Source organism: Photobacterium phosphoreum (genome assembly GCF_002954725.1).
GTDB classification, from domain to species: domain Bacteria; phylum Pseudomonadota; class Gammaproteobacteria; order Enterobacterales; family Vibrionaceae; genus Photobacterium; species Photobacterium phosphoreum.
Genome location: NZ_MSCQ01000001.1, coordinates 820,213 through 871,899 on the forward strand (window position 1 = coordinate 820,213; position 51,687 = coordinate 871,899).

Annotated in this window: 45 protein-coding genes, 2 tRNA genes and 2 pseudogenes; 27 read left to right on the top strand and 22 right to left on the bottom strand. The window is 37.7% G+C overall.

Annotated features, from left to right (window positions below):
- Window positions 1-142: 142 nt before the first annotated feature.
- The 3 genes from BTO21_RS03595 to queE form a co-directional block, all read right to left on the bottom strand.
- Window positions 143-1,444, bottom strand: a complete 1,302-nt coding sequence (locus tag BTO21_RS03595) for a GGDEF domain-containing protein (protein WP_105026687.1) — start codon at window positions 1,442-1,444, stop codon at window positions 143-145.
- Window positions 1,445-1,637: 193 nt separating this feature from the next.
- On the bottom strand, window positions 1,638-3,038 hold the full coding sequence (asnS, locus tag BTO21_RS03600; protein ID WP_045026477.1) for an asparagine--tRNA ligase: 1,401 nt from the start codon (window positions 3,036-3,038) through the stop codon (window positions 1,638-1,640).
- Between the two features lie 264 nt (window positions 3,039-3,302).
- A complete protein-coding gene (queE, locus tag BTO21_RS03605) occupies window positions 3,303-3,971 on the bottom strand; it encodes a 7-carboxy-7-deazaguanine synthase QueE (protein WP_045026476.1) in 669 nt (222 codons plus the stop codon).
- A 280-nt stretch (window positions 3,972-4,251) separates the two neighbouring features.
- Between queE and mlc the strand changes: the two genes are divergently transcribed.
- On the top strand, window positions 4,252-5,466 hold the full coding sequence (mlc, locus tag BTO21_RS03610) for a sugar metabolism global transcriptional regulator Mlc (RefSeq protein ID WP_045026475.1): 1,215 nt from the start codon (window positions 4,252-4,254) through the stop codon (window positions 5,464-5,466).
- Here the strand turns inward: mlc and BTO21_RS03615 are convergent.
- From BTO21_RS03615 to bioA, 7 genes are all read right to left on the bottom strand, one after another.
- Window positions 5,463-6,365 carry a LysR family transcriptional regulator gene (locus tag BTO21_RS03615; RefSeq protein ID WP_045026474.1) on the bottom strand — a complete coding sequence of 301 codons (903 nt, stop codon included), beginning with the start codon at window positions 6,363-6,365 and terminating at the stop codon, window positions 5,463-5,465. The two genes, mlc and BTO21_RS03615, sit on opposite strands and share 4 nt — an antisense overlap.
- Before the next feature lie 145 nt (window positions 6,366-6,510).
- Window positions 6,511-7,254, bottom strand: coding sequence for a LutC/YkgG family protein (locus BTO21_RS03620; RefSeq protein ID WP_045026473.1), 744 nt, complete (start codon window positions 7,252-7,254; stop codon window positions 6,511-6,513).
- Between the two features lie 11 nt (window positions 7,255-7,265).
- Entirely contained in the window at window positions 7,266-8,681 is a 1,416-nt protein-coding gene (locus tag BTO21_RS03625) for a LutB/LldF family L-lactate oxidation iron-sulfur protein (RefSeq protein ID WP_045026472.1), read from the bottom strand.
- A gap of 12 nt (window positions 8,682-8,693) precedes the next feature.
- The gene (locus BTO21_RS03630) at window positions 8,694-9,413 is read right to left on the bottom strand and encodes a (Fe-S)-binding protein (protein WP_065192797.1); all 720 of its coding nucleotides are present in this window, start codon (window positions 9,411-9,413) and stop codon (window positions 8,694-8,696) included.
- A gap of 98 nt (window positions 9,414-9,511) precedes the next feature.
- Window positions 9,512-11,095 carry an L-lactate permease gene (locus BTO21_RS03635; protein WP_045026469.1) on the bottom strand — a complete coding sequence of 528 codons (1,584 nt, stop codon included), beginning with the start codon at window positions 11,093-11,095 and terminating at the stop codon, window positions 9,512-9,514.
- Between the two features lie 625 nt (window positions 11,096-11,720).
- Window positions 11,721-12,284 (bottom strand): LON peptidase substrate-binding domain-containing protein, encoded by a 564-nt coding sequence (locus tag BTO21_RS03640; RefSeq protein WP_045026468.1) that lies wholly within the window; start codon window positions 12,282-12,284, stop codon window positions 11,721-11,723.
- A gap of 164 nt (window positions 12,285-12,448) precedes the next feature.
- Window positions 12,449-13,729 (bottom strand): adenosylmethionine--8-amino-7-oxononanoate transaminase, encoded by a 1,281-nt coding sequence (gene bioA, locus BTO21_RS03645; protein WP_045026467.1) that lies wholly within the window; start codon window positions 13,727-13,729, stop codon window positions 12,449-12,451.
- Between the two features lie 202 nt (window positions 13,730-13,931).
- Here bioA and bioB point away from each other — a divergent pair, with 202 nt between their 5' ends.
- From bioB to bioD, 4 genes are read left to right on the top strand one after another with little or no spacing between them, the layout of a single operon-like run.
- Window positions 13,932-14,984, top strand: a complete 1,053-nt coding sequence (bioB, locus tag BTO21_RS03650; protein WP_045026466.1) for a biotin synthase BioB — start codon at window positions 13,932-13,934, stop codon at window positions 14,982-14,984.
- Complete coding sequence (gene bioF, locus BTO21_RS03655; protein ID WP_045026848.1) at window positions 14,971-16,122, top strand: 8-amino-7-oxononanoate synthase; 1,152 nt, start codon at window positions 14,971-14,973, stop codon at window positions 16,120-16,122. Before bioB ends, bioF begins: the two co-directional genes overlap by 14 nt.
- Window positions 16,112-16,933 (top strand): malonyl-ACP O-methyltransferase BioC, encoded by an 822-nt coding sequence (gene bioC, locus BTO21_RS03660; protein WP_045026465.1) that lies wholly within the window; start codon window positions 16,112-16,114, stop codon window positions 16,931-16,933. The genes bioF and bioC overlap by 11 nt, the downstream gene beginning before the upstream one ends.
- A complete protein-coding gene (gene bioD / locus BTO21_RS03665) occupies window positions 16,926-17,603 on the top strand; it encodes a dethiobiotin synthase (protein WP_045026464.1) in 678 nt (225 codons plus the stop codon). The genes bioC and bioD overlap by 8 nt, the downstream gene beginning before the upstream one ends.
- 65 nt (window positions 17,604-17,668) lie before the next feature.
- Here the strand turns inward: bioD and BTO21_RS20030 are convergent, their stop codons facing one another.
- A complete protein-coding gene (locus BTO21_RS20030) occupies window positions 17,669-17,833 on the bottom strand; it encodes a hypothetical protein (RefSeq protein WP_045026463.1) in 165 nt (54 codons plus the stop codon).
- 385 nt (window positions 17,834-18,218) lie between these two features.
- Between BTO21_RS20030 and htpX the strand changes: the two genes are divergently transcribed.
- Window positions 18,219-19,103, top strand: a complete 885-nt coding sequence (gene htpX / locus BTO21_RS03670; protein ID WP_045026462.1) for a protease HtpX — start codon at window positions 18,219-18,221, stop codon at window positions 19,101-19,103.
- Between the two features lie 89 nt (window positions 19,104-19,192).
- On the opposite strand, the gene BTO21_RS03675 is transcribed toward htpX, so the two are convergent.
- The gene (locus BTO21_RS03675; RefSeq protein ID WP_105026688.1) at window positions 19,193-19,672 is read right to left on the bottom strand and encodes a hypothetical protein; all 480 of its coding nucleotides are present in this window, start codon (window positions 19,670-19,672) and stop codon (window positions 19,193-19,195) included.
- Window positions 19,673-20,842: 1,170 nt separating this feature from the next.
- Here BTO21_RS03675 and BTO21_RS03680 point away from each other — a divergent pair.
- The 5 genes from BTO21_RS03680 to BTO21_RS03700 all read left to right on the top strand — a co-directional run bounded on the left by BTO21_RS03680 (window position 20,843) and on the right by BTO21_RS03700 (window position 24,820).
- Window positions 20,843-21,991: a polysaccharide export protein gene (locus BTO21_RS03680; protein WP_045026459.1), complete on the top strand. Its 1,149-nt coding sequence runs from the start codon at window positions 20,843-20,845 to the stop codon at window positions 21,989-21,991.
- A 505-nt stretch (window positions 21,992-22,496) separates the two neighbouring features.
- Window positions 22,497-23,336: a TPR end-of-group domain-containing protein gene (locus BTO21_RS03685; protein ID WP_412760184.1), complete on the top strand. Its 840-nt coding sequence runs from the start codon at window positions 22,497-22,499 to the stop codon at window positions 23,334-23,336.
- A 109-nt stretch (window positions 23,337-23,445) separates the two neighbouring features.
- A complete protein-coding gene (locus tag BTO21_RS03690) occupies window positions 23,446-23,835 on the top strand; it encodes a hypothetical protein (RefSeq protein WP_045026456.1) in 390 nt (129 codons plus the stop codon).
- Between the two features lie 16 nt (window positions 23,836-23,851).
- Window positions 23,852-24,649 carry an ATP adenylyltransferase family protein gene (locus BTO21_RS03695; RefSeq protein WP_232573538.1) on the top strand — a complete coding sequence of 266 codons (798 nt, stop codon included), beginning with the start codon at window positions 23,852-23,854 and terminating at the stop codon, window positions 24,647-24,649.
- Window positions 24,650-24,729: 80 nt separating this feature from the next.
- Window positions 24,730-24,820, top strand: a tRNA-Ser gene (locus BTO21_RS03700).
- A gap of 483 nt (window positions 24,821-25,303) precedes the next feature.
- On the opposite strand, the gene BTO21_RS03705 is transcribed toward BTO21_RS03700, so the two are convergent.
- Complete coding sequence (locus BTO21_RS03705) at window positions 25,304-25,675, bottom strand: hypothetical protein (protein WP_045026455.1); 372 nt, start codon at window positions 25,673-25,675, stop codon at window positions 25,304-25,306.
- 348 nt (window positions 25,676-26,023) lie between these two features.
- On the opposite strand from BTO21_RS03705, the gene BTO21_RS03710 reads away from it, so the two are divergent.
- Both BTO21_RS03710 and BTO21_RS03715 read left to right on the top strand, forming a co-directional pair.
- Window positions 26,024-26,305, top strand: coding sequence for a lipoprotein (locus BTO21_RS03710; protein ID WP_045026453.1), 282 nt, complete (start codon window positions 26,024-26,026; stop codon window positions 26,303-26,305).
- Between the two features lie 128 nt (window positions 26,306-26,433).
- A complete protein-coding gene (locus BTO21_RS03715) occupies window positions 26,434-26,934 on the top strand; it encodes a carbohydrate-binding protein (RefSeq protein WP_045026452.1) in 501 nt (166 codons plus the stop codon).
- Window positions 26,935-26,986: 52 nt separating this feature from the next.
- On the opposite strand, the gene BTO21_RS03720 is transcribed toward BTO21_RS03715, so the two are convergent.
- On the bottom strand, window positions 26,987-28,291 hold the full coding sequence (locus BTO21_RS03720) for a hemolysin family protein (protein ID WP_045026450.1): 1,305 nt from the start codon (window positions 28,289-28,291) through the stop codon (window positions 26,987-26,989).
- Between the two features lie 274 nt (window positions 28,292-28,565).
- Between BTO21_RS03720 and BTO21_RS03725 the strand changes: the two genes are divergently transcribed.
- On the top strand, window positions 28,566-28,994 hold the full coding sequence (locus BTO21_RS03725) for a lysozyme inhibitor LprI family protein (protein WP_045026448.1): 429 nt from the start codon (window positions 28,566-28,568) through the stop codon (window positions 28,992-28,994).
- A gap of 116 nt (window positions 28,995-29,110) precedes the next feature.
- On the opposite strand, the gene BTO21_RS03730 is transcribed toward BTO21_RS03725, so the two are convergent.
- Window positions 29,111-29,887, bottom strand: a complete 777-nt coding sequence (locus BTO21_RS03730) for a dimethyl sulfoxide reductase anchor subunit family protein (RefSeq protein ID WP_052672576.1) — start codon at window positions 29,885-29,887, stop codon at window positions 29,111-29,113.
- A pseudogene (locus BTO21_RS20215) lies at window positions 29,875-29,970 on the bottom strand (4Fe-4S dicluster domain-containing protein); the annotation flags it as partial. The pseudogene BTO21_RS20215 and the gene BTO21_RS03730, both read right to left, overlap by 13 nt.
- Before the next feature lie 28 nt (window positions 29,971-29,998).
- Between BTO21_RS20215 and BTO21_RS03740 the strand changes: the two are divergent.
- The 3 genes from BTO21_RS03740 to BTO21_RS03750 all read left to right on the top strand — a co-directional run bounded on the left by BTO21_RS03740 (window position 29,999) and on the right by BTO21_RS03750 (window position 31,497).
- On the top strand, window positions 29,999-30,223 hold the full coding sequence (locus BTO21_RS03740; protein ID WP_338091006.1) for a 4Fe-4S dicluster domain-containing protein: 225 nt from the start codon (window positions 29,999-30,001) through the stop codon (window positions 30,221-30,223).
- A 156-nt stretch (window positions 30,224-30,379) separates the two neighbouring features.
- Window positions 30,380-31,015: an AcfA family outer membrane beta-barrel protein gene (locus BTO21_RS03745; protein ID WP_045026445.1), complete on the top strand. Its 636-nt coding sequence runs from the start codon at window positions 30,380-30,382 to the stop codon at window positions 31,013-31,015.
- Between the two features lie 89 nt (window positions 31,016-31,104).
- The gene (locus BTO21_RS03750; RefSeq protein ID WP_045026444.1) at window positions 31,105-31,497 is read left to right on the top strand and encodes a YgiW/YdeI family stress tolerance OB fold protein; all 393 of its coding nucleotides are present in this window, start codon (window positions 31,105-31,107) and stop codon (window positions 31,495-31,497) included.
- Window positions 31,498-31,555: 58 nt separating this feature from the next.
- Here the strand turns inward: BTO21_RS03750 and BTO21_RS03755 are convergent, their stop codons facing one another.
- On the bottom strand, window positions 31,556-31,936 hold the full coding sequence (locus BTO21_RS03755; RefSeq protein WP_045026442.1) for an AzlD domain-containing protein: 381 nt from the start codon (window positions 31,934-31,936) through the stop codon (window positions 31,556-31,558).
- A gap of 14 nt (window positions 31,937-31,950) precedes the next feature.
- Window positions 31,951-32,739, bottom strand: a complete 789-nt coding sequence (locus tag BTO21_RS03760) for an AzlC family ABC transporter permease (protein ID WP_045026440.1) — start codon at window positions 32,737-32,739, stop codon at window positions 31,951-31,953.
- A gap of 326 nt (window positions 32,740-33,065) precedes the next feature.
- On the opposite strand from BTO21_RS03760, the gene BTO21_RS03765 reads away from it, so the two are divergent.
- From BTO21_RS03765 to BTO21_RS20440, 3 genes and pseudogenes are all read left to right on the top strand, one after another.
- Entirely contained in the window at window positions 33,066-33,446 is a 381-nt protein-coding gene (locus tag BTO21_RS03765; protein WP_045026439.1) for a RidA family protein, read from the top strand.
- Window positions 33,447-33,497: 51 nt separating this feature from the next.
- Window positions 33,498-34,787 carry an L-cysteine desulfidase family protein gene (locus tag BTO21_RS03770; protein ID WP_045026437.1) on the top strand — a complete coding sequence of 430 codons (1,290 nt, stop codon included), beginning with the start codon at window positions 33,498-33,500 and terminating at the stop codon, window positions 34,785-34,787.
- 160 nt (window positions 34,788-34,947) lie between these two features.
- Window positions 34,948-35,049: pseudogene (locus BTO21_RS20440) on the top strand (hypothetical protein); the annotation flags it as partial.
- 78 nt (window positions 35,050-35,127) lie between these two features.
- Here BTO21_RS20440 and BTO21_RS03775 read toward each other — a convergent pair.
- Window positions 35,128-36,528, bottom strand: coding sequence for an APC family permease (locus BTO21_RS03775; protein ID WP_045026435.1), 1,401 nt, complete (start codon window positions 36,526-36,528; stop codon window positions 35,128-35,130).
- Between the two features lie 602 nt (window positions 36,529-37,130).
- Between BTO21_RS03775 and BTO21_RS03780 the strand changes: the two genes are divergently transcribed.
- Genes BTO21_RS03780 through BTO21_RS03790 form a run of 3 tightly spaced genes read left to right on the top strand, consistent with a single transcriptional unit; the run spans window position 37,131 to window position 40,118 of the window.
- The gene (locus tag BTO21_RS03780; RefSeq protein WP_052672574.1) at window positions 37,131-38,096 is read left to right on the top strand and encodes an HlyD family secretion protein; all 966 of its coding nucleotides are present in this window, start codon (window positions 37,131-37,133) and stop codon (window positions 38,094-38,096) included.
- Window positions 38,086-39,012 (top strand): ABC transporter ATP-binding protein, encoded by a 927-nt coding sequence (locus tag BTO21_RS03785; RefSeq protein WP_045026431.1) that lies wholly within the window; start codon window positions 38,086-38,088, stop codon window positions 39,010-39,012. The genes BTO21_RS03780 and BTO21_RS03785 overlap by 11 nt, the downstream gene beginning before the upstream one ends.
- The gene (locus BTO21_RS03790; RefSeq protein WP_045026430.1) at window positions 39,009-40,118 is read left to right on the top strand and encodes an ABC transporter permease; all 1,110 of its coding nucleotides are present in this window, start codon (window positions 39,009-39,011) and stop codon (window positions 40,116-40,118) included. Before BTO21_RS03785 ends, BTO21_RS03790 begins: the two co-directional genes overlap by 4 nt.
- Before the next feature lie 90 nt (window positions 40,119-40,208).
- On the opposite strand, the gene BTO21_RS03795 is transcribed toward BTO21_RS03790, so the two are convergent.
- Entirely contained in the window at window positions 40,209-41,786 is a 1,578-nt protein-coding gene (locus tag BTO21_RS03795; protein ID WP_105026689.1) for an alkaline phosphatase, read from the bottom strand.
- A gap of 244 nt (window positions 41,787-42,030) precedes the next feature.
- On the opposite strand from BTO21_RS03795, the gene BTO21_RS03800 reads away from it, so the two are divergent.
- From BTO21_RS03800 to BTO21_RS03815, 4 genes are all read left to right on the top strand, one after another.
- Complete coding sequence (locus BTO21_RS03800; protein WP_045026426.1) at window positions 42,031-43,092, top strand: FAD:protein FMN transferase; 1,062 nt, start codon at window positions 42,031-42,033, stop codon at window positions 43,090-43,092.
- 166 nt (window positions 43,093-43,258) lie between these two features.
- Window positions 43,259-46,516, top strand: a complete 3,258-nt coding sequence (locus BTO21_RS03805) for a M66 family metalloprotease (RefSeq protein WP_045026425.1) — start codon at window positions 43,259-43,261, stop codon at window positions 46,514-46,516.
- Window positions 46,517-46,723: 207 nt separating this feature from the next.
- Window positions 46,724-47,890, top strand: a complete 1,167-nt coding sequence (locus BTO21_RS03810) for an efflux RND transporter periplasmic adaptor subunit (RefSeq protein ID WP_045026423.1) — start codon at window positions 46,724-46,726, stop codon at window positions 47,888-47,890.
- On the top strand, window positions 47,877-50,966 hold the full coding sequence (locus tag BTO21_RS03815) for an efflux RND transporter permease subunit (RefSeq protein ID WP_045026422.1): 3,090 nt from the start codon (window positions 47,877-47,879) through the stop codon (window positions 50,964-50,966). The genes BTO21_RS03810 and BTO21_RS03815 overlap by 14 nt, the downstream gene beginning before the upstream one ends.
- Before the next feature lie 75 nt (window positions 50,967-51,041).
- Here the strand turns inward: BTO21_RS03815 and BTO21_RS03820 are convergent, their stop codons facing one another.
- Together BTO21_RS03820 and BTO21_RS03825 are read right to left on the bottom strand one after the other, a co-directional pair.
- On the bottom strand, window positions 51,042-51,386 hold the full coding sequence (locus BTO21_RS03820; RefSeq protein ID WP_065195323.1) for a hypothetical protein: 345 nt from the start codon (window positions 51,384-51,386) through the stop codon (window positions 51,042-51,044).
- A 143-nt stretch (window positions 51,387-51,529) separates the two neighbouring features.
- Window positions 51,530-51,606: transfer RNA gene (locus tag BTO21_RS03825), tRNA-Val, on the bottom strand.
- Window positions 51,607-51,687 lie beyond the last annotated feature (81 nt).

Genomic DNA, 51,687 nt, shown 5'->3' on the forward strand with positions numbered 1-51,687 from the left:
TGTTCATACGACATGTTAAAATGAAAAATACTTATCGTGTCAATAAGTATTTTTTATCTACATCATTTAATTCTTTTTAGGAATTAAATGATGTTTTATCAATGGAAAAATAACTCTAACAGAGTGATTATATAACTATTTATTAGACTATAGTGTACTGATTTCTACCATTGCTTTTTGAGAAATAGAGAGCCTTGTCAGCAACTTTATATACATCATTAAAATGCGTATTAGTTGCAGTAGTACCACCAATTGAAACAGTAATATCAAGCTCTAATATAGGACTTGATGCTATTGATACACATATTTTTTCTGCTTTAATATATAATTGTTCATTAGTCATATCTTTAAAGGTAATGATAAATTCTTCGCCTCCCCAGCGAACCGCTATATCTTCAGAACGGATACAGTTATTAATTCGTTTTGATACGTGGCGAATAACGGCATCACCAATTTCATGACCATGGATATCATTTACTTTTTTAAAATGGTCAATATCAATGATTAATAAATTGAAATCATGTTGTTTCAACCATTTTTTTTCATAGTAATCTCGACGATAAAAGTTAGTCATTTGATCACGTTGAATATGATATCGTTTTTTAATAAGGTAGGTTTTAAAGTAGCCATATATTATAGTTAATAAGAGTGCAGGAAAAAATACGATCTTAACAATGGATAATAAGTTAATACCAATATTGATAGGATTTAATTGTGAGCAAGGGAGTAATTCTTCTATTTTATAAAAGTTATTTTTATTATTCATATTAATCATAGTGAAATGACTATTATTGTATTTCTGTAACGTTTCAGAAAAACATTTACTTTTTATATCAATTGCTAATAACGCATCAAGATGTCTATTATTATAAATAGGGTAGTAAAGCGTTCTAATTTGAATATGTGAGCCATTTTCGGTATAGCTTTCAGTTAGCTTTAAATTACATCCATAAAAAGATTGATAAGTATTTATTAATCCTTCACGTTCTACTATACGATACATAACTGAATTTTCACCGTATTTATCAAATTGGTTAAGATATTCAGGTCTAATTGGATCAAAGTGAGCATAGTTGGCTGGATTTTCAAATACGGCAATTGTCCAAATATTATTATTAGTGATTGAGTTTAATTCTGAACGTAATTTATCGATACCTTCTGAGAGTATTTTTACGTTACCTGCTGTATTAACAATTAATGAAACATTATTTGTTTTATAGTGATTTTCAAGTTTATATTCCTCTAGGGCGTTATTGTGATATGATCCAAATCGACGAACATAAGAATATATATTTTGCACTTTCGTAAGGTATTTATTATGGAAATTTTCAATATGATAAATATTGTAAATTAAATAGAGGCTAGATAAAATACAAAAAAACAAAGTAAAATATTTAATCGCTGCAATAAATTGTTTGCTGAATTGATAATGTTTTGTTTTCATGTTTACACTTTATTCTATAAATAAAAATTATATTATTATGGTGAATGATTTAGGAGAATTTAAGCTATTTTTTAAATTAAATCAATATTTATAAATTCTATATAGTTATTGATGTATGAATAGGTGTTAGCCATTTTATAATATACAGGCATAAAGGCCACCCGGAGGTAGCCTTTATGCCTGCTAAATATATTTAGAAGTTAGCAGAGCGTGGAGTACGTGGGAATGGAATAACGTCACGTACGTTGCCCATGCCAGTCACGTAAGACACTAAACGCTCAAAGCCAAGACCGAAGCCAGCGTGAGGAACAGTGCCGTAACGACGTAAATCACGGTACCAGCCCATATCTTCAGGGTTGATGCCCATAGCAATCATACGTGCATCAAGAACGTCTAAGCGCTCTTCACGTTGTGCACCACCGATGATTTCACCAATACCTGGTGCAAGAACATCCATAGCTGCAACAGTTTTACCGTCATCGTTTAGACGCATGTAGAAAGCTTTGATGTCTTTCGGGTAGTTCTTAACGATAACAGGTGCTTTAAAGTGTTCTTCAGCAAGGTAACGCTCGTGCTCAGAAGACATATCAATGCCCCACTCAACATCGAATTCAAATTTCTTACCAGAATCGATAAGAATTTGGATTGCATCAGTGTAATCAACTTGTGCAAAGTCTGCGTTAACAAATTGCTCAAGACGAGTGATTGCCTCTTTATCAATGCGTGAAGCAAAGAATTCAAGATCATCACGACGTTCTGCAAGAACAGCAGCGAAAACGTATTTAAGCATGTCTTCAGCCAGTTTTGCTACATCATTGAGATCAGCAAAAGCAACTTCAGGTTCAACCATCCAGAATTCAGCTAGGTGGCGGCTAGTGTTTGAGTTTTCAGCGCGGAATGTTGGACCGAACGTGTAAACTTTGCTTAATGCACAAGCATAAGTTTCAGCATTTAATTGGCCAGATACCGTTAGGAATGTTTCTTTGCCAAAGAAGTCTTTATCGTAATCAACGTTACCTTGGTCATCCAAAGGAAGGTTGTTTAGATCAAGTGTTGATACACGGAACATTTCACCAGCACCTTCACAATCAGACGATGTGATAAGCGGTGATGACGTCCAGAAGAAACCTTGCTCGTGGTAAAAACGGTGGATTGCTTGTGATAGGCAGTTACGAACACGTGCTACTGCACCAATAACGTTAGTGCGTGGGCGTAGGTGGGCAACTTCACGTAAATACTCAATTGAGTGACGTGTTTTAGCCATTGGGTAAGTGTTTGCATCTTCTACCCAACCAACAACTTTAACGGCTGTTGCTGCTAGCTCGAAATCTTGACCTTTAGCAGGAGAAGCAACAATAGTACCAGTAACTTCAACAGAGCAACCTGTTGTTAATTTAAGTACTTCTTCCTGATAATTATTTAACTCATTAGAGACCACGGCCTGAATCGGGTCGAAACAAGAGCCGTCATAAATGGCAAGGAAAGAAATTCCAGCTTTGGAATCACGACGTGAACGGATCCAGCCACGGACAGTGATTTCACTGTCAACTGCTAGCTTACCGCTTAATACGTCTGTTACAGGCGCGTAAGTCATGTTTAAGTCATTCTCCGTTTAGGCACTTCACTTTGGAATTAAAGTATTACGTGCTTAAAGATATCGTTATATAACTAATATTACCTTTCTTACGTCAAGCATCAAGCATTGATCTCATTAGATTGATAAATTGATGTGGGAAAGCGGTAATTTATACATAGGGTTGGTTAAGAAACGATCATTTTGGCAATGATAAGCTAAGTGAGCCTTATCATTATGTTGTTATTTGTTGAAGCTACGCTATGGATGAATAATAAAAGGGCATTAAGCAATCGCTAAATATTTATGGGTTTGAATTGATAAACGCCAATTACGCGCGATACAGGTTGAAATGCACAATTCAGTCGCTCGTGGTTTTTGACTAATTGGCTGCAAAGCTATCGTAACATCATTGCGTAGTGTTGCTGTGGCTAATAGAGCGTCTAATTGATCAATATCTTTACTGGTGCCTACCGGATGTTTGATTTCATTAGCGCGTGCTAACGCAGAGGTTAATACCGGTAACTTTGCTTTCATGTTAATTTTAGGTGATACCGTAACCCAGGTTTGTTCACTGGTTAAAATATCTGAAGTACCACTGGTTTCTATTTGGCAATTAAATCCAGCGGCTTCTAATGCAGCAGTCAATGGGCGTAAATCATAGATACAAGGTTCACCACCTGTGATGACAACATGTTTGGCAGTATAACCTTGATCTACTAATAGATTCACAACGCCATTAGCATCAAGCTGTGTCCAAAGTGGTGAGTCTTCTGTTTTTACCATGATACGTTCAACACTGACTAAATCTTCAGGTTCAGCTGTCCATGTTTGTTTAGTGTCACACCATGAACAACCCACAGGGCAGACTTGTAAACGAACAAAAATAGCAGGGACGCCGGTGAATACACCTTCACCTTGAATGGTTTCGAAGACTTCATTAATTTTGTACACGTGGAACCTCGTATTCCTTACCGTTGCTTTTGTCATAACAATGAGACATCGCAGTAGATGCTGCTTAGTCAAAGCACGAAAGAGATTAAATTTGCTAGTTGAAATTATACTCGACGAAATGTCGATTTATCATTATGTCAGAAGCGAAAGCGGAAGTCTTTAGGGATTCCTCGTGATGTCGGTCACGTCCTGAGTACAAGAGACTTCACAATTAGTTCGCAAAGTAAAAAAATTGAAACTGAATGATATTTATCACTGTTTTCCCCCTAGGAGTATCGACATGTACGTCGCTCAGCCAGGTCATATTGATCATATTAAAAGAAATAATGCCGGGAGCGTATATAAACTTATTGATCTGTACGGACCTATTTCGCGGATTGAATTATCTAAACGTAGTCAATTAGCACCTGCAAGTATCACCAAGATCACCCGTGAATTGATTGAAGCGCATTTAATAAAAGAAACGCAATATCAAGAATCGACTAGTCGAGGAAGACCTGCTATTGGGCTAGTTCTTGCAAATGAAGGCTGGCAGTTCTTATCGATTCGATTGGGGCGAGGTTATTTAACCATTGCATTACACTGCTTAAGTGGCGATATTTTAGTTGAAGAACGGCAAGAGATTAAACAATTACAGCAAGATGATGTGGTCGCTAAATTATTGACTGAAATTAATGTATTTTTTGCCAATCATGTCAGTGCGCTTGATCGTATTTCAGCGATTGCTGTTTCATTACCGGGATTGGTCAATGCTGATGACGGTGTGGTATTACAAATGCCGCATTACACCATAAAAGACCTGCCATTAAGCGATCTTATTCATCAGGCAACAGGTTTACCTGTTTTTATTGGCAATGATACCCGTTCATGGGCATTAGCTGAAAAGTTGTTTGGTAATTCACGCGGTATATCAAATTCTATTTTAGTGTCAGTACATCATGGTGTTGGCGCAGGGATTATTTTAGATGATACGGTGCTTCAAGGTCGGACCGGTAATATTGGTGAACTTGGGCATATTCAGATCAAGCCTTATGGTAAACGTTGTTTTTGCGGTAATCATGGTTGTTTAGAGACGGTAGCCAGTTTATCTGCGGTATTGGAGCAAACATTGACCCGTTTACAAGAAGGGCATATATCAACCTTAATGGCATCTGAACTGACTATTGAAGCTATTTGTGATGCTGCTGTTGCTGGTGACGCTCTTGCTCGTCAAATTATTGTTGATCTTGGGCATCACCTTGGACAAGCCATTGCGATTATGGTGAATTTGTTTAATCCACAACGGATTTTAATTGGCGGAGAATTAAATCGCGCTAAGTCGGTATTATATCCAGCGATCATGGAATGTATTATTGGTCAAACACTGCCTATTTATAATCGCGATTTAGAACTTAAAGAAAGTTGTTTTTACACTCAAGCAACTATGCCTGGTGCGGCTTTGGTCAAACAAGCACTGTATGATGGCCATTTGTTAATGAAACTGGTTGATGGTTAAAATTGCTCTTTAATTTCCATGTAGCTTTCTCGAATATGCTCAATCAGAGCCTGAATGCGTTTGGCGGGTTTTCGGGTATAAGGGTATACCGCATAGATACCGACAACTTTACCAGCATTGGCCGCTAATATTTCGATCAGTTTGCCTTGTTGTAATTCGTCATACACTAAACAAGTGGGTAAATAGGCAATGCCATTACCTGCTAATGCGACTTTCTTTAATGCAACGGCATTGTCAGATGAAAAATTGCCGCTGACTTTGTGGGTATAAATTTTATTTTGACGAATAAATTGCCAATCAAAAGGGCCTGAACTTTGTGGGTTATAGCCTAAGCAATTATGGCTATTTAATGCCTTGGGTGTTTCAGGTATACCATGTTGTTCAAGGTAGGCCGGTGATGCACAGATAACCCAACGTGAATTAAAAATATGGCGAGCAATTAAGCTAGAGTCTTCAAGGTAGCCAGTACGAATGACAAGATCATAGTTATCGGCAACCAGATCAACAAAATGATTATTAAGTGACATATCAACCGTTAGCCCAGGGTGCTTTTGACAAAAAGTCGATACTGCATTTGCCAATACAAGCTCTCCTGAAATGGTTGGCACTGACATACGAATTTTACCTGAGAGCGCTTCGCTATAACCCGTTACTGAATCAAAGGCGGTTTGTGCAATATTGTTGATGGTTTTAGCGCGGTGATAAAGCACTTCACCTGGTTCAGTAAGCGTGAGTTTACGAGTGGTACGATAAATAAGTTGGAGCCCTAAACTGGTTTCGAGCTTACTGATGCGTTTACTGACAACAGATTTTGTTATGCTATTTAGTTCAGCGACTTTGCTGAAAGATCCATGTTCAATAACTTGAGTAAAAAGAACAAGATCATCAATGGCTGGCATGTAAATATTCCAAAAGTTGGTGTTTTACGGAATTATACGCGAAAAAAAACGCAGTCCGATAACTGCGTTTTTTTCATATTCCCGTTTAAGTGCTTAACCACTAGCATCCTGCTAGTTTGTTTATCACTATTGGTGATAGGTAAAACTACATATCATCAATAATGATGTAGGTGGCAAAGACGGGCCCATGCACACCAACAACCTTGATCAGCTCGATATCTGCTGTCGAACTAGGACCTGAAATAAAGTTTACACATGATGGAATACGTTCACCATTCTGTGCTTTTTGATGTAATAACGCTGTCGCTTGCGTTAAACGAGGGACGATATTACTTTTAGGTACAATAAACACAGACGCTTCAGGGAGCAAACTGACGGCTCGACCTTGTGCTGCTTGGCTATAAAGTACCATTGTGCCTGATTCAGCTAACGCCTGTTCGGCAAATACTACGCCGACTTTAGCGCGTTCCGCAACCGCAATATTTGACTCGTAACCTGCGCTCTGATCCCAAATATATACACCGTGCTGTTTTTCAGTCAAATCTTTCGGGTTTACTATATCTAACAGACGATTATCTGCTGTAAAGATAGTTTCACCGATAGGATTTATGCCTTTACCATCATCAGTGCAATAATGGAAACATACATTACGTAGTGTCTCAGTAAGCTTATCTTTCGTCGTAACAATTGCTTGCGATGCTAATGTTGTTTTTGTGTAGTCAACTAAAATAGCTTTTAATTCATCAGGGGTTTTATTCGCAAAAACCTCTTTGTGACAGTTATATTTTAAGTTTGGACGTGCTACGGGTGCAGTAATACGTTCACGACCAAGCTGTTTGGCGATATTATCAAGGAAACTATCGCGGTTAAAAATGCGTTGCTCTGACATGCGGAAGCCCCTTATTTGTCATCTCTGTTTTTGAACCAGCTACGGAATGATTGACCTGTTGGTGCTGGTAAATCACGAGTTTGTGTCCATGCATTAAGTAAACCCACTTTAAAGGGTAGCTTGCCATCTTTAATCAGTTTTCCAGCCATAATTGCGCCGATTTTAACTGTTTTATCCCAAATAAAAGGGTGGGAATTAACAAAGTTAAAGCCTGTGATTGCAGCTCGTTCTGATGGTGCTGTGATTTTTTCTTCACCCATAATTTGGCGGTGTTTTAGTAATAAATCAGACAGTGGGATTTTTACTGGGCATACATCATGGCAAGCGCGGCATAAGCTACAAGCGTTAGGTAAGTCTTTAAAATCTTCATAACCACCAAGTAGTGGCGATAGCACTGCACCGATTGGACCTGAATAGATTGAACCGTAAGATTGACCACCAATATGACGGTAAGCTGGGCAAGTATTAACACAAGCTGCACAGCGAATACAACGTAGAATAGGACGGAATTCTGATCCTAAAATTTTTGAACGACCATTGTCGACAATAACTAAGTGGAACTCTTCAGGACCATCACAATTATCACCTTCACGTGGACCCGTTAGCGCGGTAACGTAACCGGTTAACGGTAGACCAACCGCACTACGACACAATAGGCTCGCAACAATATCGAACTCTTCAAAGGTAGGAACGATACGCTCCATGCCCATGACGGCGATATGTGTTTTTGGCAAGCTGGTGGCGAGGCGGGCGTTACCTTCGTTAGTCACTAGCGTTACGGTGCCAGATTCTGCAATCGCAAAGTTACAACCTGTAATACCGATTTCTGCTTCAAGGAAATCATGGCGAATATGCTCACGGACAAAACGGGTCATGGCTTCAGGATCAGATGAACCGTCATAACCGAGCTTTTCTTTGAACACTTCGCGGATTTGGGTGCGATTTTTGTGTAGTGCAGGCACAACAATGTGTGATGGCGCATCACAATCATCGACTTGTAAAATATATTCGCCTAAATCGGTTTCGATGATCTCGCAATTATTACGTTGAATCATCTGGTTCATGCCGATTTCTTCGGTCACCATTGATTTAGATTTTACGATTTTTTTGGCGTTCTTTTTCTTAACAATCGTTTCGATGTAATTAGTTGCATCTTCTGCTGTTGAGGCGAAGAAAACATGACCACCATTTTTTTCTACATTTTCACTAAGTTGTTGTAAGTAGTAGTCAAGGTTCTCAAGCACATGGTTACGAATATCCATGCCCATTTCACGCCATTCTTCCCAGTTACCAAGTTTTTCAGCAGCAACAGCGCGGCTCTTAAACATTCTTTCTTGTGCGTTGGCAACGGCGGCACGCATTGATTCGTCTTTCATTTTGAGATGAATACGATCTTTAAATTTAACGTTGCTGGTTTTCATTGACATAATAATGACCTCTTAGCGACTCATCAGCACATCAACAATGTGCATCACTTTAATAGGTTGGCCTTCACGGCTAATACGACCACCAATATTTAATAAACAACTAATATCAGCACCAATTAAGAAATCTGGTTTTACCGCGCTAATGTGTTGTACTTTTTCTGTTACCATTTCACCTGAAATTTCAGACATTTTGACGGAAAAAGTACCACCAAAACCACAACACGTTTCTTGATTGTCAATTGGTAATAATTCAAGACCTTCAACGTTATTTAGTAAGATAAGTGGTTCTTCGCGCACTCCTAATTTACGGATAAGACTGCAAGATGGGTGGTAAACCCCTTTACCTTTAAGACGAGCGCCAACGTTTTCTACACCTAATTGGCGGACTACAAATTGCGTTAGCTCAAATAAACGATCAGCCACTTTTTGTGCGCGTGCTGCCCACTCAGGTTCGTCCTCTAAATAATGCGGGTATTTTTTCACAGAAGCAGCACATGAGCCTGCAGGTGTCACAATCGGGTAATCATTGATTTCAAAGGCTTCGATCATGCTTTTCATTGCAGGTTTGCTTTTTTCGATATAGCCACTATTTAGTGCGGGTTGACCACAACAACCTTGGCGTTCAGGAAAAATCACTTCACATTCTAGCTGCTCAAGCAGTTGTACCGTTTTTTTAGCAACGTCTGCTTTTACGGTATCGCCAAGACAAGTGACAAAAAAGTTTACCTTCATTTTATTGCTCCAGTGGCGTAAAGGCGCCTGAGATATTGACGTTATACTGTTGGTTTACGCCTGCTACACAGCAGCGCGTAAACCTATTTTTGTAGCGATTAAAGAAAAAGACTCACGATAGCGACAATTACACCATATAAAATCATAGGTATAACGGTTCGTTTAATGATATAGCCTTCTTTATTGGCAATACCAAGTATTGCTGATACTGCGATAATGTTATTAATGCACACCATATTACCCATCGCACCACCAACCGATTGCAAGGCAAGAATGATGGTTTCAGGTAACCCAACGGTATGGGCAATACTTTGTTGAATTGCACCAAACGTTAGGTTAGATACAGTTGCTGAGCCTGAGAAAAAGGCCCCTAAAGCACCAAGATAAGCGGCACAGTATTGCCAATTTTTCCCTAATAAATGTGCAAAGGCATTACCCGTTGTCATGATCGGTGAGTGATCACCACCAATCATCATAAATTTCACCATAATTAACGCACCAACAAGGGCGATAAAAGGGGTTTTTATACGTGATGCTGTATCACTAAATACTGTTACCACTTGGTGTCGGTTCATTTTTAGAAAAGGAATCGACACTAAAACAACGAGGAAAAATGGGATTAATGCAGGAACATAAAGTGTTTTGTATGCCCAAGCAGTATCAGTACCTAAAATATTATTTATATGAATAATTAACGCTTGGCTAATATGTAAGTCAGCAATTCCTAAGTGAAAATTCCACATCGGTGTCGCATCATTTAGCATCCCTTTAAGGCCTAATTGTTTAATACGGGTCACAATCAGAATAACAATCAGTAATAAGGTTGGCGCCATTGCCTTAAATACACATCCGAATGCTAAAGGAATAGCAACATTTTCGGTGGCAGTGGTTTCGATTTTTTCTAACCCAATGTTATAACGAGCAAAAAGTATTGATAGCGTTAAGCCAATCGCCCCACCAATAAGGGCGGGGAACTCATAGTTCCATTGTGCTAGCCAAACATAAGGCAGCGTACATGACCAAATACTTAACTGAATAAAAATAATATTACGGCGAATTTGTTGCCAACTAACAATAAATTTCAGCGCAATAACCGGAATGATAATCGCTGCTACAGTGTGCATGATGGCGGATAATCCCCCAACGTGCAGCAGCTCAGTATTCGACAGCCCTAAGTTACCTAAACCAAACCATGTGGGTGTACCTACAGCACCAAAAGAGACCGGGACGGAGTTCATGACTAACGCTAACATAGCGACTCGTAATGGATTAAAACCTAACCCAACTAAAATAGGGGCTGCTATTGCTGCGGGCGTACCAAAACCTGAAGCGCCTTCTATCATAAAAGCAAACGCCCAACCGATGATCATTAATTGCCCAATACGGTTTTTACTAATGCCTTCTAACCATTGTCTAATAACATCTTCACAGCCTGAAACTAAGAGGGTACGATTTAATAAAATCGCACCAGCAATAATAGAAATGGGTGTAATTGCTGATAAAGTGCCAGAAATAATATTAGCCGTTAATAAACGTCCATCAGTGCCAAAATGGACTAATTGTAATATACCCACAATTAACGCTGTTAAAGGTAATGCAATATGTGACGGTAACGCATTCTTTTTTGTCATCATCCAAATTAATAATAATATTGGAATGATCGATATCGCTAAATTGAGCATATATTTCCCCTACCTGAGTCGTCTTATTCCATGTTTAAATCGACGAGTATTGTTTTTATTTATTATTACTATGTGAATAGTATTTTTTGTACTGATTATCTCAGTGGGGAGATTATTGTAGGCAGGAAAAAGAAACTTTCTATCTATTTTTTTTTAGTATTTATCATACTTATTAATTAAATGTGACATGAATAAGTATGTAACTTTTAGTGTTTTTTTGAAATTATATATTTAATCAAGGTGTTATAATGGCTTGGTGTCAGCATGGTTAATGGGATTAGAGCAGTTTCGGAAACAATGTATTTGCATACGTAAGCTAATATTTTAGGTGTTTATTATAATGAATATAAGCATCACTCCCCGCTAAAGATAATGATTATCACTACAGTGATTATTTAAGCGTGTATATTCAAATGAATACGACTAATAATGCATTTAATATGGTTAATTGAAATATAATAAACATTATTTGGTAATCTGAAAATAGATTAATTGACTTAAATAATAATATATTACTATTATTTAAGGATTGAATGTTATTTTCTATTTAAAAAAATAAATAATTATTCATAATTTAAACGCGATTTATGTGTGATTGTATGATGTGATGGTAGAAAAATGAGACCTATTTTAAGTTAGTATTATTATTGATTACAGTATGCAAGAAAGATAAAGCGGCACTGCAGTCGTTACGACTCATAAACCATTGTTTTTGATTAACCTCTAACGGTAGAATTTCGAGCCAGCGTTGACATACCCACGTAATATCATCAAATTTTGGCTCAGGATAATAATGCGCATGATCAGGATGCTGCTGGAACAGTTGTTTTAAGTTGTCTGAAATATTTTGATCGAGAAAATTAATATTCTTGCTATGCCAGTTTGGAACTGGCGAAGTATCACCAATGTGAAGGGCGTCATTGTCTTGCCAATGGTTATTAATCAAGAACATCTCAACGCCCTTAATAGTAATACTCATAAAGCCATCGGGTAGGGGATCAAAATCAGTAATAATGGCGCGAGTACCAAAATGGCATAGAGTATCATCGATTTTCATGCATAACCCAAAGCCATGATGATTGGTCGTAGCGAGTTTAACTAATCGAATATAACGCTGTTCGTAAATACGTAATTTGCAGATACCATTGGGTAATAAGTAAATATCAAGCGGGAATAGAGGTAATTGCATAATGATAACCCTAGCTCAGTGCTTTAACATAAGTAAATGGCCGCTCGAGATATCATTATTATTATGTTGGTCGGGCACCTTTAATCAGTATAAGCAGACTTAAATAGAACAATGTCTGCTTTATGATACTAAGGGGAAATAAAAGGCTGTTTAGTCGAACAGTATTATGTATTTAATGCCTGATATATTGCTTGGGTCAAACATGATAGCTGAGCAGACGTAATAATATAAGGCGGCATAATATAAATTAATCGACCAAAAGGACGGATCCATACGCCAGCATTAACAAAGGCCTGTTGTATTTCCATCATATTGACCGCTTGATGTAATTCAACTACCCCGATGGCACCTAACCAGCGCACTTGTTTTACTTTTTCGAGTGTTGCAATGATCGGTAGTTCATAGGCGAATTGTTTTTCAATATTTTCAACCTGTTGCTGCCATTGGTTTTTTTCTAATATGGCAAGATTAGCATTAGCAACGGCACAGGCAAGAGGATTACCCATAAATGTTGGTCCATGCATAAAGCATCCGGCTTCACCACTGCATACGGTATCGGCAATATGTTTATGGGTGATAACTGCGGATAATGTCATATAGCCTCCCGTTAATGCTTTGCCGACACACATAATATCAGGACTAATATTGGCATGCTCACACGCAAAAAGTTTGCCTGTACGCCCAAACCCGGTTGCTATTTCATCGGCAATTAATAACACCCCATAATGATCACATAATTCGCGCACTCGGCATAAATAGGTGGGATGATATAGACGCATCCCTCCAGCACCTTGCACGATAGGTTCTAAAATAACTGCCGCAACTTCTCGATGGTGTTGCGCTAATTTATTTGAAAAATCAGCAATATCATCTTCATTCCATTCCTCCCAGAAACCACACTGGGGTGAATCGGTAAAAATATGTTCAGGTAAAAACCCTTTATAAATACTGTGCATGGAGTTATCGGGATCGGTAACGGACATCGCGGCAAAGGTATCACCATGATAGCCATGACGAAGTGTTAAAAACTTAGCTCGAGGTTCATCTTTTGCATGCCAGTATTGCAATGCCATTTTTAAGGCAACTTCAACGGCAACGGATCCTGAATCCGCAAGAAAAACGGTGTCTAACCCTTGCGGTGTTATTGCCACTAATTTTTTACAGAGCTCGACTGCTGGTTGGTGAGTAATCCCTCCAAACATGACATGCGACATTTTATCTAACTGTGTTTTTGCAGCAGTGGTTAGTTGTGGGTGGTTATAACCGTGAATCGCGGACCACCATGAAGACATACCATCAATTAATTGGGTACCATCTTCAAGAGTAAGGTATACACCACAGGCCTCAGTGACAGGGTAACAAGGAAGTGGCGTTATGGTTGACGTGTATGGATGCCAAATATGATGCTGGTCAAAGGTAATATCAATAGCGTTCTCTTTTTGCACACTAGTAAACCTATTTTATTATTCAAGGTTGACAGTCTACGTACTATTAGTAGACTAGCCAACAATTAAAAGACGGGTAAATGTCTGATCGGTTGTTTTACATACAATGTGTTGTGAGTGTAATTGTGGCTCTACATCGCTATTACACACGATTGCAATGTATTGATTATTGGATAATAAATAATAAAAAGAGGGTAGCTTTGTGGATATTCGTTGTAATTGGACTGTTGAGGAAGTACAGGCTTTATTTAACAAACCGTTTATGGATTTAGTGTTTGAAGCTCAGCAAATCCATCGTCAATTTCATCACCCCAATCAAGTGCAAGTCAGCACCTTATTATCGATTAAAACAGGTGCTTGTCCTGAGGATTGTAAGTATTGCCCTCAAAGTGCGCATTACCGTACTGATATAGATAAAGAACGCTTACTGGAAGTTGACCGTGTTCTTGAGGCAGCGATAAAAGCGAAGCAATCTGGCGCTACCCGTTTTTGTATGGGGGCTGCATGGAAAAACCCTAAAGATCGAGATATGCCTTATTTACTTGATATGGTGCAAGGCGTTAAGAAACTAGGGCTAGAAACGTGTATGACATTGGGTATGATCACCACCGATCAGGCGACTACGTTAGCGGCTGCTGGATTGGATTATTACAACCATAATCTTGATACTTCTCCTGAATACTACGGCAATATTATTACCACGCGGACTTATCAAGACCGTTTAGATACGTTAGCGCATGTGCGTGATGCGGGCATGAAAATTTGTTCTGGCGGTATTATTGGTATGGGCGAAAGTGAGCGAGATCGTGCTGGATTGCTGGTGGAATTAGCGAATTTACCCGTTCATCCTGAAAGTGTACCTATCAATATGTTAGTCAAAGTGAAAGGGACACCACTTGAAAATGCTGAAGATGTCGATCCGTTTGACTTTATTCGTATTATAGCGGTAGCACGAATCATTATGCCGCAATCAGCAGTAAGGCTTTCTGCGGGTCGCGAAGATATGAATGACCAAATGCAAACACTGTGTTTTATGGCTGGGGCTAATTCTGTATTTTATGGTTGTAAGTTATTAACCACACCTAATCCCGCTGAAGATAAAGACATGCAATTATTTGCCAAACTGGGTATTAATAGCCAGCATCACACAGCAAAACCTGATGATGTTCAAGCCCAAGAATTATTTGGCCAAGTTGCAGAACGCGTTGCCGCACGTCCAACAAAAGATGACATGTTTTATGATGCCTCTCTTTAATCAACGTCATCAACAAGCCCTTGCCCAACGTCAGGATCAGGGGCTTTATCGGCAGTTACAGTGTGTTGATATTCATTCGCAAGGGTTAAACTTTGCCAGTAATGATTATCTTGGTTTAGCACAAGATCCTGAAATAATAACAGCTTGGCAGCAAGGGCTAACTCAATACGGTGCAGGAAGTAGTGCTTCACCATTAGTCACCGGATTTCAACCACCACATGCCGACTTAGAACAACAATTAACGGAATGGTTGGGTTACCAACGAGCATTGTTATTTAACAGTGGCTTTAGTGCTAATCAAGCGGTGTTATTTGCGTTATTACAAGCGCAAGATCATTTGTATCAAGACAAGCTTAATCATGCCTCTTTAATTGAAGCGGGAATGTTATCGCCTGCAAAAATGAAGCGTTTTGCTCATAACGATATGGCAGCGTTACAACAACAGCTTTCAAAGATAAAGGTGGGAGTAGATACTGCATCTTTAGTGGTAACGGAAGGTGTTTTTAGTATGGATGGCGATTGTGCCCCGCTGGCATCATTACGACAAATAACGGATCTACATCAAAGTTGGTTGATGGTTGATGATGCGCATGGTTGCGGTGTATTAGGCGATACAGGGCAAGGGAGTTGTCATCTAGCAGGTATAAAAGCTGATATATTAGTGATAACTTTTGGTAAAGCTTTTGGTATACAAGGCGCTGCAGTATTGTGTAGTCAAGAGACTGCTGAATATTTAGTACAATTTGCTCGTCATTATATTTATTCTACCGCGATGCCTCCCGCCCAAGCAGTTGCATTAGGTCGTGCTTGTTCATTGATTCAAACTCAATCTTGGCGACGAGAAAAATTACAGTCATTGGCTGGAAATTTAGATCATCATCTTGATAGCAGTATTGATCTTATGCCGACGATCACCCCAATTAAACCGATCATTATTGGTGATAGTAGCCAAACCATGATGATCGCAGATCAATTACAGCAGCGAAGTATTAGAGTCGGAGCCATTCGTCCACCGACAGTACCTCGCCACAGTGCACGCTTACGGATTACACTTACGGCAAATCATAATGAAACCGATATTCATCAGTTAGCCATTGCTATTAATGAGGTTGTTAATGAGGCCGTCGATGTTGGATAAATTAAATAAACCTGCATTATCAATTGATCAATTAAACAAACAAGCCATTGCGAATGCGTTTGGACGAGCAGCACAGGATTATGATAAATCAGCTGAATTTCAACGACAAGTTGGACGGCAATTGTTATCTTTAATGCCAACACTATCTTCGGTTACACCAATGCTAAAAGTGATTGATCTTGGTTGTGGAACGGGGTATTTCAGTGCAATGTTACATCAACAGGGCTTTGATGTTACTGCGGCGGATCTCTCTGCTGAAATGTTATTACAAGCTCAACAACGCTGTGGATCTGATTGTCAGTATTTACAAACGGATGCTGAAAATATCGTGGTGACTGATAATAGTTATGATGTTGCGTTCAGTAATCTGGCTTTACAGTGGTGTGATGATTTAAGCGTGCCATTACGCGAGTTACAACGGGTAGTTAAACCTGACGGTGTGATTTTATTTACCACATTAGTTGAGGGTTCATTGAATGAGCTTAAACAAGCTTGGGCACAGGTTGATGAAAAACAGCATGTTAATACGTTTAAGTCACAAGATGTTATTACCACTGAGATTATACAATCAGGCTTAATGATTGAGGTGTTAGAATGCCAACCTATAACGGTTTATTACCCAACCGCCATGAAACTAATGAAAGATCTAAAAGGTATTGGTGCGACGCATCTGCAACAGCAGCGGCAATCAGGGTTACTTGGACGACAGACATTCATCGAATTAGAGCACGCTTATGATGAGTTTCGATTAGATAATGGATTATTACCAGCAACTTACCAAGTATGTTTTGGAGTATTAAAAAATGCATAATGCCTATTTTGTTGCGGGTACTGATACTGATGTCGGGAAAACTGTTTGTAGTTGTGCGATTTTACATGCGGCGCAACAAGCAGGTATTGCGATGGTGGGTTATAAGCCAATTGCATCAGGTAGTGATAACACCTCGCAAGGACTGCGTAATAGTGATGCTTTATTACTGCAACAAGCATCATCTGTTAGCGTGACATATGATGAAGTTAATCCCTATGCTTTTTATCGCCCCGTTTCTCCACATATTGCGGCAGCTGAAGAACATAAAACGATTGAATTTAGTGTGTTATCTCAAGGATTAGCCGATCTTAAAGCTAAATCTGAATGTGTACTTATTGAAGGTGCTGGTGGTTGGCGAGTTCCTGTCAATAATAGTGATTACCTTTCATCGTGGGTAAAACAAGAACAACTACCGGTTATTTTAGTGGTGGGGGTTAAACTTGGGTGTTTAAATCACGCATTATTAACGGCTGAGGCAATTCAAGCTGATGGGTTAACGATTGTGGGGTGGATCGCCAACCAAGTTCAGTCTACTACGGATAATTATACCGTAATGATAACGTGGTTAGAGCAACACTTGCCGGGTAAAAAAATAGCTGAAATCCCTTATTGTCCAATAAATAAACGTGACTTTTTAGCTGACTATATTGATTTAACAGTATTAAACTAAAAGTAGGATAGCAAAGACAATAAAAGGCACGCAATGTGCCTTTTATTTTAATAGAGATGTGCGAACTAATTAGTTGAATTAAGCCCAATTAGTACTTCTTGTGTTTCTGTTAGCGGTGCTGGATTACCTGCTAGATCAAGGCCAAGCTCTTTGTACGCTTCATCAATTGACATACCAAGATGGCAACGCAATATATCTATAGCAACTTGATAGCTTTCATTATTAGTCATGAACCCTCCCTGTGTACTCATGTCTTTGTGTGCATTGTTTCATAACAATGCGTAAACAATAATAGAGTTATGTGATGAAAGCAATAAGACTAAAGTCTAATCAGCATTTATTTTGATAAAAAGATGCTATTTTGAGGTTGTGTTGTGCCTGTTTTGTTTGTTTATTGTTGTTTAAGTGGTCGTTTATTTTGTGGGCGTGCGCCGAAAGATTGCCAGATATGAGCCTGATAAGAATTAGTAACAATTTAACTCTTTAATTTACAGCCATATTATTTGAATATAGTGAGTAATAATAGTCTGAGTGTAGTCATAAGGCACTAGAATACAGTCTATAAAAGTATAAACCAGATTGGTAATGTCCTTTCAATTGGAGAAGATAATAGATATGAAACGTATCGCGTTGTTTTTAGCAACGAACCTTGCCGTAATGTTAGTGTTTAGTATTGTACTTAACATTGTGTATGCGGTAACAGGAATGAAACCAGGCAGCCTTTCTGGATTATTAGTCATGGCGGCTTTGTTTGGTTTCGGTGGATCATTAGTGTCTTTAATGATGTCAAAGTCGATGGCTTTACGTTCAGTGGGTGGTGTTGTCATTGATAGCCCACGTAATGAAACTGAACATTGGTTGATTAATACTGTTGCTCGTCAAGCTGAACAAGCAGGTATTGGTATGCCAACGGTTGCTATTTATGACGCACCTGATATTAATGCGTTTGCAACAGGGGCTAAGCGTGATGATGCATTAGTCGCTGTATCTACAGGTTTACTACATAGCATGACTCGAGATGAGGCAGAAGCGGTATTAGCACACGAAATTAGTCATGTTGCGAATGGCGATATGGTAACCATGACGTTAATGCAAGGTGTGGTAAATACATTCGTGATATTTGTTTCTCGTCTAGTTGCTGGCGCTATTAGTGGCGTCAATAATAACAGTGAAGAAGGGGAAGGTGGCGGTAGCTACATGACTTACTTTATTGTTTCTTCGATTATGGAAGTCTTGTTTGGCTTCTTAGCAAGTATTCTGACGATGTGGTATAGCCGTCATCGTGAGTTTTATGCTGATGCAGGCTCAGCAAAGCTGGTTGGTCGTGATAAAATGATTGCCGCACTTGAGCGTTTGAAAGTGAGTCATGAACCGCATTTAGAAGGTTCGATGATGGCATTTGGTATTAATGGTAAGAAATCATTATCAGAGTTATTTATGACTCACCCACCACTCGATAAACGTATTGATGCATTACGCCGTGGTGAGTACGTAAAGTAATTATTTAATCTACTAAACGTACTACAATAAGCCCTCTGCTAAAGTACTTTCTCGTTGAAAGTATAGCAGGGGGCTTTTTTTGTTTTGGTCTATTTATTTAAGAGTGCTTTTTCTTGATTTTCTACATACCAAAAACCAAGTAGTGAAACACCCCAAAATTGAAATAAGTACTGCACATCAGAGGTTCCTGCTAGCGTTTGGCTAAAGCACATTGCTGATGTCACAAATAAAGAGGCAAGAATACCTGCTTTTAACCATAGTTTTGGCTTGCCTGGTATAAATTCCATTTTTAAGAATGAAATTACCAATAAGATAAAAGGTAATACTTGTAACAACATTAAAAAAGGAAATAAGTAGTCAAAAAATGGGACTAACAGAAAATCAGTAACGGTTTTTTTCGCCCAGTTGCCAGCAATGTATTCTTTCCAACCTGCCCAGCTGTCACCCGCATAGGTGCCAAAGAAAACGCCATAAAATTTGTCTACGACACCGTTAGAAAACCAAAAAGGAGCAAAGAGTAAATAAAATGGTAAAAATTTTATAGTATTAATTATATTATTTAATTTCATTATGGTTATAGATCTTTATATGATTATCAATTTAAGGTATGAGCTTACATTTATGAGAGATATACTAGTATCATCAATAATGATAAATGCATTGTTTACTGTTTAAATAGCATAAACACACTCGATACTGATTATAGGATGAATCTATCCTTATAATTGCGCGCAAGTATAAGAGTATAATAAAAGGTTAAAATAAGTAAAAATGGAATATTACTTTAACAAAATAGGTAGTGTTGTTTTCTGTTTAAATATAATTTTTTAAATCATGAATTAAAAAATCACTTTCAATTATTTTATCTCAAGATAACGTGCGTTTTTTAAACAATGCTTGTTGTTTTTTTAAATATAATTTTAGACTTGATTTTTGATACTAGATATAACAATAACTTTTATATCACTGGTTGTTATCGGTTTGTATTTATATATCTAAAATCAAAATTAATTAAGCCTGATTTAATCTGAAAATCAGAAAACTTGAGCAAAGAGTGATTAGTGTTAAGCGCAGTGTTTTTTTAGTATTTTATATTGATAATTATTCTAATATGTTGTTTGCAATGTTTTTTTTGAGTGTAATAAAAAGTCTTTTTATTTTATTTTAATTTAATATTTTAATTTAATGGCTGTTTTTTAACTAATATCATATTCTTAGGTTTGATTTACGAAGTATCTTACAGCGTTAGCTATATCTATATAAGAGCTTATTATTGTGTTTATTATGCCGTAGTAAGAGAATGTCTTTTATAAGGCATTATATTTGTATAGTTAATGTTTTATAATGTGTGGCTTTCTTCTTTAGTGATAGAAAGTTATTACGGATTGCTATTTTGATATCTGAAAGTTAATCCCTTATAGGTACGAGTGTTGCTATAAAGTGAGAGAATGAAAAGTCTAGTAATCGTCTCATTTTTTTATGTAATGTATAAAAAGTACAGATTACCTAGCATAATATTAATGGGGATATCTATTCGGTAATATTGCTGAATCCCCAGGTTTATTCGACATTAAAACCATATTAAATATGAATGATTAATATGGAATGAATAAACTATAGGTATTAATCATCGTAATCAATAATTAGTCTATTAATTATCACTTCATGCTACTGTTGAACATTTTTCAGGTAGAGGGTGTATTGCGGTAGTTTATTTTAACAACATATGTGAATTTATAATGGATTTAACAAAGAAAATTTTAATAGCAGCATTTATCTCATCGACGTTAGGTGGGTGTGCTGTACCCGGTTCAAACCTAACACTTGCTGGTAAGCATGTTATCAAAGTTGCCGATGGTGACAGTACTAACATATCAGACCGTGTTAATGTTTATCCTCTTACTGCCAATACAGTGAATCAGTATCGTATTCCCAAAGTGAAAGCTGAGCAAAATCCTCGTTTGGAAGCTGAGCTAGCAAATTATGAATATCATATTGGCCCTGGTGATATTTTAAACGTTACTATTTGGGATCACCCTGAATTAACCATTCCTGCTGGTGCATACCGTAGTGCAAGTGAAGCGGGTAACTGGGTGCATGCTGATGGTACAATTTTCTATCCATACATAGGCAAAGTCTATGTAGAAGGAAAAACTGTTTCTCAAGTACGTCAGATTATCTCTCGCCGATTATCTGCTTATATTGAAAATCCACAAGTAGATGTTAACGTAGCCTCTTTCCGATCTCAAAAAGCATATGTTACTGGTGAAGTTAAAACGCCAGGCCAACAACCTATTAGCAATGTGCCTCTTACATTACTTGATGCGATAGATAAGTCAGGCGGTTTAGCAGCGGATGCCGATTGGCGTAATGTAACATTAACGCGTAATGGTAAAGATCAGAAGATTTCATTATATGCCTTAATGCAACGTGGTGATTTACTTCAGAATCGTTTATTGGAAAATGGCGATATCATTCATGTACCACGTAACGATGATCAAAAAGTATTCGTTATGGGTGAAGTTAATGAGCCTAAACTACTTAAGATTGACCGCGCAGGCATGAGCTTAACAGAAGCACTAAGCAGTGTTGGTGGTATTAATGAGCTTGAAGCTGATGCGACTGGTGTCTTCGTTATTCGTTCAACACGAAATGACGTTAAGAAAAATCCAAACGATAAGATAATTGCTAATGTTTACCAATTAAACATTAAAGATGCGACAGCGTTGGTTATTGGTACCGAGTTTGAACTACAGCCATATGATATTGTTTATGTGACTGCTGCACCGATTGCACGTTGGAATCGTGTTATCCGTCAGGTTGTTCCAACCATTAACGGCTTTAATAATTTATCTGAAGGTTTTAATTACTACACGAACCTTAAATAATTAAGTTTAAAGTGAAGTGGTATAATTAGTAACGTTCAACAGGGGATGCTTAAATAGCATCCCCTTTTTTATCTCTGTATTTTGTGATGCGTACCGAAAGTTGATTGATGTAAGAAATTACAGTGGGGAGTCAAAAGACCACTGCATCTTATCGTCTGATGTTACATCATCGGCGTCAGTATAATTATGCCTAAAATGCCACTAATAAGCTAACACCCGTTGGAATCAGCCATAATGATTTATCCGTTTTATGTTTCATATACTCTTCTTCCTATCCATGTCTGAGAGGTTGTATGCCAATAGTCTTCGATATAACTCTAGAATCTATTTATTACCTTGTAAGAATTAATTTTTAAAAAAGGTGATGTTTTTTCGTATTTTATTGATTTTAAATCTAAACTGACAATGAAAAAATTAAAGCTGTTATGTTTATAAACTATTTATATAGAATCAATTTGTTAGCGAAAGGTTGTAGCTTATGTTTAAAGTGCTGTTAGGGATTGTGATGTTTTGTGTTGTGCTATCAGCATCGACTGTTGATGCTGCTGATAGGGATAATACGAAACCTTACTCCGAACAGAGTATTTATGAAAAACCGATGATAGAACGTTACGTACTTGATGAATTGAAATCACTCCGCATGGATCAACAAGATCTCGAACGTCGACTTACGCGTGATATTACTGATAGAGAATTAGCCGTCGCTGATAAATCAATGAATTACGCAAATGTTACGGTAACGTATTTCTTCTATATTATTGCGGCTGTAGCATCATTGATCGCTTTAATTGGTTGGCAATCAATGCGTGAAATAAAAGAAAACACCAAACGGATGGCAGAATCACAATTAAAAGGGATTGCTGATAATTACGAACAGAAATTCAAAGCATTAGAGCGTGACTTAAAGCGTAAAACACGGATTATTAGTGAAAATAATCGCGAGATAGAAAAAATTAATGAAGTACATAACTTGTGGCTTCGTGCTCAAAGTTCACAAACACCTGAGCAAAAAGTAGAAATTTATGACGAAATTTTAAAAGTACGTCCTGGTGATTTAGAAGCATTAACCTATAAAGCTGACGCTACCATGGAAATGCGTGAATTCCATTGGGCATTAAGTATCTGTAATCGAGTATTGGAAGTTGATGATACTAATGCGCATGCTTTATATCAACGCGCCTGTGCTTATGCCTGCTTAGGGGTAGAAGAACAAGCAATCTCAGATTTAGAACGTGCGATTAAAGACAGCATATCATTACGTGAACTTGCCGCCGATGAAGATGATTTTGAAAATTTACGAGGCAATGAACGGTTTGAATTACTATTGATAGCCGTAGAAGATTAAGTGCTGAGTTATGCTTGTAATTACAACTCAACATTGCATTTTTAATGCTAGTAAAAACAACTGAATAAGCATAATTTTATAACTAGAATGAAAATTAAGAGAAATTAATATGACTAACTTTCAGTTTTATACTTATGAATTACCTTGTTTTAATTGCCACACTAAAAAAGTAAAAACCGACCTTGGTTGGTTAACACCGAGTATGAAGGCGGATGTTACCGATCAAATTGAAGTCATGCTGCAACAGCGTGGCAGTGTTTATGAACCTTATTTTACGGTAGAGATTATTTGTTCAGAAGATGAAGCAAAAGATTTTTTACTACTAAATTATTACGATCATTCTGAGTCAGAAATTAATCACGGTAATATTAAGTCAACCGTGATTACAGATATTGAAGATCAAATTTCAGAGCATATGACAGCCGAAGGCGTTGTTGTGTTTAGTCATGAAATAGAGCTACAAAATTGTAATGATTGCTTTCAAGAGAATGATGAATAATTAAAGTAAGGGCAAAATGATGCTGTGGAATGCTTGTGCGGAAAAAACTAAATTAGCACTGGGAAATGGTGATTTATTACCTTTAACCAGCGACGATATTATTTATCAGCAAGAGGGTGTTAACTATATTGTTAATTTACTCACTGATAATATGAAAATAAAGCATTCTCCTGCTGTGTCAGCACAAGATCCTTTTATTGCGCCATATACTCATTGTGATTATATAAAGGATATGGATACGGATTATGTGTGCTTATTGAATCGGTTTCCAATCGTTGTTCCACATCTATTGATTTGCGCTAAAGATTATATTCCTCAAACATCAGTGTTAACATTCGCCGATTTTAATGCGTGGGTGAAAGGCATTACCCGTAGTGATGTACTGGGTTTCTTTAATTCAGGTCATATTGCGGGTTCAAGCCAAATGCATCGTCACATGCAGCTTGTTAGAACATCTATTCCTTTAGAATCTCAGATCATAAATGGACAATTACCCTTTAAGCATGCAGTATTTCTATACAAAGGGTTGAACCCAAACCAGTTATATGCTGATTATTTAGACGCAATGGAATCTCTACAGTTAAATACCACTAAGTTAGTGAATGGTTTAAGTGAATGTTTACCTTATAATATTTTACTCACTGAACGCTGGATGCTGATTATTCCACGGGTTAAAAACCAAGTAGAAACATTATCTGGCCACGGCGTGAACTTTAGCGGTCGTTTTTTAGTCAGTTCTGAGCAGCAATTAGCATGGCTAGAAAACTATGGTTTCATGCGGTTCTTAATTGATTGTGGTTTTGAAGAAAAATAACAGCATAATTGTTTGATATTTAAGCGGTTGAGCAAGAAAGACTTTACAACTGATAAGGTTATTATTACTATAGCGGCCATGGAGAGATGGCTGAGCGGTTGAAAGCACTGGTCTTGAAAACCAGCATACGTTTATAGCGTATCTAGGGTTCAAATCCCTATCTCTCCGCCACACATTAAAAAGCCGCTATTTATTAGCGGCTTTTTTTCGTTTACATAAAAGCGGGTTCAAATCCTCTAATGCCCAAGCAGCTCCGCCACATTTAAGAAAACCGTTAATGAAAATTAACGGTTTTTTTTCGTTCGTATAAAAGTAGGTTTAAATCCTCTAATCCACCAAATTATTCAGCTATATCTAATAGTGACAGCTTTTACAGTGAATACCTAAACGAACCACACGTCATTCCCTACAGTGAGGTTACGAACGAGATAGGGAATCTACTATCAGCATGTCGTAGTGTTATTGGTTGGCTTGATATTAGCTGATTTTTCAGTGATGTCTTTAATGCTCAGATACATGGTAAATAGGTCATGGATAATAGCCCCTCATTTCCAAGATGATAACCCGAGTCATTCTTTGCAGTGATATATGAGTGCGATAAAAAAAGCTGCTAGCAAGGCTAACAGCTTTATTGTTTAACGCTATAACAGGTGACTACTCACAAGAGCTACAAGCTTGCAGTGCGATTTCGTGCTCAAAAGTCACTTGACCTAGTGCCGTTGTGCTTGCCGCAATTTCTTGATCAATTTCTTTAAGATCATCTGCATCAATGCCGTTTGATGTTAATTCATCTTCTGAGTAACCAAACGCATTCAACAATAAGTAGTCACGCGCTTCCTCAGGGCTACAAGTAATGATTGCGATAAGATCATCCCCAAAAGCGGCATCGCCCGTGATGATGGCTGTGATTTGTTGCTGAACACTGTCGTGCATGGCGGGTGTTAACCAACCTAAATCTGCTTCAGCAGTATTTTTACGACAATCAAAGCAAGGAAGGAGCTGAGAATAGCTCTGAAAATGGTTCATGGAAAAGCATCCTGATCACGGTATTAATATTGCTTCGCAAGTTATGCTAATTTACGTTTAATTACTAGCGCAAAAGTGAAATTTTTATTCTGATGTTATCGATAACATTAAATGTAAAAACAAACACAAAATAATCCTGATTCTTTACTTTTTTTTGGTGGAGAGTAATCACATCAAGTCGCCATCATTGAGCGTAATAATGCGGTATTTGATTAATGCCAGAAAGATGAAAACAGATTCAGTTGTTATAGAAGCAATGTGTAGACTAAGATAACAACATATTAAGTAATATCTTTTAGCATCATAGAGATAATATTGTCGTTGATGTAAGACTAAATAGGGACGAACATGAAAAAAATAATCATCGCAGCGGCTATCGTTGTGGCAGTAACAGGCTGTGCTGGAACGCCATCAAACAGTTATACCGTTGATAATGCAGCAGGCGTATCGTCATGGAAACTATGCCGTAATATTGGCTATCATGAGTTCTTTAATCGGACGGCAAAAGCGCAACAATTAACCCATTATGTGCTCAAACGTGGTGATGTTGATCCACAAGCCTGTCAAGCCGCCGCTGCCGAAGGTAAGAAGTTTGCTGAAGCGGAATACAGCAAAACAGGCGGTTATTAATTTTGTCAGATACGCTTACTTACAATATTGTGTGCTAGTTATTTGCTGATATCACTTATAATTTATAAAACACAAACGGTGACTATTTCACCATCTTCTTTTTATTGTAAGTAGGAATTGCGGTTATTATGAAAAAAAGCGCATTGCTTGTTATGTGTGTACTAAGTGCACTATCACTGAGTACCGTTTCAGTGGTAGCCCACGCGAATGATCGGCCAACGACATTACCGAGTGAGCGACCTGGACAGACATGGAATAAAGCGTCTGTGTATAACAAAGGTGACAGCGTGCGTTATGTTGGACGACTGTGGGTTGCTAAATGGTGGACACAGGGTGATCGTCCTAAACGTGATAATGAATCGGGTCCATGGAAATTAGTTCGGCTGATTGGTAACGATAATAATTACGACGATAATAACTACAACGATAATAATTATACTAAACCTAATAGTTTTAAGGTTACGCGTTACCGTGCTGGTGTGAAATACAATGCTGGCGATAAGGTGCGCACCCCGAACGGTAACGTATACCGTTGTCGTGATTGGCCTGCAACACCATGGTGTCAATTGGAAGGATATGCTCCAGGCAAAACCCAGCATTGGCGTGATGCATGGTCACGAGTGCAATAAGATAGATGCTGAGTATCTGCTTTTTTGAGCAGATACTCATTAGTAGCCGTTACTACTTTGATTTAGATGATGTTAGGGGGTAGACATTGACTTTTTCAATACGGTTGTGCTCAATGGCGAGGATCTCAAAACGCCAATGTTGCCAATCAATAATGTCACCATCTTTAGGTAATCCACCTTTGATCCACATTAACATGCCATTTAATGTTTGATAGCCGTTTTGATCTTCATCAGGCAGCTTTTTTAAATCTAATAAATCTTTTACGACAGTAATGGGAATTAAGCCATCAAGATGCCAATGGTTATCATCGATTTTTTGAGACCACATATCAGATGGATCTTGCGTATTAAATTTACCGGTTAAGGCTTCTAATACATCTCGTGGCGTCACAATACCTTGAATATCACCATATTCATCGACGACAAACGCAATTTCTGTTCCTGAATCTTGAAACATATCTAGTAGGTCAGTCCCTGTCCATGTTTCAGGGATGAAGGTAGGTTGAGTAATATAATCAATAATATCTTTGGGATGGTCCTGATTATTATCAAGCTCAAATTGTAATAATTGCTTGGCGGTTATGGTGCCTTTAATGTCATCAATAGTGTGGGTACAAACGGGTAAACAGGAAAAAGGACTTGCGAGTAATTTTTGCTGATAACTTTCAACACTATGGTCAAGATCAAGATAACTAATGGCATTTCGCGGTGTCATCATGGATGAAACTTTACGATCATCAAAATGGAAAACATTACGCACCATGGTATGTTCTTGTTGGTGAATAATACCCGTTTGAGAGCCTTCATTAATAATTGCTTTAATATCTTCTTCTGTTAAGTGGTTACTATTATTAGTACTTTTGCTAAAGATACGCAGAAATAATTCTGTTGAGCCGGCTAATAAGATAATAAAAGGGCGCGATAATAAAGATAAGAAAGCAATCGGGCGAGCTACACGTAAGGCTAAAGGTTCAGCATTAACTTGTGCATAGCGTTTAGGTATTAATTCACCAATAACAATTGAGAAATAGGTGATAATAACCACGGCAATAATGGTTGCTGAGACTGATGCCGTGTGCGCTTGAACACCAAACTTTGTTAGCCATGAAGAAATAGGGCCAGCTAAAGCGGCTTCACCAATAACACCGTTTAGGATACCAATAATGGTAATACCAATTTGAATTGTAGATAAAAAGGTGGTGGGTTTATTGGCTAATTTCAGGGCGGTGATTGCACCGGGATCACCATCATCAGCAAGGACTTGGAGACGGTTTTTTCGTGATGTGACTAGCGCTATTTCTGACATAGCAAACCAGCCATTTAGAATAACTAAAAAGATAAGAACTGCGATACTCATTAAAACTCCTAACAATACAATAGGCGAATTTACGATGAGAATCGATAAAATAAGTCCGCCAAATAGGGTGAATCGCCTACGAGGCCACTTCATTCTTCATTATAACTCGCATGTGAAAAGATAAAATCCACATTTTAGTTAAATAATTTATTAAATTTGAAAAGTATCATGATTGAGTATTGCTACATGATTTAATTTTACCTAGCGTATTAATAGTAAAAAGATAGTCTAAAAATAGACAAATAATAATGAAAATAAAATAGCGAGGATGCAAATGAAAAAATTATGGATAATAAGTGGGTTATTAGTTTCAAGTTCAGTAATGGCATTGTCACAAGAAACAAAGATCGATTGTGATAATGCTTATTCTACGCTTGAAATAAACCAATGTGCGGCTGATAAATTTGATGCAGCTGATCAACAGTTACAGGTTTATTTAACGAAGAGTATTCAACAAAATAGCACTGATAAAGCGCTTGTTGATGCAATACAAACAGCACAAAAGCAATGGTTGCAATATAGACAGGCTGAATGTAATGCGGTGTATACACAGTGGCAACAAGGCACTATTCGTGGCGTGATGACATTATCTTGTAAACTTGCATTAACCCAACAACGGACATTAACGGTTTGGGAAAACTATCTGCGTCCAATGGATAGCAGCGAGGCGGTATTGCCTAAGCCAATAGTTGATGCTAGCTAACTGATTTTCTATTTTAACGTCCTAAATTTTCAGGACGGAGCAAAACAATAAAAAAGGCCTTACAGCATGCTGAAGGCCTTTTTCTCTAACGAATAGCGTATATGGCAGAGGCTAGATTAGACGCCTACTGTCATATGCAGCCCATAAAAAATGCCACGGCTGATAAGTTCAGCGAATAGAATAAAAATCATACTTAACAGCATGGTGAGCAGAGTTGGTCGCGCTTTAATTAGACGAGGAATAAACCAACAAATAATAACAGCAAATAATAATATGATGCGTATAACTTGTAATTGCATTAGGTTAGGAATGATATCCATTGCTGAGCCTAATGCCGATTCTGTGCTATGCAAATCAATAATTTGAGCAATAACAACCACGACATAGATCGCAGCAAAAATAGCTCCAATTAATGGCAATGCGTTATCCATATTTATATCATGGTGTTTAGCGATCGTCAGTAATAAATGACCAAAAATAAATCCTGATAATAAGGTCGTTAATACAAATGCTAACGGTGTGTACAGGGTATCCCATGTTGGTACTGTACTAATTAAATACACCATGATCATTGAATAGATAAAGCTGATACCCACTAGCATGCCCAGCACTAAGATCACTTTACGCAGTGCGACAGGTCCTAGTTTTAATAGCGCTAATAGCCAATAACTTCCCCCTAAGGCAAAGAATAGGCTGCCTGTGAAGATTTCATTTGATAACCATGAGCTTCCCACTTGATTTAAGGCATTAAACGCCCGTAATGGACTACCAAGGTGCATGGTCGATGCCATAAACCCAAGCCCCATTAATACCCAAATGAAAAACATCGCTTTGTGCAAGCGATCGCTAACCTCTGTGGTTAGGGTATTACGTAAAATAACGATCCCACACAAACAGGATCAAGACCTTGCTCTACACGTTCAAAACAGCCATCACATTTTGTCATATGACCTTTGGCTTCGTTGTATTGTGGTGAGTGCCAACAAATCTGCCCAACAAAAGCATTGTCATCATCAATCGCGGATACTGAATATCGACCAGTATTTGGCGCTGGTTGTCTTAATCGTGTATCAGGACAATGTCAAACGTGTGTTGAGCAGTGCCCACAACAAGCATTAACTATTCATGATAATCAACAACCACAATTAGATAGCCGCCTTTGTAATGGCTGTGGATTATGTCGAGCGAGTTGTTATATTGGCGCGGTGACATTGGGGTTAGTAGGGTAAATGTAGAGATCAAAGTGTGATGTTGCTCTCTTTATGCTGGTGTTTTTCTTATATTATTTACATATATTTTTGTTGTTCATCACTTTCTTCACGATCTCTTCACGCTTGCGGTTATAAAGTTACTCCAACGAAAGAGCTTTGGATGCTTATAACACCATGAACAATAAATTATTATTACCGTTAGCTTTATTATGTTCACCTGTATTTGCTGGGCCGTATGTTGGTCTTGAAGTTGGTGCTGCATCAATTAACCATGATTTTAGCACTCACTTTGTTGCCGATGCTAAAACTGTAACGCCAAGTAATTCATCGACAACGTTTGGTGGCTTTGTGGGCTATCGTAGTAATAATATCGGTATTGAGTTGGGTTATAAGCAGTTTGAATTAGAAGGCTCAACCAGTCAGCATTTTCCAATCACAAATAGTTTTACTCACGAAAGAGAGTGGGAAGCTGATATTAATGTTAAACAGTTTATTGTTAAACCTGTTTATTTTTATGCACTGACTGAAAAAGTACAATTAAAAGCAGGCGCTGGTATTACTTATACACAATATGATTATTCATCATCGTCTCAAGATGAATATGAGAATGTATTAAATGATGATCTTGAATTTAATAAGCCACGCTTAGGTGGTGAAAGCAAAAATAAGAGTGAATTTGGTGTAATTGCAAGTATTGGTATTGATTATAACGTTTACCGTAATATCAATATTGGTGCGGCAATGGAGTACTATGTCGACAGTACTGCAAATGGCGGTAACGTGACAGTTAATACGACCTATTTTTTCTAATACGCAATAAAACTAATTATTTGTGAGTACGTATATTTAACGTTTACTCAATGATCTATATTTGCTTTATATTAAGAAGTGATTAAATAATGAAAAAATCAATTTTACTGGTTACGTTACTAGCGGCAATGACATCAACGGCTGCATTTGCTAATAACCAAGTTGTTAATCAAGGTGTTCAATCACAACAACAAGGTTTCTCTGGTCCTACACATGGCATTAATACGGTTAAAGGTGTTGTTGATGCTGGTGTGTTTAGTGATGAAAAGCCAGTGACATTAACGGGTTATATTACATCATCACTAGGTGGTGAGCAGTATACGTTTACCGATGGTAGCGGTACGATAACCGTTGAAATTGATCATGATAAGTGGTTCGGTCTACAAGCTACGCCAAACACAAAAATCACTATTCAAGGTGAAATTGATAAAGAGCTTAACCATACTCAAATTGATGTTGATCATGTACGTTTAGCACAATAATTAATAATATTTTTAATAGAGAGCCTAGTCTTTAATTAGACTAGGCTTTTTTTGTTATTTAACACATCAGATGGTGAAAAAAGTGCATGATAGGATCAAGATAATTTTGAAATAAAATTAATGAAATCAATCCACCAATAACAACCCAAATAAGCCCAAAGCGGAAACTAATTATAGTACAAACAATAGCAGCTAATAATTTAGGATTCTCAAGATTAAAAGCAAAATTAGAACCTTTACCTAAAATTTCAACAGCAATAATAGCCGGTAATACAGTGACAGGAACAAAGCGTAATGTCTTTTTGAATCGCTCTGACATATTAAATCGACCTGCCATACCAATCACAGCAAAACGAATAATAAATGTTGCGGCAATCATCGCTAATGATAAATACAGAACATAATCATTATCTAAGGCAATATGTGCGTGAGTATGCATGGTTATGATCCTTGTTATTTATTAATAGTGGTCGTTGATGACAGAGTTTGTTGGTATTGCTGCTCATCAGCTAATTCTTGCAGAATAACTTTTTTTGCTTCTGCTTTGGTTTCTGCTTCCATTTTCTCTGTTGATATATCCATTTTATAACCTGCGTAAACACCAATAATTGCCGCAATAACAAGTCCTAATGAATAAGGTAAGCCTGATAATAAAATACCAGTGACCGTTGCAATAACAGCGGCAACAATACATTCGCGCTTTTTAACTTGTGGAATAACTATCGCAATAAAGGCTGCAACCATCGCAAAATCTAAACCGTAATCAGCAATATGTGGGAATGAAGAACCAATCATTGCACCACAGAAATCTGCAACTACCCAGTTAACCCAAAAACCAAACATTGCCGCTAAATAAAACCACTGACGACCCGGCTTTTCTAATTTCATCTCACCAATAGTTGCGGCATACACCTCATCGGTTAAACCATATGACATCAGTATTCGTGTTGGCATGTTGTATTCTTTTACATATTCAGATAATGAAGCGCTATAAAGAATGTGGCGTAAATTAATAACAAACGTAGTGACGAAGATAACAATAATCTCGGTTGATGATTGAACCAAACCAAGCGCTACCATTTGTGCTGATCCGGCAAAAACCGTTAATGACCATAGTGTACTTTGAAGAATAGACATACCGGCATTAATACTGATAGCGCCCACAATGAAGGAGAAAGGAAATGCTCCTACGCAAAGAGGAAAGATAGCTTTTAGTCCTGCTTGTATTAATTGTTTCTTCATGAGCGGCCTACTTTAATTAGTGTATCTAATTCAAAAATAATTGCAAAAAACAAATCTACGGTGTTTTTTGTCATTTTGTTTTGTGCAAATATATTTGATTTAAATGGTTTTTGCAACGCGAGTTGTAAGTGGTTATACGCCATTTTGTGACTGTCTTTAGTTATTTAAAATAAAAAGAATAACTTAATCCTTGATTGGTAACGAATAAGTGCTATTTATTTAAAAGTGGAACCTGTTATTTCAATATTAAGTGCAAATAAAATTGCATAATTTAAAGTTTAAAGGTTAAACTAAATTTGAATTTTAAATAGAAAGAGATAAAAAACATGTCAAAAGTAATCACTTCAAAAAAAGCACCTGACGCAATTGGTCCTTATTCTCACGGTAATGCATTTGGTGAGTTGATTTTCACATCAGGTCAACTACCTGTATGTAAAGAGAAAGGTGGCATTGTTGATGGTGGTGTTGCTGAGCAATCTCGTCAATCTCTAGAAAATTTACGTTCCGTAATAGAAGCTGGTGGCGGTGATATGAATACGGTTGTTAAAACCACATGTTACCTAGCAAATATTAGTGATTTTGCTGCTTTTAATGAAGTTTATGCACAATTCTTCACAACAGAATGTCCAGCACGTAGCTGCTTTGCTGTTAAAGACTTACCAATGGGTGCATTGGTTGAAATTGAAGCAATTGCATACCGTAAGTAATTTACTCATAAATAATAACTAAAATAATTAGTACCACTAAGGGTCATCAATATGAATACACAATGGAAGCAATACAAAAAAATCATTAATACTGTAGTTAAACCAGCATTTGGCTGTACTGAGCCTATCTCAGCAGCCTATGCCTCAGCTGTTGTTGCTCAATTATTGGGTCAAGAGGTTGAAGAATTAACGGTTAAGGTTTCAGACAACTTATTTAAGAACTCAATGGGTGTGTTTGTTCCTGGTACAGGTAAGATTGGTTTGTCAATTGCTTCTGCTGTAGGTGCTATCGGTGGTAACCCTGAAGGTGGTCTTGAAGTTTTAGTTAACATTACAGCTGAAGATGTCGAGAAAGCACAACAACTTATTGATGCCGGTAAGGTGGCTGTAGGTCGTAAAGATGTTGAAGAATTTATTTATTGTTATGCAGAAGCGAAAGCGGGCGATAATATCGCAACGGTTGAAATTAGCGGTGGTCATACGCAAATTATCAAAAAAACGCTAAACGGTGAGATTGTTTATGATACGACAGCTTTAAACGGCTGTGAGCAACAGCAAAAATCCACCGCTTCTGTATGTGATGATATCGATATCTCTATTGCGGGTATTTATAAGTTTGCAACAGAAGCCAATTTTGCAGATATTGAATTTATTCTACAAGCACGTGAACTCACGGTTGCACTTTCTAATGAAGGTTTGAATAATAAATACGGTCTACAAGTGGGTCGCACCTATCAAAAAAATATCGAAAATGGGGTATTAGGAGCTTGTCTTGCTAATCGTGCTGTAATGTGTTCAGCAGCAGCATCTGATGCGCGTATGGGTGGAGCAACACTACCTGCGATGAGTAACTATGGTAGTGGTAACCAAGGTATTTGTGCATCTATGCCAGTAATTGTTTTTGCTGAACATTGTCACTCTACCGATGAACAACTTGCTCGCGCACTTATCATGAGTCACTTAGGTGCAATCTACATGAAGTCTTTTTATCCGCCATTATCACCATTTTGTGGTTGTGCGGTAACAAGTTCAGCTGCATCAATGGCGATGACATATCTGCAAGGTGGCTCATTTGAGAAAATCTGTTTTGCAATTCAAAATACGCTGAGTGATACCACGGGTATGTTCTGTGATGGTGCTAAATCAACGTGCGCAATGAAAGTGAAGAGTTCAACCAGTTCTGCTGTAATGAGCTCATTAATGGCGATTGATAACCATGAAGCCCATGATCAAGGCATTGTTGCTAATGACGTTGAAACAACTATCCGTAATGTTGGTCGTATGGTGACGGAAGGAATGGCAAATACCGATAGAACCATTATTAAAATTATGTCAGCATAATTACTGCGACTTAACCGCCTAATCTATATTCATCTATAAACAAGATGACAGTAGAAGGCGGTTTTTTTGTATCTATAACTTAACCACTTCAAATAGGCTTATGAATGTTATTAAGAAAATTGACGCCAAGTGATTATCATATTCTTCATGCGATTTAAAAGACAGTGCGCAGATTGCAGCTCAAGGGTTGAGCATCTCTATACATACCGTTTATCGATATTTGCGTGAATTACGCCATCATGGACATGGAGAATTACATTAACAGGGTGAATATAATAAAAAGCCGCAGCATGATAGTGAATGCTGCGGCTTTTTATTATCGTTATCTAGCTATTAGCTATTAGGCATATTTGAGTTGCTTATTACGATAAACAATGGCGGCAATCGCAGGTAGGCTAAAGATAATAAACCCAGAAATTAATGCAATTGCAGCGGTACTTTTGTTAATGCTAGATGGAACATCAAAAGAAACAAAAATAGTGACAAAACAACTAATTAATCCAAGAGTTGAAGCAATAACCATTCCTATTTTTCCACCTGGTACGCGGAAAGGGCGCTCAATATTGTGATGCTTACGACGTGATGCTAAGAAACTGATGAAGATACAGATGTACATCACCATATAAAGCTGAGTCATTAGAATGTTCAGTAACCACATGCCTTGGTTGACGTTAGGTACTAATATAAAGACTAATGATAATAAGCTTACGATAGCCCCTTGCAGAAGTAATAATGGTACTGGTGCTTTATTGCGATTTTCTTTTGATAAGCGAAGAGGTAGAAACTTATCTTTAGCAGCAACGTGTAAACTTTTGGTTGGTGCAATAATCCAATTATTTAAGCTGGCAAGGCTACCAAAAACAATAGCAAGTGCAATTACAGGCAGTAAGAATGGCAGATTCATATCTTCAAAGAAGGTTTTAAATGCCAGAATAATGCCTTCACTTAAACTTGAATTATTGTGTGAAACTACTGCTGCGATAGACAATGAACAGGCAGTCAGTGACAGTAAAATCATGATTGTCGAAATTAAGAGTGCTTTCGGATAAGCTTTTTGTGGATTCCTAACTTCATTTGCGTAGGCAGTCGTAATTTCAATGCCTGTTAATGATAAAACAACGGCAGTAAAACTTGCACCAATACCGCTTTGTGAAAAGTCGGGTAGCCAATCTGAAACATGACGTAATGATATATGTGATGCTGCTGGGTTGGTATATGTCCAATAGCCGCCTAATGCAATAATTAGCAAAATAGGGAAGATAAGACCAATCATACCAAAGACATTAGTGATCAGTGATGATAGACGTAAGCCAAAGATATTCACTAAGGTTAACGCCCAAAAGATGACATTTATCATCACTAACATGAAAATATTATTTTCTGCTAGATGTGGGAAAAATGGGTAAGTACCTGTCGCAACAATAAATGAGATCAGCGGTGGATAATAGACAATATTTTCAGCATATTGATACCACACAGTCACAAAACCAAAGTTATGACCTAATGTTTCTTTACCCCAAAGGTAAACTCCACCTTGTTTAGGGTAAGTTGTACTCATTTCTGCACAGACTAATGCTGTCGGCACGAAGAAACATAAACCCGCCAGCATGAAAAAAGAAATAGCATGGCTACCAAAGAGTGCTGCTCCCGGTAAGTTACGGATACTATCTACCGAGGTTATCGTGATCATTATAATCGAGAAAACGCTTAACTTTGCAGCAGATTTTGCGATATCGCCCATTAAAGGCCCTCTGGTTAAATCCGCAAAATGTGTTGTAAAACAGCAATCAATGCGGTGTACAAAAAGAAAAAGAGCAGCATTTTAGAGCCTGTAGCCTATATGGGTATATAGGCAAAAATGATATGTTTATTATCAAAAATGGTAATAAGGACTCAGTATAGTAAATGATAGGTATTTTTATTATATTTTCTGATTAAAAATGAGAATGTCAGTACTTTAACGTAAAGAATTATAAGAGAATTTAGTTATTATTTTGATGGAATTTAAATATGGTATTAACGGTTAATATTGATAATGCATGTTGTTTAAATCATCATAGTAAAATGAGTAATTAATCATTTTTATTTATCTGAGTAATTATTTGCTCACAAAGTAAACAGTACAGGCCATATGATTAAATAAATGATTAATTATACGGAGTATGGATAGGCATCGTAATGGATAAACGATGCAGTGGGCGACCAAGTATTAATGCTACCGAGGCGTTTTTATACGTTTATTTTCGTGTAATTTAAACGTTATCACGGGGATTGTTATTGCCCATAGAAGATCCATTATAAGGTTATTTTAATAGATATTATTTGCGTTCAATGGAGTTGACTATGAAACACTTATTGTCTCGTTATTGTACTTATATTTCCTTATTCATCATTCTGTCTGGCTGTAATGATCAGCATGGAACATTAGCACTCGGTACGATTGAGCGTGATCAAATAACCCTCACAGCAACGGTGAATGAAATTATCACCTCGCAACCTATCGCAGAAGGTAGCACCATTAAAAAAGGTGAAGTAGTCGCAATCCTGCAATCGCAGCAACAACAAACACGGGTTGCTAAAGCACAAGCAATACAACAACAAGCCCAAGCCTATTTACTTCGTTTAACCAATGGCGCACGTCCTGAAGATATTGCTGCTGCTGAGGCAAATGTTGAACAATATCAGGCTAATTTCACAGATAAAAATGATGACAACCAACGAATAAAACAGTTATTTGCTAAAAAGGTGGTGTCAACGGCTGAGCGAGATAGTGCACAAACGCAACGTGATATTGCACAAGCTGAACTACAAACAGCTATTAATGGTTTGAAAAAAATAGTCAGTGGTGAGCGTATTGAAGATATTAAACAAGCTCAAGCAGCGTTAGTGGCTGCTATTACTGATGTAACGTTACAACAACAAATTTTGCAAGATTATACAATAATTGCAACCCGTAACGGTATTGTTGAAAGTCTGCCATATCATGTAGGTGATAGAGTAGCTGTTAATGCAACAATTGCGGTTATTACCACTCACACCATTCCTTATGCGCGTATTTATGTACCAGAGCCTTATCGTGTCAATATAAAAGCAGGCAATAGATTAATCATACATGCTGATGGCATTGAACAATCTTATCAAGGCACAGTACGTTGGATAGCAACTACGCCTTCTTTTACGCCTTATTACACCCTTAATGGTAGTGATAAGGCACGTTTAGTGTATTTGGCCAAAGTCGATTTTCCTGAAAATGGCCGTGATTTGCCAGCTGGGGTTCCAGTGCAAGTGGAGATGCCACATGAGCGATAATGCGATTATTGCAACCAACCTTAGCCGTAAGTTTGGGGATTTTATTGCGGTCGATAATCTTAATTTAGTGGTGCCAAAAGGAACGATTTATGGTTTTTTAGGCCCAAATGGTTGCGGTAAATCGACCACATTAAGAATGCTAACGGGATTATTAACTCCAACCACTGGCACTGTGAATGTGCTTGGATTAGATATTCCACATCAAGCCGAACAATTACGCTTACGTATTGGCTATATGACCCAAAAATTTTCGTTATATCAAGATCTGACCATTCAAGAAAACCTTGAATTTATGGGGCAGATTTTTGGTATCCCAAGAGCACAACGACAACAACGGGTTCAACAACAATTAATCACTTATGTGCTTGATCAACGGGCTAAACGACGAGCTGGTGAATTAAGTGGTGGTCAACGACAGCGGTTGGCATTAGCGGCGGCAACGATTCATCAACCCGATTTATTGCTACTTGATGAGCCTACATCTGCCGTCGATCCTGAAAATAGACGTGAGTTTTGGGAACAGCTCTTTGATTTGTCCGATCAAGGCACCACGATTTTAGTTACGACCCATTATATGGATGAAGCAGAACGTTGCCATGAGTTAGCCATTATGGAAGCGGGTGTAGTACGGGCTAACGGCACACCAAATGCACTTATGATGGCAATGGCGGTTACAGTTGTCGAAATAGAAACACAGCAATTACGTCAATTGAAAGCTCAAATTATACAATTACCTCAAGTGCGATCTGCCGCTCAACTTGGAGTGAGATTACGGGTACTCGTGTCAAAAGAGATTGATGATCCTGTCGGTTGGTTACAAGCTAAAATACCAATATTAGCAACTGCGATAATAACAATTAGTCGTCCAAGCCTTGAAGATGTTTTTGTGACTTGTACAGGGGAGAGGCGGCAATGATCACTCGATTATGGTCTAGCCTGTTGCGGATCAATGCAATTGTTATTAAAGAGTTACGCCAACTTAGTCGGGATCGTATTACCTTTGGTATGATCGTAATGATCCCGTTAATTCAATTATTATTGTTTGGCTATGCGATTAATACTAATGTGCGTAATGTTCCTACTGCCATTGTTGATCAGAGTCATTCTGCTGCTGGGCGTATGCTAGTGGAATCAATTAAAGCAACCCAAGTGGTTGATGTTATAGCCAGTTATGCGACTCCTCAGCAAGGGCAACAAGCTATTATGAACGGTAAAGTGAAAGCAGTATTAGTGCTTCCGCCTGACTTTCAACGACGAATAGCGAAGCAGCAAGTATTAGGGCAATGGTTGGTTGATGGATCCGATGCATTGATCAGCTCGACGATTATGCAATTACAAAAAATGCCGCTAACAGAAGTTATTCCACAACGTAAAGTTCAACCCAATAATTTTGAAGTGACGTTGTATTTTAATCCAGAGCGCCGTTCTGCAATTAATATTATTCCAGGGTTACTAGGTGTGATATTAACCATGACAATGATTTTATTTACCTCGGTAGCCATTGTGCGTGAACGTGAGCAAGGTAATTTAGAGTTATTAATCACAACGCCTATTCAGCCATTAGAGTTGATGCTTGCCAAAATCATTCCGTATATTTTTATTGGTGTGATTCAATCCATCATTATTCTAGGGTTGGGATACGTGATTTTTGATGTGCCAATTAATGGTTCATTGGTACAAATATTTCTTGGAACATTGGTGTTTATTTTGGCGAGCTTAACGTTAGGTTTAGTGATTTCAACCAAAGCAACCACGCAATTACAAGCAATGCAAATGACCATCTTTATTTTGTTACCATCAATTTTACTGTCAGGGTTTATGTTCCCTTATGAAGGTATGCCTGTTATCGCACAGTGGATTGCAGAAGTATTACCGACAACCCATTTTATACGTATTATTCGTGGCATTGTGCTGCGAGGGGCGGATTTAGTCGATTTGTGGCGTGATACCTTATGGTTAATTATATTTACCATTATTGGTTTAATTGTTGCGTCAATACGATTTAAGAAAACATTAGATTAATCATTACAAAAGATATCTTATCAATAAAAAACACCTCAATGACAGTGATAGATTCAAGGCCATTGAGGTGATTTAGTGATAATGAAAATATTACTTAACTTGGCTTTTAATAAATTCACCTAATTGTGAGTGATGCATGATTTTAGAAACCGGTAAAATAGTTGCTGCTGGCCCCCATGCAAACACATTAACAGGAGTATGGGTGTGAGTACCTGTACCCCAAACAATATTTTGTTGGGTTGCTTGAGCACGAGCAATCAGATTAGCGCGATCGTTATAAGGATAAAAAGCATCAAAATCGTGAATTGCAGGAATATCTGTTGCTGATAGATAGCTGTGATTATCTTTGTGATAAGGATTTACTTTATCTTTTAATATTGCAGCAGCTTGTGCTTCTGTAATTGGAAATTCACTGTTTTTATTAATGATATTCGCTAAATTTTGTGGTGTTTGTTGGTCTTTATTTAATTGAATTAATGTCGCTAACATATTGGTATAACTCATTTTTTGCTTATAAAGGTTATCCAATATGGTAAACGCACCAAAATTAAAATTAGGCGCATAATCTTGATTTTTAAAAGCATCACCACTGCGTTGTTGTGGTTGTGGTAATTGAGAACCTGAATAACTAAAACCAAATGATCCTGTTTCATGATCTGCAGTAACAATAATTAACGTATCATCACGCCCCTGTGCCCACTGATAAACGGATTCAATAGCTTGATCAAATTTAATCATTTCATGGAGCATGGTGCCCGCATCATTACTGTGTCCTGCCCAATCAATTTGACCACCTTCCACCATTAAGAAAAAGCCATCTTTATCTTTAGATAGAATATTAAGGGCTTTATCTGTCATTTCTTTTAATGTTGGTTGAGTACGTTGAGGATCATTGAGACTGGCACTGTTTTGAATACCATCATTCATTCCTGAATTGGCAAATAAGCCTAATAACTTATCCGTTTGTGATTGTTGCAGCATGCCTTTGTTAAATGCTAGCGTATAGCCTTGTTGTTGGGCTTCTAAGAGTAAATTACGTTCATCTTTTCGCTTTGATTTTAAAGACATTTTTGTCGCTGATAATGAAGGTAATTGCTCTGAGATAGCAGTTGTCTTATCAGCGGATTGTGGGATCCAATAACCGAATCCTCCCGAAAGCATAACATCAACATTAGCGGCTAATAAATCAGAAGCAATTTCATTTTCAAGTGAACGATGAGGCTGATGAGAGGCAAAAGCGGCAGGGGTGGCATGAGTCATACGGGTATCTGAGACTAGCCCTGTGGCTTTACCCATACGTTTTGCTTTTTCTAATACTGTTTCAACACTATTACCATCAGCATCGATGCCGATCACTTCTGACCCCGTCATAATTCCTGTCGCTAACATCGTTGCAGAGCAAGCTGAGTCAACCACAATAGCATCGTTAGGATGGGTTAGTGACGCACCAATGACGCCTTGCTGTGCCAATTTGTATAACGCTGTTTTGTTGCCATTATAAATAGAATTAGGAGCAAGGTTGGCATAGCTTTCTAATAAGCCGACTTGTTGTGGTCCCATACCATCACCAATCATTAAAATGACATTTTTAATTTCAGCAGATTGTGCTGTTGATGAAAGTGTTGCTGAAATCATGATTGTTGCTAGAGATTTAATTAACATAGTCACATTTAACCTTTGCTATGAAAGTAATTTTCAGCAATTACAACAGGGGTTAATGACAAAAAAATGACAGTTTAGTAACAGAAATAAGATGGTTTTAAGACGTTTTAAAGATAGAAGAAAACAGCTGATTATTCTATTGGATAAAAAAGCCATAACAGAACAAGGTATTCTCTAGCGGTATCTTTCTGGTATTGATTGGTTGCAATTGTTAGACTTCGGCCATTATTTAGAGAGGTAAGGCCGTTTTATGTTCACTCATTCGTCAAAGTTGTTGTCAAAGCGAAGCTATGTTACTGCGTTATCATTATCAGCTATAGTGCTGTTATCTGGTTGTAGTCAGGCTCCAAAATTAAACAAGATTTCTGGTTTTGCAGAAGGTACGACTTATCACGTGACATATTGGTCAAAGCAGGATGTACCTGTTGCGAAGGTAACAGAGCAGTTTAATAAAAAGCTGGCGGCGATTGATAAAGAATATTCAACTTATCGTAATGACTCGTATATTTCTCAATTTAATCACAGCACATCAACGGCATGGCAACCAGCCTCTAAAGATTTCATTTATATGCTGTCGCTTGCGAAAAAATTAAATAAAGATAGCCACGGTTGTTACGATCCAACGATTCAACCTTTGTATAAATTGTGGGGATTTCAAGGCGAGACGCTCAATGTGCCATCAGCACAACAAATAGCGGCGATTAAAAAAGATATTGGGATAGATAAGATTGAAATTGATCCAGTGAATTTACGGATCAGAAAAACCATTCCTCAGTTACAACTTGATTTATCCTCAATGGGGGAAGGGTATGCGATTAGTCAGTTAAGTAAAATTTTAGAAACTGATGGCGTTAATAATTATTTGGTTGAGTTTGGCGGCGATATGAAAATTAAAGGCCGCAAACTAGAAGGACAAAAGTGGCGAGTTGCCATTGAACAACCTATCGCGTTAAAAGACGGCATTCGACCTTATACGATTGTTAATATTAATGCGGAAGATGGCGTGTCATTAAATACCTCTGGCACTTATCACCATAATTTTAAAGACGGCGCAAAAGACTATTCTCATATTTTAGATACTAGAACGGGCGCACCTGTTACTCATGATTTAGTGTCAGCGTCTGTATTTGGTCATAATCCAATTGTTAGTGATGCTTGGGCAACCTCGATGCTATGTTTAGGGCCGGTGGAAGGTAAAATTGTCGCGAATGAGCAGAATTTACCGGTGTACTTTATTCAGAGTGAAGGTAAAACGTTTAAAAGTTCTGAAAGTGATACATTGAAAAATTATAAGCGTATTACGTTAAGCTAGTTAGATAGTTATTAATACCTCGTTATAATTATGGCGAGGTATATTCTATTTATAGCCATCTGCCCATAATTACATTTGGTTACAATATAAGTTAATTAATGCTTTCGTATGATCAATGCTTATAGATTATATTATTTTAAATTATATATAAATAAGTGTAGCAATAATGAAAGTAAAATATTTAGCGAGTATTTTCCCGGTGCTGATGATGTCAGTTTACGGTAATATCACCATAGCAAATGAGGTTACGACAGGGAAAATCTATTTTAATCAGAAAGAGTTACCGTCTGATACCCAAGGTACTTTACCCGGTAATGTTAGTGTCGCACAAAGTGTAATTATGCAATCTGTAAATAAAATTGCAGATGATCGCCAACCACATTTAGTCTCATTACGAAAAGCATTGGTATTGTTTGAACCAAGTGTTGGCGAGATTATCAGTGATGAATCTATTACATTAATCGCGAAAAATACACGCGGGAAAGTGGTTCATCAAGTATTGATGCAATTGCCACAGAACTTACCAAAGATTGTTGGGCAAATAGATCAGCAATTAAACATTACCAAACCGGACGTATTTTCTCATACTGTTTCTGGTAATGGATCACTACACGCCATTCAAGGTGAACAAGGTAAAGCAGCCTTTAAAGCATTATTGCTTGAGCATGATACCATTAATGTAACGACGAGTGATGGCAGTTGGGCGCAACACTTTATTCTAGCTGATGATCCTGCTTTTAATAATAAAACGGTAACATTTACCTCTTGGGCTGGTTATAACTCTACGATTACGTACTCTCAAGGTACAGATACTATTAGTAATGGTAATGAGCTAACTTATAAAAATATAGATGGTATTTGGTATGCAAAAGCAGATCAGGATATTAACCGTATCGCTTATAGTGACAAAGCTTATTCAGCTATTTTACCCGCAGAAGCCGTGTTACCCGGATTACAATTATCATTTGTGAGTGAAAGTGGTAAAGAAGGCCTAGTCAATGAAATTAGTGTTGGTGCGTATACGCATTTAATTTTAAACGCAGTCGATATTGGTCTATTAACACCACCAAGAGATGAGTTTGTCTTTATTAAAGATCATGAACTTCAACGCCAATATTTTCAAAATACTCAAATTAGTAAGCTGACAGTTAACCCTTATCAAGCTGTTCACCTAACAGAAATCATGCTACCTGATGGTCGCTTGTTAGTAGATGTCGATCCAAGTACAGCTGATGCTTATGGTAGTGACTCGCATTACCGTATTGCACGTGAATTAATTTCTTCTGGTATTAATAGTGCGAACTATGGCGTTAACTCTTCTAGTGTTAGACCACAAAGTCAGTGGAATATTGATGCGGTTTATCATGCAGCACAAGTTACTGTAAATAACTCTCGTGGTAATTATAGTAGTGGTTTGATTAACCACGGTTTATTGGGATCTTATCGCGGTGTTGCTTCTGTTGTTAGTTCAACAGGGAATGAATTTAGTCACGAAGTCGGTCATGAGTTTGGTGTTGGTAATCATTACCCTGGTGGCTTTAAAGGCGCTGTCCATAATAGCTCAATAAATAAAAACTCAACTTGGGGATGGGATGTGCATAAAAATCTCTTTATTCCTAACTTTAGTAAAGGGATTAATAACCAAACATCATGTTATGAGGGTGAATGTGCTCAGCCATTTGCTGGTCATAGTTTCGGGTTTGGTACTATGTCTGGTGGTTGGCCACAACATGCAAAATATAATGCTTACACACTTCATACTCCTTATGAATTAAGTATTTTCCAAGATTTTCTAGAAAATAAAGCCAACTTTGATGCTTTATCGCTAACAGGTTTCAGTAAATGGAACCACGAGTTACAGCAAATGCAGCCATGGACAAATAGTGCTGCTGATGATTTGGCCTTTGTTATTAAGTACGTAAGTGATAATGATAGCCTAAATCAATTTGGTGAACAGAGTGATAAATTCCAGACGTTACTCGCACAAGCGGATGCAGTTAAACTGAGTCTTGGTGATGGTAATTGGGCGCGTGATTTTTATTTACCAACCGATGATAGTCTAGAAGGTAAAATCATTAGCTTTGAGTCATGGGCTGGTTGGACTGCGTATATTCATTATAATCAAACGACAATAGCGTTAAATCATAGCAATAAATATGCGTTTAAGTTTATTAATGGCCAGTGGCAAAGTGTTGATAGCGATATTTTAAATCAATCAATTGAGTTAACACCTTATAAACAAGGTATTCCTGTAACAACACTAGTCGGTTATTACGATCCTGATAAGACGCTTCCAAGCTATATTTATCCTGCCTTACATGGTGCTTATGGTTCTGTATATGCTGATGGTTTTACAGATTCTTCGTGTCAATTAGATGTGTTTACTCATAATGGTGGTACCAAAACTTTTAATCTACATAATCGTCGTTTACAAGCAGGAATGATGAATCGTTTCCATATTAATATTGAAACGGCCTTACAACCTTATCAAGCGGAAGTACGTTGTGGTAATGAACAACTTGATAGTTTAACGATCGAGCCTGCTAGTGTCACTTTAAAGGCTCAGATTACAACGACGGAAGCTGGGGAAGCTCCGACTATTTATGGTGCAACTGATGTAGTGATTCAGCAAGATCAGCATTTTGATGTAATGGCTGGTGTGTCGGCTATTGATGATTACGATGGTGATGTAAGTGCCTCAATTGTCGTTGATGGTACTGTTGATAATACTACTGCAGGCTACTACTCATTAACTTATAAAGCTTATGATAGTGCAGCATCAGAAACGGTTACGGTTAGACAGGTTGAAGTGTTTAGTGAAAAACCGACTTTTTCGGGTATTAATGATAGTACGATTACTTTAGGTGAAGTGTTTGATCCGCGTATCGGTGTGCAGGCTATGGATGCTGAAGATGGTGATTTAACGGCTAATATTCAAATTGCAGGTAGCGTAAATACCGATATTACTGGTAGTTATGTATTGACTTACCAGATAGTGGATAGTGCGAGTCATATTGTAACTGCGACACGTACGGTAACCGTTGAAGGTGAACCAGTATGTGACAATCTATGGTTAGCAACGGCAACTTATATTGCTGGTGATCAGGTATCGCATAAAGGTGCATTATGGCAAGCTGGCTGGTGGACCCAAGCCGAAGAACCAAGTACTACTGGCGAATGGGGGGTTTGGAAACAAATTGCAGATAGTGGTTGTTCTATTCCAAAACCAGAGATCACACCGCCAGTTGAGGGAGAGTATCCAACTTATCAAGTTAATGGAAATTATAAAGCAGGAGATAAAGTAACTGCAATTGATGGCAATATTTATCAATGTAAGCCATGGCCAGCAACTGGATGGTGTAATAACTTAGCTTATGCGCCTGGCGATAGTTACTATTGGTCAGAAGCTTGGGTTCAGCTATAACCGATTAAATGTTTTTTAATAAACAAGTGAAAGCGGTGAGTGTTCATCGCTTTTTTTATAGTATTTTTAGGATAAGCAAATGCATTTATAAGGAAGCTATTTGTTATGCTAGGTATAAATAGCTTTTATATGTTGACACTATTTTAACGAACAATGAGCTAATGTTGATACTGTAGGGGTATAATTTATATGAAGTAGAGTACTATTATGGAGTATAAGAGAAGAATTTTAATCGGTATATTGGCTTTCCCAATGATGTTTACAACATTATCTTCGTTGGCGAATGAACCCGCTACAACGTTATCAATTCCAATTAAAATTCAAAACATAAAAAATAGAACCTTCAACCAAGACTTTCAGGAAGTCGGTAAAATAACCGCAGTGGATTCTACAGCGTTAACGTTTAGCGCATCCGAAAAATTAATAACAAAATGTTTTTCTGATGGTGCTTATGTCCATAAAGGAGAGGTTATAGCGAAACTTGATAGTACGCAACCCAAAGCAGAACTGCAAAAATCTGAAACACAATATGCAATTGAACGTTCTAAATTACATCGCATGTTAGCGTTAATCCAAAAACAGCCAGATGCAATATCAAAGCAAGATATTGAGAATCAGAAATTACAAACACACTTAGTACAAGTGGATGTGCAACAAAAAAAAGATGATTTACTTAATTATCAATTAATAGCCCCGTTTAATGGTCGTTTGACTAATTTCAAATATTCTATCGGTAGCCGTATTAGTGCTGATGATGTTGTAGTGTCGTTAATTAAAAATGATCCCGTGAAAGTTGCGTATTCGATCAGCCAACAAGAATTAGCACAAGCAGCATCTAATCAGCAGGTCACTATTTCTGTTGATGCTTATAAAAATAAACGTTTCACCGGTGTGGTTAATTACATTGCTCCAGAAGTGGACTCACAATCAGGCCGTATTGATGTTCAAGCTAATATCAAAAATACCGATAAATTACTCATTCCAGGTATGTTTGCTAAAGTAACACAGCATTCGGCTAAAAATATCACTTACCCCATTGTGTCTCAAACCGCAGTCATTGTTGATGGTGATAAGCGTTATGTGTGGCTTTATGATGGTAGTAAAGGGGTCAAACAACAGCCTGTTGTTCTTGGTGATAACACCAATGATGGTTATGTGGTAATTAAACAAGGTGTTGATGTTAATGATAAAGTAGTCGTTGCAGGTCAGCAAAACTTGAAACCAGACTCTTTGGTTAAGCTTCAAACATCTACAGCCCCCGCTTTACCGTTATCCTCAGTGAAAAAAGCGCCACAACTATCTTCGTCCTCAAATAAACCGATGCAAAAAGTAACAGAGAGCTCAAATCAAGGAGCTCAGCATGAAACTGCCTGAGATTTGTATTAAACATCCGATTTATTCATGTGTGCTAAGCATTGCGATTGTGCTGTTGGGCGCAGTAGCATTACAAACCTTACCGGTGCAATATTTTCCAGATCACCGTGCTCCGAATGCAACGGTTACCGCGCATATTTCAGGTGCAAGTGCTGAATTTATGTCTGATAACGTCGCCGATAAACTTATTTCTGCAGCGACGGGGCTTGAATCTGTTAAAAATATGAACACTGACTGCCAACAAGGAACATGTTCATTAAAAGTCTTTTTTAAAGATAATGTATCTGATGTGAAATATGCCAGCTTGATGAATAACTTGCGCAGTAAAGTTGAATCAATTAATAACTTTCCACCAAGTATGGTTGATAAACCTACCGTGACTGATGACTCTTCAGAAAATGCGCTGCCAAGTAATATTATTACCTTTGTTGCAAAAGGAAAGATAACCAAGCAGCAAATGTATGAGCTTATTAGCCAACAACTTATTCCTCAGTTTAGTCATATACCGGGAGTTGGCGGTGTTTGGGGACCCTATGGTGGTAGTAGTCAAGCGATTCATGTTTGGCTTGATCCTGAAAAGATGATGGCACTTGGTATTACAGCAACCAATGTGGTGAGTACATTAAGTAAATATAATGCCACTTTCACCGCTGGAACGATTCAAGGTCAAGTTCGTGATTTCTCGATTAACCCTGTGAGTTCAGTGAGCAGTGTTGATGATGTGCGTAATTTAGTGATTCGATATGATAATGGCAATATTGTTCGTGTTGGTGATGTTGCGAATGTTGTTAAAGATGATGCGAGTTTAACGCCTTCAATATTACATATTAATGGTCAATTAGGGATGTCGATTCAGACGTTACCGCTTAAAAGTGAGAACCCCGTTGTGGTCGCTCAGCGCGTTAAAGCGGCAATGGCATCGATGAATATCCCTAGTTCCATTGAAATGAAAATGGTTTATAACCAAGCAGATTTTATTAAGGCATCGATTGATGAAGGCTTTAAAACCTTAATTGAAGCAATTGTATTAGTTGCAGCGGTGGTTGTACTGTTTTTAGGCTCCATACGATTTGCGCTTATTCCGTTGATTACTATCCCTGTGTGTATTATTGGTGTATTCGCAGTAATGGCGGCGTTAGGCTTTAGTATTAATGTATTAACGATTCTGGCGATAATTCTTGCCATCGGTTTGGTCGTTGATGATGCTATCGTGGTGGTTGAAAACTGTTTTCGGCATATAGAGCAAGGGAAACAACCCTTAGAGGCTGCCATAGAAAGCAGTAAAGAAATTGTCGCCCCTGTTATTGCAATGACATTAACTCTAGCAACGGTTTATTGTCCCATTGGTTTTATGTCAGGATTAACTGCAGATTTATTTCATCAATTTGCTTTTACGCTTGCAGCCGCCGTTCTCATTTCAGGTGTTATAGCGCTAACATTGTCGCCAATGATGAGTGCTTATCTATTAAAGCCAGTCGCTCATCCACCCGCTTGGTTTGTGTGGGTCGAGGGTAAAGTTGATCAGTTAACAGCTAAATACTTACAATTGTTGAAGTTTGTTTTTATCAAGAAAAAGTGGTTAGTTGTTATCGCGATATTACTTATTAGTGCGTCAACGGTTGCAGTATGGTGGATGCCTAAAACGTTATTACCAATTGAAGATACTGGCTTTATTTCAGTATCGACTAAATCACCATCAGGGGTAGGGCGACCTTATCATCTTCAAAATAATGCCCAGTTAAATAGTGTTTTTAATGGTGATCCTGCTATTGCGGCAAATATGGCTTATATTGAATCAACCCCAGAAAATCATTTGATATTAATGCCATGGAATGAGCGTAAACAAAATATTGAGCAAATTATTAGCCGTTTAATGCAGAAAGCAAAATCAACGGTGTCGGCTTATGGTATATCAATGTCTGTCCGTTCAGCGGACAATTTAAATTTACCTGCCGGATTAGTGCTTGAATTAACAACGCTGAATAAAAACACCCTAGCATTAAGTGATACAGCAGCGAAGGTTGAGAAAGCACTCAGTAATTATGCGGGTGTTTCAAATGTCAGTAATTCAACCCATCGTGATTTATTGCGGTTTGATTTGAAAATTGATCAAAATGCAGTGGTGTTATCAGATGTTGATTATACTGATGTAACCAGTGCTGTATCGACGTTTTTAGGATCAGTGAAAGCGGCAGATTTAAAAATGGCCGATGGTTATACTTATCCAATTCAAGTGCAAGTAAATAAACAATCGCTGGGTGATTTTAAGATATTAAATAAGTTATATGTCGTATCAAAAACAGGAAAAGCGTTACCGTTATCGCAGTTTGTGACGATTAAGCAAGTGACAGCAGAATCTCATATTAAAACCTTTATGGGACTTGATAGTGCAGAAATTACGGCGGATTTAATGCCCGGTTACAGTGCCAGTGATGTGCAGCAATTTGTGAATCATCATGTTCCCAATTTATTACAAAAAGGACAGCAGTATCAATTTAATGGCGTAGTAAAAGATCTACAAGATTCTTCGCATGGGATGATATTGATGTTTGCGATGGCATTGATTTTTGTATTTTTAATTTTAGCGGTGCAGTTTGAAAGTTTCTTTGAACCGTTAATTATTATGCTTACAGTGCCCTTGTGTTTAGTCGGGGCATTATTAACCTTAACGGCCTTTGGTCAGAGTCTTAATATTTACTCTAAAATTGGATTGTTAACATTGGTTGGGCTTGTAACTAAACACGGTATTCTATTGGTTGATTTTGCTAATAAACAGCAACGGGATCATGGGCTAAATGCATATGATGCTGCACTTGTTAGTGCTCAATCACGTTTAAGGCCAATATTGATGACTTCGTTGACTATGATTATTGGTTCATTGCCATTAGCCTTTGCTGTTGGCCCTGGCTCTATCGGGCGAATTAATATTGGTTTGGTGTTAGTGGGGGGGTTAATCCTTGGTACTGTGTTCTCGTTATTTGTTGTACCTATTGCTTATGTTGTAATGGCGAAAATAAGACAGTGGAATCTAGGTGTCTATTGGAAACGGTTATGGTTTGTACATAAAAAATCTTAATCAATAACCGAATCTCACTATATAAGCCACTCTTGATGAGTGGCTTTTTGACTTTGTTATACATTTAAACGTAAATTAATGTTTGAATGTCGTCGCGTCATTGTCGCTGGTGGCGTTAGTATCACCACTTGGATTGAGCAAATGCGGAATGATTTTAGGTAAGTTTAATTCAATGTCTTTGTCTGTTACTGGATTAATGGCAGCGTTATACCAGCCAAGTAAACCGAGTACAGCATAGCCAATCGCATCATTGCTATCGCGGTGTTCAAGGATGATTTGTAGAAAGCGTAAAATAGCTTTATCGTTTGATTTAGCTTGCACTAAGGTTTCATCAAAAACCGCAGTAGCTTCAGTGAGTAAGCCTTCAAATTCAGTATCAATTGATACTTTAAACGAGCCACCATCAACAGTAATTTTCATTGTTATATCGTCAATTATTATAATTGATATAAATATTACCTAATTACCAATCGGTTGTCGCTAACCAGTGTTATTGATTGCAATTGTTATGATCCAGACACAAAAAAGCCTGCTAAAAAGCAGGCTTGGTTGTATCTAAAAGATGGTGCTCGCTACTGGACTCGAACCAGTGACACCTTGCATGTCATGCAAGTACTCTAACCAACTGAGCTAAGCGAGCAAATTGTACTGTTATAAATCGCCGTTAAGCCATTTATTTTAAAATGGTGCTCGCTACTGGACTCGAACCAGTGACACCTTG

Excerpts from the sequence above, each read along its gene's own strand:
- BTO21_RS03625 (WP_045026472.1), bottom strand. The coding sequence starts at position 8,681 with ATGTCAATGAAAACCAGCAACGTTAAATTTAAAGATCGTATTCATCTC.
- BTO21_RS03705 (WP_045026455.1), bottom strand. The coding sequence starts at position 25,675 with ATGAACCATTTTCAGAGCTATTCTCAGCTCCTTCCTTGCTTTGATTGT.
- BTO21_RS03770 (WP_045026437.1), top strand. The coding sequence starts at position 33,498 with ATGAATACACAATGGAAGCAATACAAAAAAATCATTAATACTGTAGTT.
- BTO21_RS03765 (WP_045026439.1), top strand. The coding sequence starts at position 33,066 with ATGTCAAAAGTAATCACTTCAAAAAAAGCACCTGACGCAATTGGTCCT.
- asnS (WP_045026477.1), bottom strand. The coding sequence starts at position 3,038 with ATGACTTACGCGCCTGTAACAGACGTATTAAGCGGTAAGCTAGCAGTT.
- BTO21_RS03790 (WP_045026430.1), top strand. The coding sequence starts at position 39,009 with ATGATCACTCGATTATGGTCTAGCCTGTTGCGGATCAATGCAATTGTT.
- BTO21_RS03630 (WP_065192797.1), bottom strand. The coding sequence starts at position 9,413 with ATGAAGGTAAACTTTTTTGTCACTTGTCTTGGCGATACCGTAAAAGCA.
- bioF (WP_045026848.1), top strand. The coding sequence starts at position 14,971 with ATGCCTCTCTTTAATCAACGTCATCAACAAGCCCTTGCCCAACGTCAG.
- BTO21_RS03810 (WP_045026423.1), top strand. The coding sequence starts at position 46,724 with ATGGAGTATAAGAGAAGAATTTTAATCGGTATATTGGCTTTCCCAATG.
- bioC (WP_045026465.1), top strand. The coding sequence starts at position 16,112 with ATGTTGGATAAATTAAATAAACCTGCATTATCAATTGATCAATTAAAC.
- BTO21_RS03780 (WP_052672574.1), top strand. The coding sequence starts at position 37,131 with ATGAAACACTTATTGTCTCGTTATTGTACTTATATTTCCTTATTCATC.
- BTO21_RS03745 (WP_045026445.1), top strand. The coding sequence starts at position 30,380 with ATGAACAATAAATTATTATTACCGTTAGCTTTATTATGTTCACCTGTA.
- BTO21_RS03815 (WP_045026422.1), top strand. The coding sequence starts at position 47,877 with ATGAAACTGCCTGAGATTTGTATTAAACATCCGATTTATTCATGTGTG.
- BTO21_RS03725 (WP_045026448.1), top strand. The coding sequence starts at position 28,566 with ATGAAAAAATTATGGATAATAAGTGGGTTATTAGTTTCAAGTTCAGTA.
- BTO21_RS03750 (WP_045026444.1), top strand. The coding sequence starts at position 31,105 with ATGAAAAAATCAATTTTACTGGTTACGTTACTAGCGGCAATGACATCA.
- BTO21_RS20030 (WP_045026463.1), bottom strand. The coding sequence starts at position 17,833 with ATGACTAATAATGAAAGCTATCAAGTTGCTATAGATATATTGCGTTGC.
- BTO21_RS03675 (WP_105026688.1), bottom strand. The coding sequence starts at position 19,672 with ATGAAATTAAATAATATAATTAATACTATAAAATTTTTACCATTTTAT.
- bioD (WP_045026464.1), top strand. The coding sequence starts at position 16,926 with ATGCATAATGCCTATTTTGTTGCGGGTACTGATACTGATGTCGGGAAA.
- BTO21_RS03720 (WP_045026450.1), bottom strand. The coding sequence starts at position 28,291 with ATGAGTATCGCAGTTCTTATCTTTTTAGTTATTCTAAATGGCTGGTTT.
- BTO21_RS03820 (WP_065195323.1), bottom strand. The coding sequence starts at position 51,386 with ATGAAAATTACTGTTGATGGTGGCTCGTTTAAAGTATCAATTGATACT.
- mlc (WP_045026475.1), top strand. The coding sequence starts at position 4,252 with ATGTACGTCGCTCAGCCAGGTCATATTGATCATATTAAAAGAAATAAT.
- BTO21_RS03595 (WP_105026687.1), bottom strand. The coding sequence starts at position 1,444 with ATGAAAACAAAACATTATCAATTCAGCAAACAATTTATTGCAGCGATT.
- BTO21_RS03640 (WP_045026468.1), bottom strand. The coding sequence starts at position 12,284 with ATGCAATTACCTCTATTCCCGCTTGATATTTACTTATTACCCAATGGT.
- BTO21_RS03755 (WP_045026442.1), bottom strand. The coding sequence starts at position 31,936 with ATGCATACTCACGCACATATTGCCTTAGATAATGATTATGTTCTGTAT.
- BTO21_RS03620 (WP_045026473.1), bottom strand. The coding sequence starts at position 7,254 with ATGTCAGAGCAACGCATTTTTAACCGCGATAGTTTCCTTGATAATATC.
- BTO21_RS03695 (WP_232573538.1), top strand. The coding sequence starts at position 23,852 with ATGATGCTGTGGAATGCTTGTGCGGAAAAAACTAAATTAGCACTGGGA.
- BTO21_RS03635 (WP_045026469.1), bottom strand. The coding sequence starts at position 11,095 with ATGCTCAATTTAGCGATATCGATCATTCCAATATTATTATTAATTTGG.
- BTO21_RS03685 (WP_412760184.1), top strand. The coding sequence starts at position 22,497 with ATGTTTTGTGTTGTGCTATCAGCATCGACTGTTGATGCTGCTGATAGG.
- BTO21_RS03800 (WP_045026426.1), top strand. The coding sequence starts at position 42,031 with ATGTTCACTCATTCGTCAAAGTTGTTGTCAAAGCGAAGCTATGTTACT.
- BTO21_RS03785 (WP_045026431.1), top strand. The coding sequence starts at position 38,086 with ATGAGCGATAATGCGATTATTGCAACCAACCTTAGCCGTAAGTTTGGG.
- BTO21_RS03690 (WP_045026456.1), top strand. The coding sequence starts at position 23,446 with ATGACTAACTTTCAGTTTTATACTTATGAATTACCTTGTTTTAATTGC.
- htpX (WP_045026462.1), top strand. The coding sequence starts at position 18,219 with ATGAAACGTATCGCGTTGTTTTTAGCAACGAACCTTGCCGTAATGTTA.
- BTO21_RS03715 (WP_045026452.1), top strand. The coding sequence starts at position 26,434 with ATGAAAAAAAGCGCATTGCTTGTTATGTGTGTACTAAGTGCACTATCA.
- BTO21_RS03710 (WP_045026453.1), top strand. The coding sequence starts at position 26,024 with ATGAAAAAAATAATCATCGCAGCGGCTATCGTTGTGGCAGTAACAGGC.
- BTO21_RS03760 (WP_045026440.1), bottom strand. The coding sequence starts at position 32,739 with ATGAAGAAACAATTAATACAAGCAGGACTAAAAGCTATCTTTCCTCTT.
- BTO21_RS03680 (WP_045026459.1), top strand. The coding sequence starts at position 20,843 with ATGGATTTAACAAAGAAAATTTTAATAGCAGCATTTATCTCATCGACG.
- BTO21_RS03775 (WP_045026435.1), bottom strand. The coding sequence starts at position 36,528 with ATGGGCGATATCGCAAAATCTGCTGCAAAGTTAAGCGTTTTCTCGATT.
- BTO21_RS03805 (WP_045026425.1), top strand. The coding sequence starts at position 43,259 with ATGAAAGTAAAATATTTAGCGAGTATTTTCCCGGTGCTGATGATGTCA.
- BTO21_RS03615 (WP_045026474.1), bottom strand. The coding sequence starts at position 6,365 with ATGCCAGCCATTGATGATCTTGTTCTTTTTACTCAAGTTATTGAACAT.